This is a genomic window from Streptomyces sp. NPDC048257 (genome assembly GCF_043201855.1).
Classification (GTDB): Bacteria; Actinomycetota; Actinomycetes; order Streptomycetales; family Streptomycetaceae; genus Streptomyces.
This window is the reverse complement of record NZ_JBICZI010000002.1, coordinates 574,637-631,543: the sequence shown is the minus strand read 5'-3', so window position 1 is coordinate 631,543 and position 56,907 is coordinate 574,637. Positions and strand designations below refer to the sequence as shown.

Annotated in this window: 45 protein-coding genes and 3 pseudogenes (2 of these 48 only partly in view); 25 read left to right on the top strand and 23 right to left on the bottom strand. The window is 73.6% G+C overall.

What is annotated here, in order from left to right:
• Positions 1–619 carry the end of an alpha-N-acetylglucosaminidase gene (locus ACGFZK_RS06915; protein WP_393847771.1) on the top strand. Its footprint begins 1,697 nt before the window's first position, so only the last 619 of its 2,316 coding nucleotides appear in the window; the start codon falls outside the window, past its left edge; its stop codon occupies positions 617–619.
• Positions 620–705: 86 nt separating this feature from the next.
• Here the strand turns inward: ACGFZK_RS06915 and ACGFZK_RS06910 are convergent, their stop codons facing one another.
• Positions 706–1,947, bottom strand: coding sequence for an MFS transporter (locus ACGFZK_RS06910; protein WP_393847770.1), 1,242 nt, complete (start codon positions 1,945–1,947; stop codon positions 706–708).
• Positions 1,948–2,204: 257 nt separating this feature from the next.
• On the opposite strand from ACGFZK_RS06910, the gene ACGFZK_RS06905 reads away from it, so the two are divergent.
• Complete coding sequence (locus ACGFZK_RS06905; protein WP_393847881.1) at positions 2,205–3,752, top strand: molybdopterin-dependent oxidoreductase; 1,548 nt, start codon at positions 2,205–2,207, stop codon at positions 3,750–3,752.
• A gap of 36 nt (positions 3,753–3,788) precedes the next feature.
• Here the strand turns inward: ACGFZK_RS06905 and ACGFZK_RS06900 are convergent, their stop codons facing one another.
• The 3 genes from ACGFZK_RS06900 to ACGFZK_RS06890 form a co-directional block, all read right to left on the bottom strand.
• On the bottom strand, positions 3,789–5,057 hold the full coding sequence (locus ACGFZK_RS06900) for a cytochrome P450 (RefSeq protein WP_393847769.1): 1,269 nt from the start codon (positions 5,055–5,057) through the stop codon (positions 3,789–3,791).
• Between the two features lie 84 nt (positions 5,058–5,141).
• Complete coding sequence (locus ACGFZK_RS06895; protein WP_393847768.1) at positions 5,142–6,428, bottom strand: putative Ig domain-containing protein; 1,287 nt, start codon at positions 6,426–6,428, stop codon at positions 5,142–5,144.
• Between the two features lie 88 nt (positions 6,429–6,516).
• Positions 6,517–7,410, bottom strand: a complete 894-nt coding sequence (locus ACGFZK_RS06890) for a LysR substrate-binding domain-containing protein (RefSeq protein ID WP_393847767.1) — start codon at positions 7,408–7,410, stop codon at positions 6,517–6,519.
• Positions 7,411–7,934: 524 nt separating this feature from the next.
• Here ACGFZK_RS06890 and ACGFZK_RS06885 point away from each other — a divergent pair.
• Genes ACGFZK_RS06885 through ACGFZK_RS06840 form a run of 10 tightly spaced genes read left to right on the top strand, consistent with a single transcriptional unit; the run spans position 7,935 to position 28,194 of the window.
• Complete coding sequence (locus ACGFZK_RS06885; protein ID WP_393847766.1) at positions 7,935–14,843, top strand: SDR family NAD(P)-dependent oxidoreductase; 6,909 nt, start codon at positions 7,935–7,937, stop codon at positions 14,841–14,843.
• Positions 14,836–19,464 carry a beta-ketoacyl synthase N-terminal-like domain-containing protein gene (locus tag ACGFZK_RS06880; protein WP_393847765.1) on the top strand — a complete coding sequence of 1,543 codons (4,629 nt, stop codon included), beginning with the start codon at positions 14,836–14,838 and terminating at the stop codon, positions 19,462–19,464. Before ACGFZK_RS06885 ends, ACGFZK_RS06880 begins: the two co-directional genes overlap by 8 nt.
• Positions 19,454–19,774, top strand: coding sequence for an acyl carrier protein (locus tag ACGFZK_RS06875; RefSeq protein ID WP_393847764.1), 321 nt, complete (start codon positions 19,454–19,456; stop codon positions 19,772–19,774). Before ACGFZK_RS06880 ends, ACGFZK_RS06875 begins: the two co-directional genes overlap by 11 nt.
• A 7-nt stretch (positions 19,775–19,781) precedes the next feature.
• Positions 19,782–20,633, top strand: coding sequence for an alpha/beta fold hydrolase (locus ACGFZK_RS06870; RefSeq protein ID WP_393847763.1), 852 nt, complete (start codon positions 19,782–19,784; stop codon positions 20,631–20,633).
• 14 nt (positions 20,634–20,647) lie between these two features.
• Positions 20,648–21,808, top strand: coding sequence for a glycosyltransferase (locus tag ACGFZK_RS06865; protein ID WP_393847762.1), 1,161 nt, complete (start codon positions 20,648–20,650; stop codon positions 21,806–21,808).
• Positions 21,805–23,670, top strand: a complete 1,866-nt coding sequence (locus tag ACGFZK_RS06860) for a methyltransferase domain-containing protein (protein WP_393847761.1) — start codon at positions 21,805–21,807, stop codon at positions 23,668–23,670. The genes ACGFZK_RS06865 and ACGFZK_RS06860 overlap by 4 nt, the downstream gene beginning before the upstream one ends.
• Positions 23,667–24,662: a galactokinase gene (locus tag ACGFZK_RS06855; RefSeq protein ID WP_393847760.1), complete on the top strand. Its 996-nt coding sequence runs from the start codon at positions 23,667–23,669 to the stop codon at positions 24,660–24,662. The genes ACGFZK_RS06860 and ACGFZK_RS06855 overlap by 4 nt, the downstream gene beginning before the upstream one ends.
• A gap of 47 nt (positions 24,663–24,709) precedes the next feature.
• Positions 24,710–25,972: an alkaline phosphatase family protein gene (locus ACGFZK_RS06850; protein WP_393847759.1), complete on the top strand. Its 1,263-nt coding sequence runs from the start codon at positions 24,710–24,712 to the stop codon at positions 25,970–25,972.
• A gap of 20 nt (positions 25,973–25,992) precedes the next feature.
• The gene (locus tag ACGFZK_RS06845) at positions 25,993–27,261 is read left to right on the top strand and encodes an MFS transporter (RefSeq protein WP_393847758.1); all 1,269 of its coding nucleotides are present in this window, start codon (positions 25,993–25,995) and stop codon (positions 27,259–27,261) included.
• 9 nt (positions 27,262–27,270) lie between these two features.
• The gene (locus ACGFZK_RS06840) at positions 27,271–28,194 is read left to right on the top strand and encodes an SDR family oxidoreductase (RefSeq protein WP_393847757.1); all 924 of its coding nucleotides are present in this window, start codon (positions 27,271–27,273) and stop codon (positions 28,192–28,194) included.
• On the opposite strand, the gene ACGFZK_RS06835 is transcribed toward ACGFZK_RS06840, so the two are convergent.
• Positions 28,185–28,976 (bottom strand): ATP-grasp domain-containing protein, encoded by a 792-nt coding sequence (locus ACGFZK_RS06835; protein WP_393847756.1) that lies wholly within the window; start codon positions 28,974–28,976, stop codon positions 28,185–28,187. The genes ACGFZK_RS06840 and ACGFZK_RS06835 overlap by 10 nt on opposite strands.
• A 114-nt stretch (positions 28,977–29,090) precedes the next feature.
• Here ACGFZK_RS06835 and ACGFZK_RS06830 point away from each other — a divergent pair, with 114 nt between their 5' ends.
• Positions 29,091–29,777, top strand: a complete 687-nt coding sequence (locus ACGFZK_RS06830) for a TetR/AcrR family transcriptional regulator (RefSeq protein WP_393847755.1) — start codon at positions 29,091–29,093, stop codon at positions 29,775–29,777.
• 44 nt (positions 29,778–29,821) lie between these two features.
• Here ACGFZK_RS06830 and ACGFZK_RS06825 read toward each other — a convergent pair whose 3' ends face one another.
• The gene (locus ACGFZK_RS06825) at positions 29,822–30,220 is read right to left on the bottom strand and encodes a VOC family protein (protein WP_393847754.1); all 399 of its coding nucleotides are present in this window, start codon (positions 30,218–30,220) and stop codon (positions 29,822–29,824) included.
• 92 nt (positions 30,221–30,312) lie between these two features.
• On the opposite strand from ACGFZK_RS06825, the gene ACGFZK_RS06820 reads away from it, so the two are divergent.
• On the top strand, positions 30,313–31,353 hold the full coding sequence (locus tag ACGFZK_RS06820; protein ID WP_393847753.1) for a helix-turn-helix transcriptional regulator: 1,041 nt from the start codon (positions 30,313–30,315) through the stop codon (positions 31,351–31,353).
• Here ACGFZK_RS06820 and ACGFZK_RS06815 read toward each other — a convergent pair.
• Together ACGFZK_RS06815 and ACGFZK_RS06810 are read right to left on the bottom strand one after the other, a co-directional pair.
• A complete protein-coding gene (locus ACGFZK_RS06815; RefSeq protein ID WP_393847752.1) occupies positions 31,343–31,708 on the bottom strand; it encodes a darcynin family protein in 366 nt (121 codons plus the stop codon). The two genes, ACGFZK_RS06820 and ACGFZK_RS06815, sit on opposite strands and share 11 nt — an antisense overlap.
• Positions 31,698–32,612, bottom strand: a complete 915-nt coding sequence (locus ACGFZK_RS06810; protein WP_393847751.1) for an NAD(P)H-binding protein — start codon at positions 32,610–32,612, stop codon at positions 31,698–31,700. The genes ACGFZK_RS06815 and ACGFZK_RS06810 overlap by 11 nt, the downstream gene beginning before the upstream one ends.
• A gap of 112 nt (positions 32,613–32,724) precedes the next feature.
• Here ACGFZK_RS06810 and ACGFZK_RS06805 point away from each other — a divergent pair, with 112 nt between their 5' ends.
• The 3 genes from ACGFZK_RS06805 (at position 32,725) to ACGFZK_RS06795 (ending at position 34,842) form a co-directional block, all read left to right on the top strand.
• Positions 32,725–33,747, top strand: a complete 1,023-nt coding sequence (locus ACGFZK_RS06805) for a LysR family transcriptional regulator (protein ID WP_393847750.1) — start codon at positions 32,725–32,727, stop codon at positions 33,745–33,747.
• Between the two features lie 84 nt (positions 33,748–33,831).
• Positions 33,832–34,335: a hypothetical protein gene (locus ACGFZK_RS06800; protein WP_393847749.1), complete on the top strand. Its 504-nt coding sequence runs from the start codon at positions 33,832–33,834 to the stop codon at positions 34,333–34,335.
• 54 nt (positions 34,336–34,389) lie between these two features.
• Positions 34,390–34,842, top strand: a complete 453-nt coding sequence (locus tag ACGFZK_RS06795; protein WP_393847748.1) for a hypothetical protein — start codon at positions 34,390–34,392, stop codon at positions 34,840–34,842.
• Here the strand turns inward: ACGFZK_RS06795 and ACGFZK_RS06790 are convergent.
• Entirely contained in the window at positions 34,835–35,893 is a 1,059-nt protein-coding gene (locus ACGFZK_RS06790; protein WP_393847747.1) for an enoyl-CoA hydratase/isomerase family protein, read from the bottom strand. The genes ACGFZK_RS06795 and ACGFZK_RS06790 overlap by 8 nt on opposite strands.
• A gap of 98 nt (positions 35,894–35,991) precedes the next feature.
• Between ACGFZK_RS06790 and ACGFZK_RS06785 the strand changes: the two genes are divergently transcribed.
• Positions 35,992–36,555 carry a dihydrofolate reductase family protein gene (locus ACGFZK_RS06785; RefSeq protein ID WP_393847746.1) on the top strand — a complete coding sequence of 188 codons (564 nt, stop codon included), beginning with the start codon at positions 35,992–35,994 and terminating at the stop codon, positions 36,553–36,555.
• Here the strand turns inward: ACGFZK_RS06785 and ACGFZK_RS06780 are convergent.
• Positions 36,540–36,683, bottom strand: a pseudogene (locus ACGFZK_RS06780) (AraC family transcriptional regulator); the annotation flags it as partial. The gene ACGFZK_RS06785 and the pseudogene ACGFZK_RS06780 sit on opposite strands and share 16 nt — an antisense overlap.
• Before the next feature lie 48 nt (positions 36,684–36,731).
• On the opposite strand from ACGFZK_RS06780, the gene ACGFZK_RS06775 reads away from it, so the two are divergent.
• Both ACGFZK_RS06775 and ACGFZK_RS06770 read left to right on the top strand, forming a co-directional pair.
• Positions 36,732–37,322, top strand: a complete 591-nt coding sequence (locus ACGFZK_RS06775) for an isochorismatase family protein (protein WP_393847745.1) — start codon at positions 36,732–36,734, stop codon at positions 37,320–37,322.
• Positions 37,323–37,397: 75 nt separating this feature from the next.
• Positions 37,398–39,353 carry an NAD-binding lipoprotein gene (locus ACGFZK_RS06770; protein WP_393847744.1) on the top strand — a complete coding sequence of 652 codons (1,956 nt, stop codon included), beginning with the start codon at positions 37,398–37,400 and terminating at the stop codon, positions 39,351–39,353.
• Positions 39,354–39,387: 34 nt separating this feature from the next.
• Here the strand turns inward: ACGFZK_RS06770 and ACGFZK_RS06765 are convergent, their stop codons facing one another.
• The 3 genes from ACGFZK_RS06765 to ACGFZK_RS06755 all read right to left on the bottom strand — a co-directional run bounded on the left by ACGFZK_RS06765 (position 39,388) and on the right by ACGFZK_RS06755 (position 42,883).
• Positions 39,388–41,349 (bottom strand): flavin monoamine oxidase family protein, encoded by a 1,962-nt coding sequence (locus tag ACGFZK_RS06765; protein ID WP_393847743.1) that lies wholly within the window; start codon positions 41,347–41,349, stop codon positions 39,388–39,390.
• A 153-nt stretch (positions 41,350–41,502) separates the two neighbouring features.
• A complete protein-coding gene (locus ACGFZK_RS06760) occupies positions 41,503–42,243 on the bottom strand; it encodes a carbonic anhydrase (RefSeq protein ID WP_393847742.1) in 741 nt (246 codons plus the stop codon).
• Between the two features lie 103 nt (positions 42,244–42,346).
• Complete coding sequence (locus ACGFZK_RS06755) at positions 42,347–42,883, bottom strand: NADPH-dependent FMN reductase (protein WP_393847741.1); 537 nt, start codon at positions 42,881–42,883, stop codon at positions 42,347–42,349.
• A 96-nt stretch (positions 42,884–42,979) separates the two neighbouring features.
• Between ACGFZK_RS06755 and ACGFZK_RS06750 the strand changes: the two genes are divergently transcribed.
• Positions 42,980–43,876, top strand: a complete 897-nt coding sequence (locus tag ACGFZK_RS06750; RefSeq protein WP_393847740.1) for an alpha/beta hydrolase — start codon at positions 42,980–42,982, stop codon at positions 43,874–43,876.
• Positions 43,877–44,496: 620 nt separating this feature from the next.
• A complete protein-coding gene (locus ACGFZK_RS06745) occupies positions 44,497–44,904 on the top strand; it encodes a hypothetical protein (protein ID WP_393847739.1) in 408 nt (135 codons plus the stop codon).
• A gap of 131 nt (positions 44,905–45,035) precedes the next feature.
• Here ACGFZK_RS06745 and ACGFZK_RS06740 read toward each other — a convergent pair.
• Positions 45,036–45,245: pseudogene (locus ACGFZK_RS06740) on the bottom strand (plasmid stabilization protein); the annotation flags it as partial.
• Positions 45,246–45,850: 605 nt separating this feature from the next.
• Here ACGFZK_RS06740 and ACGFZK_RS06735 point away from each other — a divergent pair.
• The gene (locus ACGFZK_RS06735; protein ID WP_393847738.1) at positions 45,851–46,597 is read left to right on the top strand and encodes a DUF72 domain-containing protein; all 747 of its coding nucleotides are present in this window, start codon (positions 45,851–45,853) and stop codon (positions 46,595–46,597) included.
• A 121-nt stretch (positions 46,598–46,718) separates the two neighbouring features.
• On the opposite strand, the gene ACGFZK_RS06730 is transcribed toward ACGFZK_RS06735, so the two are convergent.
• The 8 genes and pseudogenes from ACGFZK_RS06730 to ACGFZK_RS06695 all read right to left on the bottom strand — a co-directional run bounded on the left by ACGFZK_RS06730 (position 46,719) and on the right by ACGFZK_RS06695 (position 53,126).
• Positions 46,719–47,219 carry a metallophosphoesterase family protein gene (locus ACGFZK_RS06730; protein WP_393847737.1) on the bottom strand — a complete coding sequence of 167 codons (501 nt, stop codon included), beginning with the start codon at positions 47,217–47,219 and terminating at the stop codon, positions 46,719–46,721.
• Positions 47,204–47,556 (bottom strand): annotated as a pseudogene (locus ACGFZK_RS06725) (hypothetical protein); the annotation flags it as partial. The pseudogene ACGFZK_RS06725 and the gene ACGFZK_RS06730, both read right to left, overlap by 16 nt.
• 331 nt (positions 47,557–47,887) lie before the next feature.
• A complete protein-coding gene (locus ACGFZK_RS06720) occupies positions 47,888–48,934 on the bottom strand; it encodes a YihY/virulence factor BrkB family protein (protein ID WP_393847736.1) in 1,047 nt (348 codons plus the stop codon).
• A gap of 1,112 nt (positions 48,935–50,046) precedes the next feature.
• Positions 50,047–50,718: a DUF3618 domain-containing protein gene (locus tag ACGFZK_RS06715; RefSeq protein ID WP_393847735.1), complete on the bottom strand. Its 672-nt coding sequence runs from the start codon at positions 50,716–50,718 to the stop codon at positions 50,047–50,049.
• On the bottom strand, positions 50,694–51,131 hold the full coding sequence (locus tag ACGFZK_RS06710; RefSeq protein ID WP_393847734.1) for a phage holin family protein: 438 nt from the start codon (positions 51,129–51,131) through the stop codon (positions 50,694–50,696). Before ACGFZK_RS06710 ends, ACGFZK_RS06715 begins: the two co-directional genes overlap by 25 nt.
• Positions 51,132–51,133: 2 nt before the next feature.
• The gene (locus ACGFZK_RS06705) at positions 51,134–51,889 is read right to left on the bottom strand and encodes a hypothetical protein (RefSeq protein WP_393847733.1); all 756 of its coding nucleotides are present in this window, start codon (positions 51,887–51,889) and stop codon (positions 51,134–51,136) included.
• A 448-nt stretch (positions 51,890–52,337) separates the two neighbouring features.
• Positions 52,338–52,754: a CBS domain-containing protein gene (locus ACGFZK_RS06700; RefSeq protein WP_393847732.1), complete on the bottom strand. Its 417-nt coding sequence runs from the start codon at positions 52,752–52,754 to the stop codon at positions 52,338–52,340.
• A 96-nt stretch (positions 52,755–52,850) separates the two neighbouring features.
• Complete coding sequence (locus tag ACGFZK_RS06695; protein WP_393847731.1) at positions 52,851–53,126, bottom strand: isoamylase early set domain-containing protein; 276 nt, start codon at positions 53,124–53,126, stop codon at positions 52,851–52,853.
• Positions 53,127–53,942: 816 nt separating this feature from the next.
• Between ACGFZK_RS06695 and ctaD the strand changes: the two genes are divergently transcribed.
• Together ctaD and ACGFZK_RS06685 are read left to right on the top strand one after the other, a co-directional pair.
• Positions 53,943–55,670: a cytochrome c oxidase subunit I gene (gene ctaD / locus ACGFZK_RS06690; RefSeq protein ID WP_393847730.1), complete on the top strand. Its 1,728-nt coding sequence runs from the start codon at positions 53,943–53,945 to the stop codon at positions 55,668–55,670.
• A 2-nt stretch (positions 55,671–55,672) separates the two neighbouring features.
• On the top strand, positions 55,673–56,077 hold the full coding sequence (locus tag ACGFZK_RS06685) for a hypothetical protein (protein WP_393847729.1): 405 nt from the start codon (positions 55,673–55,675) through the stop codon (positions 56,075–56,077).
• A gap of 124 nt (positions 56,078–56,201) precedes the next feature.
• On the opposite strand, the gene ACGFZK_RS06680 is transcribed toward ACGFZK_RS06685, so the two are convergent.
• Positions 56,202–56,907, bottom strand: the 3' portion of a protein-coding gene (locus tag ACGFZK_RS06680; protein ID WP_393847728.1) for an aromatic acid exporter family protein. The gene runs 431 nt beyond the window's last position; 706 of the gene's 1,137 nt are visible here — the last part of the coding sequence; its start codon lies off the right edge, out of view; it ends in the stop codon at positions 56,202–56,204.

Sequence of the window (56,907 nt, the reverse complement as noted above, 5' to 3'; positions counted from 1 at the left end):
GCGCAAGGCCCTGGACCACCTGCTGAAGGTGGATCCGGCGCTGCGCGGCTCCAGTGCCTACCGCTTCGACCTGGTGGACACCGCCCGCCAGGCCCTCGCCAACCACTCGCGGGTACTGCTGCCCCGGATCAAGGCGGCGTACGAGGCCAAGGACCTGACCCGCTTCCGCGCGCTGACGGCCGAATGGCAGGACGGGATGCGGAAGTTGGACGCGGTCACCGGATCCGACCCCGGCTTCCTCCTCGGCACCTGGCTCTCCGCGGCCCGTTCCTGGGGCGCCGACCGGGCCGAGCAGGACCGGTACGAGTACGACGCGCGCTCGCTCCTCAGCGTGTGGGGCCGCCGCAGCACCAGCGAGGGCGGTTTCCTGCACGACTACGCGAACCGCGAATGGAGCGGCCTGATCTCGGAGTTGTACGCCCCGCGGTGGGAGCGCTACTTCGCCTCGCTGGACGAGGCGCTGGTGGGCAAGGCCGCGCCGCGGGAGATCGACTGGCACGCCTTCGAGGCGGAGTGGGCCGGGCGGACCACCCCCCACCCGAACCGGCCGAGCGGGGACCCGTACCGTCTGGCCGCGCAAATCGCGACGGCCCTGCCCCCGGCGGCTGCCGCCCGCTGACGTGCACCGCGGCCCGGCCCGGACACCGCTTCGCCCTGCGCCCGGGCCGGGCCGCGGGCGAAGCGGTGTCCGGGCCGCGGGAAGGGTCATGGCCTTCGCTTCCGCCTCGCCCGTGCGGCCCCGGCGGCCGCCAGGCCGAGAACGGTCATCGAGGCGGCCGAGACCAGCAGCGTCTCCCGGGCTCCGAGCCCGGCCACCAGCGGCCCGCCCAGCGCGGTACCGAGCGGGACGGCGAGCACGCGGACCGCCGAGCTCGCGGCCAGGGTCTGCGCAAGCAGGTCCCGCGGGGCCGAGCGCTGGAAGAGGGCGGTGGACAGCGAGGCGTACGGAGGCCAGAGCAGACCGGCGGCGGCGAACCCGGCGACGGCGACGGCCGTCGGCGCTCCCAGCCCCGTCGGCAGCATGAACACGCCGAAGGCGACCACGATGCCGGTCGTGGCCGGCCACATCGGCAGCCGGCTGAGGTATCCGGTCAGCACGGAGCCGAGGACGGCGCCGACACCGAACGCGGTGTAGAAGGCGGCCAGCAGACCTGCGGGACCGCCCAGACCGTCCGACACGTACAGCGGCAGGGCGACGTACACGGGACCGAAGAGGCAGAAGAAGCCGAAACTCAGGCCGAGCAGCCCCAGCAGGGCCGGAGTGCGGCGGATGACGGCGAAGCCCGCGGCACGGGAGCCGCCGCTCTCCTCGGGTGCGGGCGCCTCGTCCCGCGGGACTCCGAAGAGGAACGTGACGGCCAGGACGAGGAACGTCGCCGCGTCGACGGCGATCACGGTCGCGGCACCACCGCGCAGGATGAGGGCGCCGGCGAGCGGCGGCCCGAAGACGGTGGAGAGCGAGCCGATGGCGGACAGGACGGCGTTGCCGGCCAGATGGTCGCGCTCCGGCAGCAGTCGGGCCAGCAGGGTGTAGACACCGGCCTGGCCCCACGAGTGGAGCACGGAGGACGCGGCGAGCAGCCCGACGTACAGCTCGATGCTCAGGGTCCCGAGGGCGTGACACACGGGGATCGCGCCCAGGGCGACGGCGCGCAGCAGGGCGTCGCAGGCGACCAGCCGGGCCGGGGAGCGGTGGCGCAGGAACCGCCCGAGAAGGACTGCGCCCGCGGCGCCGGAGAGGGTGTAGGCGGCGGCCGCCAGCGCGACCCACAGGCCGCGTTCGGCCGCCGGGGCGATCTCGATCGCCAGCCAGCTCACGGCGACCACTGCCATGCCGTCGCCGAGGGACGAGACGGTGAACCCCGGTAACAGCCGGCGCAGCGTCGAGTGGGTGAGCACCGGCCAGTAGGGCGAGGTGCGGACGGTCCGGCCCGGCTTCAGGGGCACGGCTTCTGCTCTTTCGGGGAATGACGGGGCTCCATGACGCCATCCTCACCGCGTCCCCCGGCGTCGCCGCGCCCTTTCACTCTGGGCATGATCCTTTCACCCAGGGCAGAAGACGCCCGCACTGCTCCCCCACCGGGGGCACGGGGGCAGGGCGGCAGGGCCGCACGGCGGCACGGCGGCGGCACGGAGCCGCCCCGGCGCGGCACACTGGCCATGTGGAGGCAGACCCGAGCCGTCCCGCGCGGCTGCGGCGCACGATGGGCGCCGTCAGCGGGATCGTCGCGGCCATCGCCGGGCTGGTGCTCGCGCAGCTGACGGCGGCGGTCGTCCGGCCCGAGGCCGCGCCGGTCACGGCCGTCGGCGGGGCGGTGGTCGACCTGACGCCGGTGGCCGTCCGGGAGTGGGCGATCCGGCTGTTCGGCACCTCCGACAAGCTGGTGCTGGGCGTCGGCATCCTCGCCGTCCTGGCCGCGGTCGCCGTCGGGGCCGGGCTGCTCGCCGTACGCCACCTCCCGGCCGGGATCGCGGTCGTGGGCGGCTTCGGGCTGGTGGGGGCGCTGGCCGCGCTCAGCAGGCCGGAGGCCGGCTGGCGGGACGCGCTGCCCTCACTGGTGGGCGCGCTGGCCTCGGCCGGGGTGCTGTACCTGCTGGTCACGGCGGCGACGCGGTCCCGCCCGGCCGGGGCGCCGCACGGCGGAACCGGATCGATGGACCGGCGCGGCTTCGGACGGCTGGTCGTCGCGGTCCTGGCGGCCTCGGCGGGGGCCGGGCTCGGCGCACGGCGGCTGGGTGCCCACGGCTCGGCGGACGCCACCGCCTCCCGGGCCCGCTTCGTCCTCCCCCGGCCCACCGTGCCCGCGCCGCCGGTGCCCGCCGGGGCCGACCTGCGGGTGCCCGGCCTCGGCCCCTTCCTCACCCCGAACCAGGACTTCTACCGGGTGGACACCGCGCTGGTCGTCCCCCGCGTGGACGCGGACACCTGGCGGCTGCGCATCCACGGGGAGGGGGTGACCAGGCCCCTCGCCCTCGACCTGCGGCAGCTCCTCGCCCGCCCGCTGGTCGAGCACGACATCACCCTCACCTGCGTGTCCAACGAGGTCGGCGGCGGGTATGCGGGCAACGCCCGCTGGCTCGGCGTGCGCCTCGGGGACCTGCTCCGCGAGGCGGGGGTACGGCCGCCGTCCCAGGGCGGACGGGCCGACCAGCTCGTCGCGCGTTCGGTGGACGGCATGACCATCGGCACGCCGGTCGAGACCGTCATGGACGGCCGGGCCGCGCTGCTCGCCGTCGGCATGAACGGCCAACCGCTGCCCTTCGCCCACGGGTTCCCGGTCCGGATGGTCGTCCCGGGCCTGTACGGGTACGTCTCCGCCTGCAAGTGGCTCGCCGAGCTGCGACTGACCACCTTCGCCGCCTACGACGCGTACTGGGTACGCAGGTCCTGGGCCCAGCAGGCTCCGGTCAAGACCCAGGCACGGATCGACACCCCCCGCCCGTACGCAGGTCTGGCGCCGGGCCGGGTGGCGGTGGCCGGGGTGGCGTGGGCCCAGCACCGCGGGATCGAGCGGGTCCAGGTGAGGGTGGACGGCGGCGCCTGGCAGGAGGCGCGGCTCGGGGCCGCGGACGGCGTGGACACCTGGCGACAGTGGGTGTGGCCGTGGGAGGCCACCCCCGGGCAGCACACCCTGGAGGTCCGCGCCACGGACGGCACGGGCACGGTCCAGACGGGAACCCGCACCGGGACCGTCCCCGACGGGGCGACCGGATGGCACAAGGTGAACGTCCGCGTCCGGGCCCTGGCATGAAGGCGTCCGCCCCGGCGGACACCCCCAAGACGCTCCTCAGCGGCGCGCCAGGCGGACCGGGAGTGACCGGACGTTGTTGCTGATGAAGCTGCGCTGGTAGGGGAGTTCGGCCTCCGGTACCGCCAGGTCGAGGTCGGGGAAACGGGTGAAGAGCCGCTCCAGGGCGGTCGTGGCCTCCAGCCGGGCGAGCGGGGCGCCGATGCAGTAGTGGGCGCCGTGGCCGAAGGCGAGGTGGCGGGCGGCCGTGGGGCGGGTGATGTCGAAGCGGTCGGCGTCCGGGCCGTGGAGGGCCTCGTCGCGGCCCGCCGCGCTGTACCCGGCCAGCACCGGGGTGCCCTGCGGGATCACCGTCCCGTCGACGGTCACGTCGCGGGTGGGGTAGCGGAAGGGGAACCAGCTGACCGGGGTGTCCCAGCGCAGCGTCTCGTCCACCACGTCCGACCAGGTCGCCTTGGAGTCCAGGACGAGGGCGAGCTGGTCGCGGTGGGCGCACAGGGCGCGGACGGCGTTGACGACGAGGTTGAGGGTGGTCTCGTGGCCCGCGACGAGCATCAGCCGCATGGTGCCGATGAGTTCGATCTCGCTGAGCCGGTCCCCGTCGCCCTCGCGGGCCGCGATCAGGGCGCTGGTGAGGTCCTCGCCCGGATTCTCGGCGCGGGCGGCCGCGATGGTCGACGTCAGGGCCATGAGTTCCCGGAGGGCGGCCATCTTCTCGGCCGGGGAGATGTCGGTGGCGACGACCACCGTGTTGGTGAGCTGGTGCAGCCGGCTCCGGTGCTCGGGGTCCACGCCGAGCAGCTCGCAGATGACGTTCATCGGGAGCGGGAGGGCGAAGTGCGTGTACAGGTCGGCGATCCCGTCGGCGGAGTCGGCCGCGGCCCGCCCCAGGTCGTCGAGGAGTTCGGTGGTGAGCGCCTCGATGCGTGGCCGCAACCGCTCCACCTGGCGGATGGTGAAGGCCTTGCCGACCAGCCCGCGCAGGCGGCGGTGGTCGGCCTCGTCCGCGGTGTGCATGCCCTGGGCGTCCGCGAAGACGCGCAGCGGCCAGTCCGCGGGGATGGTGCCGTCGTGCAGGGCCGGGAAGTGCCGGGCGTTCTTGCCCACTTCGGGGTGGGCGAGGAACTCCTTGAGCGCTTCGTGCCCCAGGACGACCGCTCCGCGCACCTCGCCGGGGAGTACGACCTCCGCCACCGCGCCGTGCTCGGCGCGCAGCCGGGCGTTGAGGGCGTGCGGGCAGCCGCCGAGGGGGTCGATCACGTGCGGGGTGCCCGAACCCTGCGGGACGGGTGAGATGGGGGACGACAAACCGGTGCTCCTGACCTGGTGGACGGGACTCGGTCAACAGTGCGTCCTCGTGGGCGGGTTGGACAAGCCCACCCCCGCCCCGTCTCAGAACCAGTTGAGCGTGAGGGTGAAGCTGGTGCCCGCGGTGGCTCCGCCGGCATCGCTCGCGGTGGCCGTGACCTGGAAGGCGCCGCTGCCCCAGGGCTTGCCGCCGATCCGCCCGGAGGCGCTGTCCAGGGTCAGGCCCCAGGGCAGGCCGGTGGCCACGTAGCGGACGGGGGGCTCCGCGCCGGTCGTGGTGAGCTGGATGGTGCAGGACTGGTTGAACCTGCACGTCTGCGGGCCGGGGTCGATGAACTGCAGACCACCGGGCGTCGGGGTCGGTGTGGGAGTCGGGGTCGGGGTCGGGGTGGGCGTGGGCGTGGGTGTCGGAGTGCCGTCGCAGCCCGGGGTGGCCTCCGGCGGCAGCGGTACCCGCCAGATCTGCGGGTCGTTCTCCGATCCGACCAGCAGGTTCGTGCAGTCGGCGTACGTCACCGTCTCCCCCTGCGACTGGGCCGGGAGGGCGACGTCCGCGAGCTTGACCCCGGCCGTGTCGTACACGGAGGCCGTGTTGGCGCCCAGCGGACCGCCGCTGCGCAGGGCGTACGAGGCACCCGAGGGCGAGAACGCGCCGTCGGTGGCGAACACGGGCCCGGGCCGGACGGCGGTGAGGGTGTTGACTTGCCCGGTCACCGGGGGCAGCGGGGCCTGGTACAGCCGGCCGGCGGCTCCGATGAGCTTGCTGGCGACGTAGAGCCGGCCCGTCACCGGATCGGAGAGCAGGGACTCGGCGTCGTGCTTGCCGTCGGCGTAGGAGAAGCGGTAGGTCACGGGCGTGACCGTGGCGTTGGTGAGCTGGTCGGGCTCGGCGAAACGGTGCACGGTGATCTCCGCGCGTCCGCTGAAGTTGTCCCCGATGTCGCCGACCAGGATCGCCGGGCCGCCGCCCGGGTCCTTGCCGAGCGCCAGCCCCTCCCAGTCGGTGTTGCCGACGCCGGAGACGGTGAAGGTGGCCAGGAGCCGGCCGGTGGCGCTGTTGCAGTCGATGGCGAAGACCTGAGGGGTGTTCCCGCTGTCGTTGACGGCGTAGAAGACCCCCGGGTGTTTGCGGCTCATGGCGAGGCCGCTGAGCTCGGCGAGACCGCCGGGGAGGGTGCACTTCTTCTCCGGCGCCAGGGCCTCGGCGCCGGCCCGCGGGGCGGCGGGGACGGTGGAGGAGGCGGGGACGGTGGAGGCGGTGGGGGCCGTGGAGGCGGTGGCGCTGGTCATCCAGGCGAGTGCGGGCAGGATCGTGGCGAGGGTCGCGGTCGCGAGGGCGGCGGCCCGTGGGGGTGTCAGGAGTCGGGACATGCGCACAATGTGCGGGCACATCAGCGGGCCTGCCAGGCCCAATCCCCTCCCGTTTGAGCATCGTTCAATGCCGCGGTGGCATGTCCGGTCAGCGCACCGGCTCCCGGACGGGCCCCTTGTGCCCCGCCTGCACGATGAACGCACGGGCGGCACGGCTCAGCGGCCGCCGGGCGTGGGCGATGCCCACCGGCCGCAGCAGCGGCGGCATGAAGGAGCGGATCTCGGCGCGGCTCCCGAACGCCCGGAGCACCACGTCCCGGTACCAGATGAGCGAGCCGCGGCCGTCCGTCACGCCCGTCACCCAGGCGAGCCGTTCGTCGACCTCCAGGGTGGGGACGGGCCGCACCCCGAGGCAGCTGAACATGGCCTCCATCTCGGTGCGTCGCCCGGTCCCCGGGGTGGGCAGCACCATCGGCAGCCCGTCGAGCATGCGCAGGGGCATCGGGTGGGGCAGCCGGGACCCGAGGGGGGAGATGAGCACCACCTCGCGCTCCTGGATGAAGTGGGTGGAGAGCTCCTTGTCGACGGGCAGGTCGACCAGCGCCAACTCCGCTCTCCCCTGGTTCAGTTCCTCGACCAGTGCCTCTCTGCTGTCGTGCTGCTGGAGCCGGACGTCGACGGTCGGGTGCCGTCCGGCGAAGGCCGCGATCAGGTCCGTGGCCAGGTCGAGGGCGAGGGTGGGCGTGGTGACGAGGGTCAGGACGGCCCGGGTGCCGCCGCCGTGCGGGGTCCCGATGTCGTCGATGGCCTCCACCGCGTTGAGCACGGTGCGGGCCAGCCGGACGACCCGGGCCCCCTCCGGCGTGAGGTCCACCCCCCTTCCCCGGCGGGCCAGGAGCTCGACTCCGAGATCGCGCTCCATGGCCTGGACTGCCCTTGACAGCGCGGACTGGGCGACGAACACCGAGGCGGCCGCTCCGGTGATGGACCGGCAGTCGGCGACGGCGACGAGGTAGCGGAGCTGCGCGAGCGTGGGGGTCATGACCGGACGGTAACCTCGCGAGGCTGTACCCGTAAGGGCTCGTCGGGTGAACAACTGACCGGGTCCGGTGTCACGGTCATGCCCGGTCGACGGCTAGGCATGCCGGTGCGGCATACCCGCGAGGACGCGGTACGCCGGCCCGCCCGGCGGGAGCCCGGCCCGCCCGGGCGGAGAACGCCGCAGGCCACCGGCTCGGCCGGGGGGTGTCGTGGGTCCGCCCGGGCGGGATTCCGGGTGCTCCGCGGGCCCCGATGGTGCGAAGCATCGTATTCCGCATGGCTGTTGACAGTGCACGGCGGCCACCGCACGATGCATCCCGGCATGCGGGTGTTTGACCACGGTTCAAGCCCGCCGTACCCGCGGTGGGTGCCCCGGCCGGTGTGCGTGACCGCCGCACTCCCCCTCCTGCACCCCGCCCCGCACTGCCGTTGCACGGCTCGTCGGCTCGCCGGTACGACCGCTCGTCGTCGTTCGTCCGCTCTTCCGTCCTGCATCGCGCCATGTCACCCAGCATTGGAGCGCCCGTGACCCCCCATCACCCGCAGCCCGCCGCCACCCGTGACCTGGTCGTCGCGGTCAGCCCCTTCGAGGAGCCCCACCCGGCCGTCGTGACCGCCGCGGAGCGCGCCGGGGCCCTCGGGCTCCTCGACCTCGGCCGGGACCCCGGCGCCGCACGGCGCGGCTTCGCGGAGCTGGGCCGCCGGCCGGCAGGCGGCGCCCGGTACGGGGTGCGGGTTCCCGCCGGCTGCCCGCTCGGCCCCGGGGAGCTGCCCGCCGCGGTGGACACCGTGCTGCTCGCCGACCCCACCGCGCACACCCCCGAGCGGGTGGCCGCATGGGCCGCGGCGGCCGGGCGCCCCCGCGTGTGGGCCGAGGTCACCGGTGCGGCGGAGGCCCGGACCGCCGTGGCCGCGGGGGCGGGCTCGCTGGTCGCCAAGGGGCACGAGGCCGGCGGCCGGGTCGGCCCGGCCACCACCTTCGTACTGCTCCAGCAGCTTCTGGCCGACCCCGGAATCCCGGTACCCGTACGGGCCTACGGCGGAATCGGGCCACACACGGCGGCCGCGGCCGTCGCGGGCGGAGCCGCCGGAGTGCTGCTCGACGTACAACTGGCCCTGACCGCCGAGGCCGAGGCCGCGCTGCCGGAGGAAGTCTGCGCCGCGCTCCGGGCGATGGACGGCTCGGAGACCCGACTGGCCGACGGGCACCGGGTGTTCGCGCGGCCCGACCTCACCCCGCCCGAGGGGCCCGTCCCCACCCTGCTCGGCGCCCGTGACCTACGGACCCAGCTGCTGCCCGTCGGACAGGACGGGGCCTCGGCGGCCCGGCTGGCCGCCCGCCACCGGACCACCGGCGGCGTCGTGCAGGCCGTACGGGCGGCCATCGCCGGGCACCTGGAGGCGGCGGTGCGGTCCCGGCCCCTCGCGCGCCCGCTGCCCGTCGCGCAGGGCCCGATGACCCGGGTGAGCGACCAGGCGGCCTTCGCCGCGGCGGTGGCCGCCGCGGGCGGGGTCCCGTACCTGGCGCTCGCGGTGATGGAGGGCCCGGACGTACGCCGGCTGCTGGCGCAGACGGCCGAGCGGCTCGGGGACCTCCCCTGGGGCGTGGGCCTGCTCGGCTTCGCCCCGCCCGAGCTGCGGCAGGAGCAGCTGGCCGCCGTGACCGAGGCCCGTCCGCCCTACGCCATCATCGCCGGCGGCACCCCGGCGCAGGCGGCCCCGCTGGAGGCGGCCGGGATCCGGACCCACCTGCACGTGCCCTCCCCCGGCCTGCTGGAGCGGTATCTCGCCGAGGGAGCGCGGCGGTTCGTCTTCGAGGGGCTGGAGTGCGGAGGTCACGTCGGGCCGCGCGCCTCGTTCCCGCTGTGGGAGGAACAGATCGAGCGGCTGCTGGCCTGCCCCGAACCCGAGGCCCTGGACCTGCTGTTCGCGGGCGGGATCCACGACGAACGCTCCGCCGCGATGGCGGTGGCGGCCGCCGCCCCGCTGGCCGCCCTCGGCGCGCGGACCGGGGTGCTGATGGGCACCGCGTACCTGTTCACCGAGGAGGCCGTGGCGGCGGGCGCGGTCCTGCCGGGCTTCCAGCGGGCGGCGGTGGAATGCGCGGACACCGTGCTGCTGCGCACCGCCCCCGGGCACGCCACCCGGTGCGCGGCCACCCCGTACGCCGAGACCTTCGAGGCGACCCGGCGGCGGCTCACGGAGAGCGGCATCGAAGCGCGCACGGTGTGGGAGGAGCTGGAACGGCTGAATCTCGGACGGCTGCGGATCGCGAGCAAGGGCCTGCGGCGCGCCGTCGACGGGGGCGGGCTGGAGCCCGTGCCCGAGGAACAGCAGGAAACCGACGGACTGTTCATGCTGGGGCAGGCCGCCACCCTGCGCACGCGGACGACGACGATCGGCGCCCTGCACGCGCAGGTCACCGAGGGGGCCACCGCACTGCTGGAGCGGCGGGCCCGCGAACTCGCGGGCGCCGCGCCGTCGACGGCGGGATCCCCGGAGGCGGTGGCCGACCCGCTCGACATCGCCATCGTCGGGATGGCCTGCGCCTACCCCGGGGCCCCGGACCTCGCCGCCTACTGGGCCATGGTCCTGGCCGGAACCGACGCGGTCACCGAGGTACCGGCCGAGCGCTGGGACCCGGACCTCTACTACGACGCCGACCCGGCCCGGGCCGGCGAGCGCACCCCCTCCCGCTGGGGCGGCTTCCTCGGCCCCGTGCCCTTCGACGCCCTCGCGCACGGCATCCCGCCGGCCTCCCTCGCCGGAATCGAGCCGGTGCAGCTGCTGGCCCTGGAGATCTCGGCGCGCGCCCTCGGGGACGCGGGCTACGGCAGGGACCGCGCCTTCGACCGCTCCCGGACCTCGGTGGTCTTCGGCGCCGAGGCCGGTACCGAACTGGCGGGCGCGTACGGGTTGCGCGCCCTCCACCCCGCCTACCTGGGCGAACTTCCGGCCGAGTTGGACGAGCAGCTGCCCCGGCTCACCGAGGATTCCTTCCCCGGGATCCTCGCCAACGTCATCGCCGGGCGGGTCGCCAACCGCCTCGACCTGGGCGGCGCGAACTGCACGGTCGACGCCGCCTGCGCCTCCTCCCTCGCCGCACTGGACCTCGCCTGCCGCCAACTGCGCGACCACGACAGCGACATGGTGCTGTGCGGGGGTGCCGATGTGCACAACGGCATCAACGACTTCCTGATGTTCGCCTCCGTCCGCGCCCTGTCACCCGCGGGCCGCTGCCGGCCCTTCGACGCGGCCGCCGACGGGATCGCCCTCGGTGAGGGCGTGGGCGCGCTCGTCCTGAAGCGGCTCGCGGACGCGGAACGGGACGGCGACCGCGTGTACGCCGTGATCAAGGCGGTGGGCGCCGCCAGCGACGGCCGGTCCCTCGGCCTGACCGCGCCCCGGCCGGAAGGACAGCGGCGGGCCCTGGAGCGGGCCTACGCGCGGGCCGGCATCACGCCGGACGAGGTGGGCCTGATCGAGGCGCACGGTACCGGCACGGTCGTCGGTGACAGTACCGAACTGGCCGTTCTGAGCGAGCTGTTCACCGCGGCCGGGGCCGAACCCGGGGCCTGCGCGCTGGGCTCCGTGAAATCGCAGCTCGGGCACACCAAGTGCGCGGCCGGGCTGGCCGGCCTGATCAAGGCGGCCCGGGCCGTCCACACCGGCGTGCGGCCGCCGACCCTGCACATCGACACGCCCAACCCGGCCTGGCGGGCGGAGACCAGCCCGTTCTCCTTCGACAGGGAGGCCCGGCCCTGGCCGGTGGCCGCGGACCGGCGGATCGCCGGGGTGAGCGCCTTCGGCTTCGGCGGGACCAACTACCACGCGGTGCTCGCCGGTCACGGCGGCTCGCCGGAGCCCCGGCACGGGCTGGAGGAGTGGCCGGCGGAGCTGTTCTGCTTCCGCGGCGAGGACCGGCGGGCGGCGGGGCGGGCGATGGCCCGGCTCGCGGCGCGCCTGGAGGACAACGACGCGGCCGGGCGCCCCTGGGCGCTGCGGGACCTCGCGGCGGAGCCGGCGGCGGACTCCGGCCCGGTCCAGGTGGCCGTCGTGGCCGCCGACCAGGACGAGCTGAGGGACCGGCTGGAGCAGGCCCGCACCTTCACCGCGGGTGCGGGGGTCCACGTACGGGAGGAAGCGGCGGAGCCCGGCCGGGTGGCGTTCCTGTTCCCCGGCCAGGGCAGCCAGCGCCCCGGCATGCTCGGCGATCTGTTCACGGCGTTCCCCACCCTGCGGCGGCTCCTGGACGAGGCCCCACCTCGGGTGGTGTCGACGATGTTCCCACCCGCGGCGTTCAGCGCCGAGGGCCGGGTGACACAGCGGGCGGCGGTCACGGACACCCGGGTGGCGCAGCCGGCCCTCGGCCTCGCGGGGGCTGCGGCGCATCTGCTGCTCGGCGAGCTCGGCGTACGGCCCGACGCCGTCGCCGGGCACTCGTACGGAGAGCTCACCGCGCTGTGGGCGGCGGGGGCCTACGACACGCAGAGCCTGCTGCGGCTGAGCGCGCGCCGGGCCGAGGCGATCGTGGCGGCCGCCGGCGCGGATCCGGGCTCGATGGCGGCGGTGTCGGCCGCACCGGCCGAGGTACGGGAGATCGCGGCCCGCACCGGCTGCGTGGTGGCGAACCACAACGCGCCCCGCCAGTGCGTGATCTCGGGCCCGACGCAGGCCGTGTCCGCGGCGGTGACGGCCCTGCGCGAGGCGGGTCTCACGGCCGAACCCCTCCCCGTGGCCTGCGCGTTCCACAGCGAAGTGGTGGCAGGAGCGGCCGCGGCCCTCTCGGCGGAACTGGCGTCGACGCCGGTGACGGCTCCCCATACCCCGATCTGGTCGAACACGACGGCCGACCGGTATCCGGCGACACCCGAAGAGGTACGAAGCCTTGCCGCGCGCCAGGTCGCGGAGCCGGTCCGGTTCGTCGACGAGGTGGAGGCCATGTACGCGGCCGGCGTCCGGACCTTCGTGGAGACGGGCCCCGGCCGGGTCCTCACCGCCCTGATCGGCCGGATCCTCTCCGGCCGCCCCCACACGGTGGTCCCGCTGGACGTGCCGGGCGAGCACGGTCTGGTCCGGCTGGTGACCGCTCTGGCCGAACTGATGGCGGCGGGCGTGCCGGTGTCGCCGCAGGCGCTCTTCCGCGGCCGCACCTCCCGCCTCCCGGACCGCGCCCCCAGGCGTCCGGGCTGGCTGGTGGACGGCCACCTGGTCCGCACCGCGGCGGACGGCGCACCCGTCCCGGGCGGCCTCCGCCCGCCCCACCGCGTGCCGACCGCGGTGGCGCCTCCCCCATCCGAGCCGGCGATGGCGGCGGACCGACGGGAGGAGGCAGTCCTGGAGTACCTCCGCGGCACCCGCGCCCTGGTCGAGGCCCAGCGGGACGTCCTGCTCGGCTACCTGGGCGCCGGGGCCGCCGGAGCGCGCCACGGTTCCGACGCGGTCGGGAGCGTGCCGGGGCGATCCCCGCAGGGCGCCGAACGCACTGCCGCCGCACCGTCCGACCCCTCGCCACGTTCGGCGACCGAGGAGACGCCCCGGCGCGCGCCCGGCCCCGGCGGAACCGCCCCCACCGGTCCCGCCCCCGCCGCCACCCCCGCGCCCCACACCGCCGAGGAGGTCATGGACGTCGTCCTGGAGATCGTCCACATCCGCACCGGCTACCCCCGGGACATGCTCGACCCCGAGCTGGACCTGGAAGCGGACCTCTCCATCGACTCCATCAAGCGCGTCGAGATCATCGGCGCCCTCGCCGACCGGATCGGGCTCCCCCGGGACCCGGGCGGATCCGCCGAGTCCGCCGTCGAGGAGCTGTCCCGGATCAAGACCCTGCGCGGCATCGTCGACTGGGTCACCGCCCATGCACCCACACCCGCCCCGCCCCCCGCCGTACCCGCGCCCGCCCCGCCCGCCGCCGTACCCGCGCCCGCCCCGCCAGGCGGCGAACCCGCACCCGATCCCCGGCCCGTGGCACCTCCGGTCAGCCGCCTCCGGGTGGACCTGCTGCCCCTACCCCCGGCGACCGGCGACCCCGAGTCCCTGCGCGGCCTGCGGATCGGGGTCGTCGAGGACGGCCAGGCCGTCGCCCCCGCCCTCGTAGCGGCCCTGGACGCGTACGGTGCCGAGCCGACGCTCCTGCCCTCGGCCGAGCCCGGCTTCGACGGCCTCGTCGATCTCTCCGCGCTGCGGACCACCGCCGAGCCCGTCCTGCCGGAGGCCTTCCCGGGGCTTCGGCGGTCCCTGACCTCCGGTACTCCCCGGCTGCTCCTCGTCACCGCGCCCGGCACCCCCGGCGCCGGCCTGCACGGTTTCGCCCGCAGCGCCGCCCTCGAATTCCCCGGCACGCTGGTCCGCGCCGTGGACATCCACCCCAAGGAGGACCCGGAGCGCATCGCGGCGCAACTCGTGGCCGAACTGAGCAGCGACACCGGAGGCGGCGGAATCGGAATCGGCGGAATCGGAAGCGAGAACGAAGGCAGCACCCCCACCACCCCGGCCTCCGTCGTCTACACCGCGGACGGAACCCGTGTCGCCCGCCTCCCCGTACCCGCCCCGCTGCCCGCATCCGACGGCCCGCCGCCCCTGGACCGCCGCTCGGTGGTCCTGCTCACCGGCGGGGCCCGCGGCATCACCGCCCGCACCGCGCTCGCCCTGGCCCGCGCCACCGGATGCCACGTGGAACTGATCGGCCGCACCCCCGAACCGGCCGCCGCGGCCGATGAGTTCGGCCAGGCACAGGACCGCGTGGCGTTGCGGGCCGCCCTGATCGCCGCGGGACTGCGTACGCCCGCGGAGATCGAGGCGGCGGCCTCGCGGATCCTCGCCGAGCGCGAGGTACGGGCCACCCTCGACGCCCTCGCCACCGCCGCGGCCTCCGTCCGCTACCACTGCGCGGACGTCACCGACGAGCGGGCCGTCCGGGCCGTCGTGGCCGGCGTACGGGAGCGCCACGGCCGCCTCGACGGCATCGTGCACGGCGCCGGGGTGCTGCGGGACGGCCTGCTGCGCGACAAGCAACCGGCCGACTTCGCCGCGGTGTTCACCACCAAGGTGGCCGGCGCCCGCCACCTGGCCGCCGCGGCCGCCGAGCACGGGACCTGGCCCGCGCCCCGCTTCCTGGCGCTGTTCGGCAGCGTCGCCGGGGTGTACGGCAACCGCGGCCAGTGCGACTACGCCGCGGCCAACGACGCCCTCGACGGCCTCGCGCAGACCTGGGCCGAGACCTTCCCGGGCCGGGTGCTGTCGGTCGACTGGGGCCCCTGGGCGGCGGAGGCCGGCGGGATGGTCACCCCCGAGCTGGAGCGTGCGTACGCCCGGCGCGGGATCCCGCTCATCGCGCCGGAGGCGGGTACCGCCGCGTTCCTCGACGAACTGGCGCACGGGAGCGACGTACAGGTGGTCCTGATGGCGGAGGAGGGCCGGGGCGATGCGTGACGGACCGCGGCGCGGCCCCCGCCCGACCGATGCCGCGATCGTCGGGATGGGCGCGGTGTTCCCCGGGGCCGCCGATCTGGCGGCGTACCGGCGCAATCTCCTCGCCGGCACGGACTCCATCGGCGAGGTCCCGCCCGGGCGTTGGGACCCCGAGGTGTACTACGACCCGCAGGGCGCCGCCGGACCGGTGGCGAGCGACCGGTTCTACTGCCGGCGCGGCGGCTTCGTCGACGGTCTCGCCGCCTTCGACCCGACCCGGTTCGGGATCATGCCGGCCGCCGTGGAGGGGGCGGAGCCGGATCAGATGCTGGCCCTGCACGCGACGGCCGAGGCGATCGCCGACGCGGGCGGTGAGGACCGGCTGCCCGCCGACCGGTCGCGGATCGGGGTGGTGCTGGGGCGCGGCGGGTTCATGGGGGTGGCCACCGCCCGGCTCGACCAACGGGTGCGCACGGCACATCAGTTGGCGCAGACGCTGCGGGAGCTGGCGCCGGAGCTGGGCGAGCGGCGGATCGCGGAGGTGCGCTCCGCGTTCCAGGACGCGCTGGGTCCGGAGCGGCCGGACGCGTCGATCGGGCTGGTGCCGAGCTTCACCGCCGCCCGGACCGCGAACCGGCTCGACTTCCGCGGTCCCGCGTACACGCTGGACGCGGCCTGCGCCTCCTCCCTGCTGGCGGTGGACCAGGCGGTGGCGCTGCTGGCCGCCGGGCGCTGCGACGCGGTGGTCGCCGGGGCGGTCCACCACTGCCACATCGCGACGCTGTGGAGCGTGTTCACGCAGCTGCGGGCGCTCAGCCCGAGCGAGCGGATCCGTCCCTTCGACCGCAGGGCCGACGGGACCCTGCTGTCCGAGGGCACCGGGGTGGTGCTGCTGAAGCGCCTGGCGGACGCGGAGCGCGACGGCGACCGCGTGTACGCGGTGATCCGCGGTACGGGCGTGGCCGGGGACGGCCGCGCGGCGAGCCTGATGAGCCCGCTGGTCGCGGGCCAGGTGCAGGCCCTGGAGCGGGCCTGGCGGGAGGCCGGGCTGGATCCGCGGGCGCCGGGGGCGCTGGGGCTGCTGGAGGCGCACGGTACGGGCACCCCGGTGGGGGACGCGGCCGAACTGGACACCCTGGCCCAGGTGTTCGGGCCGCCCGAGCCGGGAGGCGGGCCCGGGATCGGCTTCGGCTCGGTGAAGTCGATGCTCGGGCACACCATGCAGGCCTCGGGCATGGCCGGGCTGATCAAGGCGGCGCTCGCCGTGTACGAGGGGGTGCTGCCGCCGACGCTGCACCTCGATGAACCGCACGCGGACCTGGCCCGGACCCGGATGCGGCCGGTGGTCGCCGCGGAGCCGTGGGAGCGGGGGCCGCAGCCGCGCCGGGCCGGGGTCAACGCGTTCGGCTTCGGCGGGATCAACGCGCACGTGGTCCTGGAGGAGGCCCCGGCGGCATCGCGGCCGGTCCCCGCACCGGGCGCCACCGCCCCGGTCTCCGGCCCCGGCCCGGTGGCTCCGGTGCGCCGGTTCCTTCCGCTGGGGGTCCGGGCCGCGCCGGTGGGTCCGGCCGCGGGGGGCGACGTACTCCTGATCGGTGCGGACACTCCGGCTCGGCTGTCGCTCCGGCTGGCGGCCGCCGCCCCGGTGTCCGGCGGCGACGGGCCCTGCCGGGTCGCGGTGGTCGGGCCCACGCCCCAGCGGCTCGCGCTGGCCGCGAAGGTGGTGGCGCGCGGCAGGCCGTGGCGGGGGCGGGGGGACGTGTGGTTCACGCCGGAGCCGCTGGGCGGCCGGGTGGCGTTCCTGTTCCCGGGCCTGGAGCCGGAGTTCGCGCCCGTGGTCGACGACGTGGCGGACCGGCTCGCGCTGGTGGCGCCCCGGCTCACCCGTGGCGCGTCGCTGGTGGAACGGGCCCTCGACGCGATCGCGACGGGCCGCTTCTTCGCCCGCGCCCTGCCCGAAATCGGCATCGAGGCCGATGTGCTGGCGGGCCACAGCCTGGGCGAGTGGGCGGCGATGGTGGCGGCCGGCATGTATCCGCAGGAGGCGGCCGACACCTTCCTCGACTCACTGCACCCGGGCGGTCTCCGGGTCCCGGATCTCGTGTACGCGGCGCTGGGCTGTGGTGCGCCGCGGGCGGAGGCCGCGCTGCACGGCATGGACCGGGTGGTGGTCAGCCACGACAACTGCCCGCACCAGTCGGTGATCTGCGGTGATCCGGAGCAGGTGGACGCCGTCGTGGCACGGTTGCGCGGCGACGGGGTGCTCGGTCAGGAACTGCCGTTCCGTTCGGGCTTCCACACCCCGATGTGGGAGCCGTACCTCGGGCAGGTCCGTGCCGCCTTCGCCCGGCTGCCGCTGCGGGACGGCGCCCTGCCGGTGTGGTCGGCCACGACGTGCGCGCCGTTCCCGTCCGCGCCGCAGGACGTACGGGACCTGGTCGTCCGGCATCTGCTGGAGCCGGTCCGCTTCCGCGAGCTGACCCTGCGGCTGTACGAGGACGAGGGCGTGCGCAGCTTCGTCACCCTGGGCCCGGGCAGTCTGCCGGGCTTCGTCGAGGACACCCTGCGCGAGCGGCCCCACCTCTCGGTCTCGGCCTCCTCCCCTCGCCTGTCGGGCCTGGCGGCGCTCGGCCGCACCTGCGCCGCGCTCTGGGCCGAGGGGTACGCACCCCGGTGGGACCGGCTGGCCGGGGTACGGACCGGCGTCGCAGCCGGGGCAGAACCCCCGGTCGAGGCCGAAGTGCGGCCCGCACCGGCCCCGGTGTCCTCCCCCGGGCGGGCCGTGCCGCTGGACCTCGGGTCCCCGCTGGTCCGCCTCGCGGAGCCGGCCCGGGCCGCCCTGGCCGGCCTCCTGGCCCCGGCCGCCCCGGACCCCGCCCCGGGGCCGACGCAGCCCGGCGGCCCCCGGCCGGTGCTGCTGTCCGCCCTGGACGCGGTGCTCGCCGACACCGGATCGGCCGCCCGGGCCGTCACCGCGGCCTGGTCGACGGGGGTACGCGAAGCGCCGGAAGCACCGGCGCCCGTACCGGCCTCCGCACCGGCCCCGGCGCCCGTCCCCGCGCACCACTTCCTGCGGCTGTCCCTCGGCGCGCTCCCCTACGTACGGGACCACTGCGTGTACCTCCAGCCCGACGGCTGGCCGGAGGACTCCGACCGGTTCCCCGTCGTGCCCATGACCACCATGCTGGAGCTGGCCGCCGACGCCGCCCGGCGGTACGCCCCGCCCGGCCTCGCCGTCACCGGCTACGAGGACGTACGGGCGCTGCGGTGGCTCGCGGTCGAACCGGCCGTCGACGTCCGGGTCACCGTCCGCGCCGACGGGCCCGGCCGGATGCGCGTCGGCCTCGGGGAGTACGCCTCCGTGGTCGTGCTGCTCGGCGAGCGGTACGGGGAGCCGCCCGCGCCCGACGGCACGCCCCTGCGCGACCCGGGACCCGCCCCGGTCAGCGCCGCGGCCCTGTACCGGGACCGGTGGATGTTCCACGGCCCGCGCTTCGCCGGCGTCCACGAGGTGCGGTCCGTCGGCTCGGACGGCATCCACGGGGTCCTGCGGGCGCTGCCCGACCCGGGCGCACTGCTCGACGCCGCCGGACAGCTCTTCGGGCACTGGATGCAGCTGCGCCTCCCGGTCGACCGGCTGGTGTTCCCGGCCACCGTGGACCGCATCCGGTTCTACGGGCCTGCGCCCGCCGCACACGAGCTGGTGACCGCCACGGCCAGGATCCGCGCGGTGCAGGACGTCACCGTGCGCGGCGACCTCGAGCTGCGCGGGGCGGACGGCGCGGTGTGGGCGCGGATCGAGGGGTGGACGTACCGCCGGTTCGGCGCCGACGAGCGGGTGTGGCCCATGAAGTTCACCCCGGAGGTGTGCGGTATCGGCGAACCCCGGCCCGAGGGCTGGTGCCTGGCCCGGCGCCGCTGGAACGATCCCGCCTCGCAGGAACTGGTGATGCGCCGCTACCTCGGCGCCGCCGAGCGTGCGGCCTACGAGCGGCTGTCGCCGCGCGCCCGGGCGCCCTGGCTGCTGGGCCGGATCGCGGCCAAGGACGCGCTACGGCAGCTGCTGTGGGACGGCGGGGCGGGGCCGGTGTTCCCGGTGGAGGTTCCGGTCGGCAACGACCCGGCCGGGCGGCCGGTGGCCGAGTCCCCGCTGACCCGCGGATTCCGGCTGTCCCTCGCCCACAAGGACCGGATCGCGGTCGCCCTCGCCCACCCGGGCCGGCCGGTCGGCATCGACGTGGAGCAGGTGACCGCCGACCCGGACGCGCTGATCCGGATCGCGCTCGGGCCGGGCGAACTCCGCCTCGCCGAACGGCTGGCCGCCGAAACGGGCACCGGTCTGCCCGCCGCGCTCACCGCCCTGTGGTGCGCCAAGGAGGCCGCCGCGAAGGCGGCCGGGGGCGGGCTGGGCGGCCGGCCGCGGGACTGGCGGGTGGCCGGCGACCCGGATTCCGGCGCCCTGCTCGTGACCTCCCCCGAGGGGGACCCGTACCCGATCCGGACCACACCGCTCACCGGCGGCGCCCTCACCGGCCCCACGCTCGCCGCCGACACCCCACCCGACCACGTCGTCGCCTGGACCGCTCACCTCGCGGCGCCCTCCCCCGTCCCCTTCCTCACGGAGGCCCGTCATGGCAACTGACATCCTCGCCGAGATCACCGGCATGCTCGTGGAGATCGTCGGCGACGAGTACCTGCTCGCGGAGGAGGTCACGATGAAGACGACGTTCAACGAGGACCTCGCCCTGGAGAGCATCGAGTTCGTCGCCCTCGCCGAGCTGCTCCACCACCGTTACGGCGCCGACGTGGACCTGATGGGCTTCCTGGCCGAGAAGGACATGGACGCCATTTTGGCCATGTCGGTGGGCGAGCTCGTCACCCACATCGGCCGGATCACCCACACCTCCCTGGCCCGGGTCGCGGCGGGGACCACCCCGGCGTCGGCCGGCTGAGCCCGCCATGGCCTTCGTCCGAGCGGGCTCCCTGCGCTTCCACGTCCAGCGGCTCCCGGCCACCGCCGGAGCCGCCGCCCCCGACCGGCCCGTCGTGGTGTTCCTGCACGGCCTGGTCGTCGACAACCTCTCCTCCTTCTACTGCCCCCTGGCCGTACCGGTGGCCCGGTCCGGCCACGAGGCCGTCCTCTACGACCTGCGCGGCCACGGCCGCACCGAGCGCCCGGGGTCCGGCTACGACAGCCGCACCGCCGTACGGGACCTCTTCGCCCTGCTCGGCGCGCTGGACCTCGGACAGCGGCCGGTCCACCTGGTCGGCAACAGCTACGGCGGGACCCTCGCCCTGCACGCCGCCCTGGCCCGGCCCGACCTCGTCACCGGGCTCACCCTCCTCGAACCCCCGCTCAGCGGCGCCTGGGTGGAGAACATGGTGGACACGCTGTCGGCCGCCGCGCTCAGCCTGGAGGACAGCACGGTCCCGACCGAGCTGCTCACCCTGCGGCTGCGCAAGGCCGCCAACCTGACGGCCATCGCCGACGCCCTCCTCAACCGCACCACGCTCATCGACGACATCGCCGCGAGCCACACCTTCACCCCGGCGGACTACGCCCGGCTGAGCTGCCCGGTCCTGGTCGTCTGCGGCGAGCACTCCGAACTGCTGCCCGGCGGGGAGGAGCTGGCGATGCACGCCCCGCACGGCGTGCTGCGGATCCTGCCGGACCTGGGGCACGACGTCCTGAAGGAGAGCAGCGGGGTCCTGCGGGAGACCGTGCTCGCCCACCTCGACGCGACGGCGGATCCGGCGGCCGGTGCGGTGACGGCGGCGGCGCAGCCGCGGGTGGGGGCGCTGGTCCGGTGAAGGTGCTGTTCACCGTGCCTCCGCTGGCGGGGCACGTCAATCCGACCGTGGCCGTCGGGGCCGAACTGGCCGCGCGGGGCCACGAGGTCGCCTGGACGGGACCGGCCTCGGCGCTGGCCCGGCTGCTGCCCGGGCAGGCCCGGATCCTGCCCGCCGGGGAGGAACTGGGCGGCGGGTACGGGGCGCTGCACGAGCGCTGGCGCGATCTGCGCGGGGTCGGTGCGCTGCGGTTCCTGTGGGAGGAGGCGCTGGTGCCGCTGGCCCGGGCGATGGTGCCGGGGGTGACCCGGGCCGTCCGCACGTTCGGGCCGGACGTGATGGTCGCCGACCAGCAGGCCCTGGCCGGACCGCTGGCCGCCCGGCGGCTCGGCGTCCCGTGGGTGACGTCGGCCAGCACCTCGGCCGAGCTGACCCGGCCCTTCGCGGACTTCCCGAAGGTCGGGGAGTGGGTGGCCGGGCAGATCGCCGACCTGCTCGCGGAGTTCGGCGCCGGCCGGGATGCCGGGGGCCGGGCGGGCTGGGACCCGCGGTTCTCGGAGCGGCTGGTGCTCGTCTTCTCCACACCCGAACTCGTGGGAACGGGCGAGGACTTCCCGCCGCACCACGCCTTCGTGGGCCCGGCCTTCGGGGCCCGGCCGGCCACGCCCGGATTCCCGTGGCAGCGGCTGGATCCGGCGCGCCGGCGGGTGCTGGTCTCGCTGGGCACCCTCAACCAGGCGGCCGGGGCCCGCTTCTACGGCGCGGTGCTGGGCGCCGCGGAACGGCTCGCCGAGGAGGTCCAGTTCGTCCTGGCGGCCCCCGCCTCGCTGATCGGGGCCGCCCCGGACCACGTACTGCTCCAGGAGCGCGTGCCGCAGCTGGAGCTGCTGCCGCACCTGGACGCGGTGGTCTGCCACGCGGGCCACAACACCGTCTGCGAGACCCTCGCGCACGGGCTGCCACTGGTCGTCGCCCCGATCCGGGACGACCAGCCGATCGTGGCCCGGCAGGTGGTCGAGGCCGGCGCCGGCATCCGGGTGCGGTTCGGCAGGACCCGGGCCGAGGAACTGTGCGACGCGCTCACGGCCGTGCTGGACGACCCCGGCCCCCGCCGGGCCGCCCGGCGGATCCAGGCCTCATTCGCCGCGGCGGGCGGGGCCGCCGCCGCGGCCGACCGGTTGGAGAAACTGCTATGACGCGACCCCCGCTCTCCCGGGTCCCGTGGACCTCCGCCGTCTTACTGGCCGCCCTCGGCGCCGGCACCGTGCGCGCCAGGCGCCGGCTGCGGGCGATCCCGGTGCTGCCGGTGACCCCGCCCGCCGCGGCAGGGGTGCCGCGCGCCGCCGGGTGGCGGCTGCTCACCGCCCGGGGCGTCGATCCCGATGCGGCCACCTTCCTCGCCGCCTGCGCGCACGCCGAGGCGGAGGGCCTGCGGGTGCTGGACCTGCTGCCCGCGGACCTGGCCGCCGAGCGGGCGCTGGGGCTGCTGCGCCTGGTCGACCCGGCCCGGTACCGGCAGGACCGGCTCGGTGAGGGACGCGGGGCCGGGTTCGCCGTGCTCGCCACCGAGGAGGTGCTGGCCCGGGCCGGGGTGGATCCGGGCGGGCCGCGCCCGGATCCGGCGGAACTGCTCGCGCTGACCCGCCGCTTGAAGGAGTACGCCGCCGACGCCACGGGGCTGGCCATCGCCCCGGGCCTGAGCTGTGGCGGGCCCGGTGAGCCCCGGGGGGCGGTGCGGGCCGCCGAGTTGCGGGCCCAGGGACTGCCGCCGGGGGCGCTGGCCGCGGCGCAGCTCGGCGGGCTGGCGCTGCTCGCGGGTGTCTCCGTACGCCAGGGCCGGTGGGGCGCCGCCGCGGCCGGGCTGTACTGGCTCCAGCCGTACCTGGTCCTCGGCGGGGCGGGCTCCCCGTTGCGGCCCGCCGGTCTGGGCCGGGCCACCGCGGCCCGGCCGGTGCGCTCCCTCGGGGCGGGCCTGCGTACGGCCTCGGCGGTCGGCCGTGAGCCTGCGCCGGACGGCGCACCGGACGCCGCCCGGGCCGCCGCCTACCGCACCGGCCTGGCCGCCGGAACGGAGCGGTTCCTCGAACCGCGCCGCGCCGACTGCCCGTGGTGCGGCTCCGGCCGGCTCTCCGTCCGGGTCCGGGTGCCCGACCTTCTCCAGGGCAAGCCCGGCCGGTTCACGCTGGAGCAGTGCGGGGACTGCGGGCACGTCTTCCAGAATCCCCGGCTGACCCCGGAGGGGCTGGAGTTCTACTACCGCGACTTCTACGACGGGCGCGGCGGCGAGGGCGCGGGCACCGTCTTCGGCCGGCTGGGCGCCGCCTACCGGGGGCGCGCCGAGATGCTCCTGCCGCACGCCGACCCGGCATCCTGGCTCGATGTCGGCACCGGGCACGGGCACTTCTGCAACGCGGCGAGGGACGTCTGGCCGCGGACGCGGTTCGACGGGCTCGACATGGGCGACGGGGTGCGCGAGGCGGAGCGCCGGGGCTGGGTGGAGACGGGATACCTGGGCCAGTTCCCGGAGTTCGCGTCGAAGCTGGTGGGCCAGTACGAGGTGGTCAGCATGTACCACTACCTCGAGCACACCCGGGATCCGCTCGCCGAGCTGGACGCGGCGGCCGCCGTGCTCGCCCCCGGCGGGTTCCTGGCCATCGAGCTGCCCGATCCGGAATCGCGCATGGCCCGGCTGCTGGGCCCGGCCTGGCTGCCCTGGTTCCAGCCCCAGCACCAGCACCTGGTGCCGGCCGCCAATCTGCGCGAGGCGCTGGCCGACCGGGGGTTCACCGTCGTCGCCGAGGAACACGGGCCGGCCCACCAGGGCAATGACTTCTTCGGCGCGGTGGCCCTCACCGCGACGCGGCTGGCCCCGGATCCGGACCGGCCCTGGGGCCCGGGTCCCACACCCCGCGCACGGCTCCTCGCCCACGCCGTACGGGTGGCCGCGCTGCCGTGCTTCGCCACGGCGGCGGTGCTCGACACGCTGCGCTCGGCGGCGGCCCGGCGGACGGACGGCGGCAACGCCTACCGGATGCTGGCCCGCAAGGACCTCCCGTGACGGGCCCGGAGGCCTCCGGCGGCGCCGGAACTCGAACTGCGGGAGCCATCGACACCGCGGGGGACGAGCCGGGGCGCGTCCCTCCCGGCGGCGACCGCGCCGGCGGCGACCTGGCCCGGCGGGCGACGGCCGATCCGCTGTACCGCCTCGTCGCCTACGCCCTGGAGGCCGCACACGGGCGGCCCCCGGCCGCCGTGTGGAGTGCCCCGTACGCCTTCCACCTGGGCTCCCCCGGGCTGGTCGCGGCGGCCGGCTGGCCGACGGCCGCCGCCGCGGCCCCGCGCACCGACGGCCTGGTGCGGCTCAGCTCCCTCGGTCATCCCGCGGACAGCTGCGACCTGCCGCTGGCCCTGGCCGGGCCGCCGCCCGCCGCCCCCGCGTGGGCCGTCCGGCCGTACGCCGTGCTGCGGGCGCTGGCCCGGGCCGGGTACGGCCCCGGCGGGACCGACCTGCACGTCCAGGGCTCGCTCACGGGGGCCGCCGGGCTGGCCACGGCCGAGCCCGCCGACTGTGCGGTGGCGCTGGCGGTGGCCGACGTACACACGGCGGCGGGTGAGCAGCCCGACCGGGAACACCTGGCCCGGCTGCTGGCCGAGGCGCTGCCGGACGGGGACGACGGGCTGCGCCGGGCGGTGCTCTTCGCCCGGTCGGGCAGGGCCCTGCTGCTGAGTTCGGAGCCCCGGCGGCGGCAGCGGTACGTCGCCTTCGACCCGGCGGCCTCGGCGGCGCGGCTGGTGCTGGTCGCCGTCCGCGGGGAGGCCGCGGACCGGCCGCGGGAGCTGGCGCGGGCCGTGGCCTGCGCCCGCCGGGCCGGTGCGCTGAGCGCCTGGCCGCCCGGGCAGCGGCCGGGGCGGAGCGTGCTGGTGCTGCTGCCCGAGGCGCGCCTGGCGGCGGTGCGGGCCGCGGTGGCCGAGGACTTTCGCGACCGGGGGCGACCCGTACCGCGCTTCCTGAACATCGCCGTGGCCGGTGCGGCCCGGCGGGAGGAATGACCCCGACCCGGGGCCGGACCCGGGCTACACCCAGGAGGAGAACACCCATGCCCACCCCTCATCCCTCACCGGCGGTGCGCGCGAGACGCGGGTCCCGATGGTCCGCGCTCGTGGCCGGGATCGGCGCGCTCGGTCTGCTGGGCGCCTTCACCGTGGCCAACTCGCAGGCGGCGGAGCCCGGTTCGGCCGCCGCGCCGGTGGCGGCCGCCGCCCTGCCGGCGTACGACCACGTGGTGGTCGTCGTCTACGAGAACAAGCAGTACGGGGAGATCATCGGCAGCGCGAACGCCCCGTACATCAACCAGCTGGCGAACGGCGGCGCGAGCCTGACCGGGATGAAGGCGCTGACCCACCCCAGCCAGCCGAACTACTTCAACCTCTTCTCCGGCGCCACGCAGGGCATCACGGGCGACGGCTGCTACACCCCGCAGTCGATGACGGCGCCCAACCTCGGCCAGGAGCTGATCGCCGCCGGCAGGACCTTCGCGACGTACAACGAGGACCTGCCGAGCGAGGGGTCCACGGCCTGCACCAACGGCCAGTACGCGCAGAAGCACAACCCGTGGTTCGCGTTCAGGAACGTGCCGCTGAACACGGGCAAGACCTGGACGCAGTTCCCCCAGAACAACTTCGCGGCGCTGCCGAGCCTCTCCTTCGTGGTCCCCAACCAGTGCAACGACATGCACTCGTGCTCCGTGGCCACGGGAGACACCTGGACGAGGAACAACCTCGACGCCTACGCGCAGTGGGCGAAGGCCAACAACAGTCTCCTGGTCCTGACCTGGGACGAGGACAACTACCTGGGATCGAACCAGATCGCCACCGTCTTCCACGGCGCGAAGGTCAAGACGGGCAGGTACGCCACGGCCTTCAACCACCACCACCTGCTGCGGACCTTCGAGGACCTCTTCGGCACGGCGACGCACGCGGGGAACGCGGCCAACGTGCAGCCGATCACCGAGGTGTTCGACACCTCGACGAACCCCACCCCCACCCCCACTCCGACGCCCACACCCACTCCCACTCCGACCCCCACGCCCACCGCGAGTGATCTGAAGCTGGCCAACCCCGGCCCGCAGACCTGCAAGTTCAACCAGTCCTGCACCATCCAGCTCAGCGCCACCGGCGGCAGACCTCCGTTCCGGTACGCGGCCACCGGCCTGCCCTGGGGCCTGAGCGTCGACGCCGGCTCCGGCCGGATCAGCGGCAAACCGTGGGGCAGCGGCACGGTCCAGATCACCGCGACCGCCACCGACGCCACGGGCGCCACCGTCACCGCCGCGTTCCCGCTGACCGTCAACTGGTTCTAGACCCGGCCCTGGAGGCATCCGTGTACCTGTCGACCAGCCGGGCCTCGGACATCGCCGGGGAGACCGCCCCGGCCCGGCGAGGCCCCCTGCGGGCCGTCCCCGGCACGGTGTTCGCGCTCGGGCTGGTCAGCCTGGTCACGGACGTCTCCGCGGAGATGGTCACCGCCGTCCTGCCGTTGTACCTGATGGCCGGACTCGGCATGTCCCCGCTCGCGTTCGGCGCCCTGGACGGTCTGCACCAGGGCGCCACCGCGGTGCTCCGCCTCGCGGGCGGCCGGATCGCCGACCGCACCCGGCGCCGCAAGCTCGTGGCGGGCACCGGCTACGCGCTGTCCGCCGTGTGCAAGGCGGCCCTGCTCGCCGTCTCCACCCCCTGGGCGGTGGCGGCGGTACTCGCCGCCGACCGGACCGGCAAGGGCCTGCGCACCGCCCCGCGCGATGCACTGATCTCGCTGTCCGTTCCGCCCGGGGAGCAGGGCCGAGCCTTCGGGGTGCACCGCGCGCTCGACACCGCGGGCGCCCTGCTGGGGCCGCTGGCCGCGTTCGGGGTGCTGTGGGTGGCGGTGGACGGATACGAGGCCGTGTTCACCGTGAGCTGCTGCGTCGCCGTCCTGGGGGTGGTGCTGCTCGCGCTGTTCGTCCGGGAGGCCCCGGAGCCCGCCGCCCCCGCCCCTGCGCCCGCTCCCGTCCGTCCTGCGCTGCCGCCCGTACGCACCCTGCTCCGCCTCCCGGGCCTGCGGCGGCTCTGTCTGACCGCTGCCGTGCTCGGTCTGTTCACGGTCGGCGACGCCTTCCTCTATCTGCTTCTCCAGCGCCGGCTCGGCCTGCCGGCCGCGTACTTCCCGCTGCTGCCCGTCGGCACGGCGGCCGTGTTCCTGCTGGCCGCGCTGCCCGTGGGCCGGCTCGCCGACCGGCTGGGGCGGAGCCGGGTCTTCCTCGGTGGGCACGTGCTGCTGCTCGGCGCCTGCCTGTTGCTCCTGGCCCCGGCAGCGGCCGGGCCGCTGCTGGTCGTCGGCGTGCTCGCGGCGCTCGGCCTTTTCTACGCCGCCACCGACGGGGTGCTGATGGCCGCTGCCGGGCCGCTGCTGCCCGCCGGGCTGCGTACGACCGGGCTGGCGGTGCTCCAGACCGCGCAGGCCCTCGCCCGGTTCGCGGGGTCCCTGCTGTTCGGGGCGGCCTGGACCCTGTGGGGGCCTGGCGTCGCCCTGGGTCTGGCGGCGGCCGGGCTGCTGCTCTGCCTGGCGCTGGTCGCCGTGTTCGGCCGGGCCCGGGCGGACCGGACGTCGTAGGGTCGGCTCATGCCGGAAACACAGCGAACTCTCGAAGGCAGGGTGGCCCTCGTGGCCGGGGCGACGCGCGGCGCGGGCCGGGGCATCGCGGTCCAGCTGGGCGCACAGGGCGCGACCGTGTACGTGTCGGGGCGCAGCACCCGGGGCAAGCGCTCGGAGTACGACCGTCCCGAGACGATCGAGGAGACCGCCGAACTGGTCACCGCGGCGGGCGGCCGGGGAATCGCGGTGGTCGCCGACCATCTGGTGCCGGCGGAGGTCGAGGCGCTGGTCGGGCGGATCGACGGCGAAGAGGGCCGGCTGGACGTCCTGGTCAACGACGTCTGGGGCGGGGAGGTGCTCTTCGAGTGGGAGAGCACGGTCTGGGAGCACGATCTCGACAAGGGGCTGCGGTTGCTGCGGCTGGCGGTCGAGACCCATGCCATCACCAGCCATTTCGCGGTGCCCTTGCTGCTGCGCGAGCCGGGTGGGCTGGTGGTGGAGATGACGGACGGCACCGCCGAGTACAACGCGGCCAACTACCGGGTGTCGTTCTTCTACGACCTCGCCAAGTCCTCGGTGCTGCGCATGGCGTTCGCCCTGGGACACGAGCTGGGGCCGCGCGGGGCGACGGCGGTGGCGCTGACGCCGGGCTGGCTGCGCTCGGAGATGATGCTCGACAACTACCGGGTGACCGAGGCGAACTGGCGGGACGCGGTGGCCAAGACCCCGCACTTCGCCATCTCCGAGACCCCCTCGTACGTGGGCCGGGCGGTCGCGGCGCTCGCCGCGGACCCGCAAGTGGCGCGCTGGAACGGCCAGTCCCTCTCCAGCGGGCAGCTCGCGCAGGTCTACGGCTTCACGGACCTGGACGGCAGCCGGCCGGACTGCTGGCGCTACATGGTCGAGGTCCAGGACCCGGGCCGTCCCGCGGACACCACGGGCTACCGCTGAGCGGTCCGGGCGAACGGCAGATCCGCCGGGGTGCTCTCGCTCCTCGGCCCGGCGGCCCGGAGCACGACGTCCAGGACCCGCTCCGGGTCGCAGGCGTAACCACCACTGGCCCAGGCCGGGTTGGCCTCGACGGCCGCCCAGCGGCCCTCCTCCAGCAGGCCCACGTCCACCACCGCGGCCGAGGGCAGCGAGCCGTCGGCCGCTGCCAGCAGTTCGGCGGCGAAGGCGCGGACCTCCGCCGCGTACGGGTCCAGGGCGAGCGGCGCCGGGTCGAGGCTTGGCCCGACCGCGTAGCGGCTGCCGTCGTGCACGGCCCCGTCCAAGACGAACAGCCGGTACTCGCGGGCGAAGCAGACGATGTCGCTGACCAGCACCGGCAGGTCGTCGTCGAACGCGTCCGGACCGGGCAGCCGCGAGCCGTCCGGGTAGATCCGGGCAGGGAAGAACTTGTCGGTCGGCGGTTTGACGAAGGCCGGCCGGCGCAGTCGCCGGGCCTCGGCCAGGGTGACCGCCTCGACCCGGCGCCCGGTCAGCGCGAGCGGCAGTCGCGCCAGCCAGTCGGCGGGCGGCTCCAGCGCGGCGACGTCGAGCTCGCCGGCCACTTTGTCGGCCAGCAGCGGACCTCCGTAGAGGTGGGTGCGCCCGGTGCCCCGGGCGCCGTCCGGGGCGCTCCAGCCCTCGGCCGTCACCGCGCGCAGCCCGCGCCCGGTGGCCGCCCCGGTGAGGCGGCGTCCCGTAGCGGAGGCGCGGGGGGCGAGGAGCAGAACGCGATCGTCGGTCATGCGGGCCATACTGCCCGGCGCCCGGACGACCGGGACGACCGGGACGGCGGATGGCCCGGCCGGACGCCGTACGCAGGCTGCGTACGGCGTTCGCACCTGCGTTAGGGTGGCCGCATGTCAGCAGACGAGCTGTGGACGCGCCCGCGCCGCAAGGAGCAGCAGCCCGCGCTGAGTCGGGCCCAGATCGTCGCGGCGGCCGTCCGGCTGCTCGACGCCGAGGGGATCGAGGCGCTGAGCATGCGCAGGCTCGGCACCGGCATGGGCGCCGCCGCCACCTCCCTGTACCGGCACGTGGCGAGCAAGGACGAGTTGATCGAGCGGGTCGTGGACGAGGTCTACGGCGAGCTGGACGTGCCCGAAGCCGCGAGCGCGGCCGAGTGGCGCGACGCCGTCTCCCGCAGCGGCCACGGTCTGCGCGCGATGGCCCTGCGCCACCCCTGGTTGGCCTCGCTGCTCGGCCAGGCGGGGCTGGCGTACCGCGGCCCGAACCTGATGCGCATGTCGGAGCGGATGCTGGCGCTCTTCCGGACGGCCGGTTTTCCGGCGAACGAGGCGGACCTCGCCATGAAGACGGTCGTCTCCTACGTCGTCGGCGCCACGACCGGCGAGGCCGCCCACCTCTCGCTGCTCGCCCGCAGCGGGCGCCCGGCCGCCCGACAGGCCCTCGCCGAGCACCCGTTGCCGGCCGAGGGACACGCGGCGCAGGAGGGCCGGGACCCGCGGAAGCTGCGCAAGGAGAACTTCGACTACGGACTCCAGCGGGTCCTGGACGGCCTGGAGGCTCGCCTCGGCCACGGCTGAGCCGCGCCTGCGGCACTCTCGAAGTCACACTCGGCTGTGCGTCGTCAGTGGGCGAACCTGGCGATGGCGGCGGGGGTGACGGGGGTGAAGAAGTTGATCAGGTTGCCGTCGGGGTCTCGCAGGAGGAGCGAGCGGTTGCCCCAGGGCATCGTGGTGGGCGCCTGGACGAAGTCCTTCACGAAGCCGGCCAGTTTCCGGTGCACGCCGTCCACGTCGTCGACGAGGAACTCGATGACGACGCTGTGGTTGTCGGCCGGCCGGGCGGCGCGGGGCGCGAACAGGGGAACGGTGCGGGTTCCGGCGATGGCGAGGGTGGCCGAGGCGGTCCTGAGCTCGGCGAAGTCCTCCGTGGCCCAGTTCGCCCCCACTCCGGTGGCGCGCTCGTAGAAGTCGACGAGGCGGGCGACGTCGCCCGTGATGATGCGGATCGAGACGAAGTCCATGGGTCTCTCCAGGTCGGTCGTGGTGGTGGTGACCTCACGCTAGGGCGGATACCGGACAGGATCCGCCCGGTATCCGCGAGAGACTTCCGGGTATGCCCCGACCCATCGCGCGCGTGCTCATGCTGCTGGAGCTCCTCCAAGCGGGCGGCCTGCGGACCGTCGCCGAACTCGCCGCCCGGCTCGACGTCGACGAACGGACGGTGCGGCGGTACGCCGATCACCTCCTCGACCTCGACGTACCCGTCGAGTCGGTACGCGGCCGCCACGGCGGCTACCGGCTCGCTTCCGGCTTCCGCATGCCTCCGCTCATGCTGAGTGACGACGAAGCGCTCGCCGTGCTGCTCGGCCTGCTCGCCGGTCAGCGGGCCGGCCTGATGACCGCCACGGGCACGGCGAGCGAGACGGCGGCCGCCAAGATCCGACGGGTCCTGCCCGAACGGCTCGGCCGCAGGCTCGACGCCGTACTCGGCTCCCTCGCCTTCACCGCTGCGCCCAGTACGCCGGCCGTCCCGGATTCCGCGGTCCTGCTCTCGATCGCCGACGCGGTGCGCGATCACCGGCCGGTTGCGATCCGGTACACCGCCGCCGACGGCCGGCACAGCGAACGCACCCTGCACCCGTACGGGCTCGTCGCCCACTCGGGCCGGTGGTACGTGACGGGCGGGGATCCCGCGGTCGGCGAGGACCGCACGTTCCGGCTGGATCGTATGGCCGACGTGAGGGCGCTGCCCGGCACGTTCGACCCGCCCGCCGCGTTCGACCCGGCGGAACGCGTCCTGTCAGGGCTCGCCACGGCTCCGTACCGGCATGAGGTGACGGTGCTGGTGCGGGGGTCGGCCGAGCACGTCCGGGCCCGGCTTCCCGCCGGCGTCGCGATCGTGGAGGAGTTGCCGCCCGGGCCCGGGCCCGGGACCGAACGCGACCCGGATTCGGAGACCGGGCCCTGGTCCCGCGTCGACATGCGTGTGGACCGGCTGGACTGGCTCCCTGCCGTACTCGCCTCGCTCGACCGTCCGTTCGTCATCGAGCGACCCGACGAGCTCCGCGGACTCGTGACCGAATTCGCCGCACGGCTCGCGGACTCGGCCCGGGAACATTCGGCGTCGTGGGCCGGGTGGGATGTCAGGTCGTGATGGTGGTGACGGCCTCGAGGCCGTAGGTGCGGGCGTAGCCGTTCTCGGTGCCGACCAGGAGGTCGACGACCGTGAAGTAGCGGTCCCAGAACGGGGTTTCGCGCAGTGCGTCGATGAGGAGCTGGTAGGCGTCGTGGTCGTCCGCCTCCCAGACCCAGACGTCGGTGACGCGGGTGGAGTAGAACTCCGTGTCGTAGAAACGGGAGCGGACGCCGCTGGTCTTGGCCTTGACCGCGGGAACGACCCGGGTGGTGAAGGCGGTCATGCGTTCCCGGGGGGTCATGGCGAGCCACTCGGGTGTGGTCTTGACGAGCATGAACGCCGTGACCGGCGGTGTGGTCTTCTCAACGGGCATGACGGGTGCCTTCCGGGAGGACTGCGGGCTTGAGGGTCTGGGCGCACCAGTGCTGGAAGGTGGTGCGGGAGCTGGTGGCCGGGGTGCGGGTGACGCCTGCGTCGAGGCCCTCGTTCTTGGCCCTCTTCATGTCGACGACGCCTTGGGCGAACGCCTCGTTGAGGCCGTAGCCGAGGAGGTCGGTGTACAGCTCGTCGAGCGGCTGGCGTTCGTAGCGGACGGGGCGGCCGAGTTGTTCGGTCATGATGCGGGCCAGGTCGTCGGGGGAAAGGTCCTGGGGTCCGAGGACGGGGACGCTGTCGTTGCCGGACCATGAGCGGTTGCACAGCAGGTCGGCGGCGACGGCCGCGATGTCGGCGACGGCGACGCGCGGGGCCCTGAGGTCGGCGTCGACGGCGTCGGTGAAGACGCCCGTCTCCCGGATCGTGTCAGCGTCCTCGAGGAGGTTCTCGAAGAAGGACGGGCCGGCCAGGGCGCGGTAGGCGACGCCGGTGCCGGCGATGAGGTCGTCCATGGCGAGGGAAGCGGTGACGAGTCCGGCGCGGTGGGCGAGCGAGGTGCCGCGGCCGAGCGCGGAGACGCCGACGACGTGGCCGATGCCGTGGGCGACGAGGGCCTTCACGGCGGGTTGGGTGAAGCCGCAGTAGGCGTTCTCGGGGGCCAGGGACGAGTCCGGGGGGACGAGCCAGAACACGGCGTCGGCGCCCTCGAAGGCGCGGTCGACGACCTCGGCGTCGCCGTGCGAGCCGGTGATCACCTCGACGCGGTCGCGCACCGCGTCGGGCAGCCGGGCGGGGTCACGTACGACCACGCGCAGTCCCTCGTCGTGGGCGGGGGTGGATTCCAGGAGCAGGGACAGCAGGTGACTGCCGATGTTCCCGGTGGGAGCGGTAATGACGATCATGGAAACCTCGTGGGTCGTGCCGGATCGGGACGACTCCCATCCTGCGAAGAGCAGAGTGTTGCCACAATGGGAATTTGAGCACGGGATCATTGCCTGGAATGGAATAACGCCTATGAGCAGCAGTGCAGAGCCTGTCATCGACGCCAATCTCGCCGTCGCGTTGGACGCTTTGCTGACCGAGCAGAGCGTCACTCGTGCCGCTGCCCGCCTGCACACGTCGCCGGCCGCCATGAGCCGCACGCTCGCCAGGCTGCGGCGCATCCTTCAGGACCCTCTGCTGGTCCGGGCCGGCCAGGCCATGGTCCCCACTCCCCGTGCCCAGGCGCTGCGCGAGGAGACGGCCGCGGTGGTGCGCCGCCTGGGAGCGCTGCTGGCTCCCGGCGCCGGCGTCGATCTCGCCGCCTTGCGCAGCACCTTCACGCTCCAGGCGGCCGACTTGCTCGGCGCGGCGCTGGCCCCGGGGATGTTGCGGCTGGCCCGGCAGGAGGCGCCGGGGATCTCGCTGCGGTTCCGGGCCGAGGAACTGGAAGCCGGATCGGCACTGCGCGACGGCCGGATCGACCTGGAGATCGGGTCCATCGACCACGTGGACCCCGAGACCCGGATCGAAGAACTGGTCACCCTTCGGATGGCGGCGGCCGTCCGGCCCGGCCACCCTCTCACCGAAGGGACCCTGACCCCGGACCGGCTCGCTGCCGCCGAGCACGTGGTGGTGAGCCGCCGTGGCCGGTTCACCGGCCCCCTGGACGCCGCTCTGGCCGAGCGGAACCTCCGCCGGCGGGTCGCTGTCGTCCTCCCCAGCCATATGGCCGCGATGACTCTCGCCGCCCGCAGTGACATCGTCTGCCTCGTCCCCACCGCACCCCCCGGCGGTGTTCCCTCCCCCCTCACCGACGCCGCCACCACCCTGGGTCTGCGCCTCCTCGACATCCCCTTGCCCCTGCCGCCGCTGACCATCGGCATGGCGTGGCACCCCCGCCACGCCGCCGACGGAGGACATCACTGGCTCCGCAACGCCGTCCGCCGGACTCTTCACGCACCCCATGCCGGTGTCCCGGGGCCGGACGGGAACGAGCGCGGCACCGATCACGACGCAGGGACCGGCTCGGGAACCGTTTCCCCGGTTTCCGCGTGACCTCCTGATGTGTTGTCGGCTGGCGGCGAGGCGATCGAAGGGGACCGGATGAGGGCGCGGAAGAGGGCGCGGACGATGGTGAGCGTGGCGCTATCGGCCTGTGTGGCGCTGGTGGCGTGCGCGTGCGGTCCGGAGAAGACGAAGGAGGACACGGCCGCGAAGCCCTCGCAGCCGTCCGCGGCCGCTCGGACCGAGACGCCGTCGGCCTCGGCCGCCCCGACCCGCGAACAGCACGCGCCCAGGACGAAGGAGGGCGCGATCCAGCGCTACGAGCAGTACCTCCACGCCCTCGGCCGCGAGGACATCGCCACGGTCTGCGCAGTGGCCGGGCCCGGCGCGAAGAAGGCGCAGGACCAGGGGTTCGGCCCGTGCACGTCGACGTACACGGCCGTGTTCCAGATGATCTCGCCGACGCAGAAGAAGGCTTTGCAGACCGCGACCGTCGACCCGCAGCGCATCGCCGTGCGCACGCCCGACACGATCGAGATGCCGGTCGAAGCGGTCAGGGCCGATGCCACCTTCTCCGAGAGCGACCTCGGCAGTTACACCCTGGAGTACCTCGAGAACGACTGGTACATCACCGACTGACAAGCAGCGGATATCCGGTACCGGCGAGGACACCGGCCCGCCTACGTTGTGCTCATGCACCGGGACCGCAGACGTGACCGCCGCTCCGCCACGCCCTCGGCCACGTCGCCGCAGGCCCTGCCATCCGACGCGTCCGTGCTCGTCACCGGGGCCGGTGTGGTGCTCGTCGGCTTCTTCTCCGGCAAGCAGAAGGACTTCGCGACCCTCATGGACGCGGCGGAAACCGACCTGACGTCCCGGGGAGTCCGGGTCCTCGGGCGAGCGGTCCAGCGCCGCGGCGTCTCGGACGGCGGCGTCCGGAGCATGGCGCGGCCGTTCTCCTCGCGTACGGTCATCCGCTACGGGAAGGCCCGCGAGGTGGCGAAGGTCCGCGAGGCGACCGGCGCGGATGCCGTCGCCTTCCTCAACCCGCTGACGGAGCGCCAGCGTCGCGTCCTCACCCACCTCTTCGACTGCCCCGCCGTCAGCCTGGCGCCGTCGTACCCCCCGTCCGCGACGATCAGGTGATCAGGGGAAGGCTCAGTTCGCGGCCTTCGCCGAGCGGGGCGAAGAAGCGCTCCACGTCCGTGGCGGTCACCTCGGCCAGGGTGGCCGGTGACCAGCGCGGGCGGCGGTCCTTGTCCACGACCTGTGCCCGGATGCCCTCCACCAGGTCGGGCGAGGTCAGCGCGTTGCAGGAGACCCGGAACTCCTGGGCCAGTACCCGCTCCAGGGTGCCGAGGGCCGCGGCCCGGCGCAGCGCGGTGAGGGTGACCTTGAGTGCGGTCGGGGACTTGGCCAGGATCGTCTCGGCGGCCTCCTTGGCGGCGGGCTCCCCCTGCCCGAGCAGCCGCTCCACGATCTCCTCGACGGTGTCGGCCGCGTAGCAGTGGTCGATCCAGCCGCGCCGGCCGGCGAGTTCGCCGGGCCCGGGGGTGGTGGCGTACCGCGGCAGCACCTCGTGGGCCGGGGCTCCGGCCAGTGCGGCGGTCAGGTCCGGGAGCCGGTCCGCCGGTACGAAGTGGTCGGCGAGCCCGCAGAGCAGCGCGTCGGCGGCGCCGACCGCGGCGCCGGTGAGGGCGAGGTGGGTGCCGAGTTTCCCGGGAGCTCGGCCGAGCAGGTGGGTGCCACCGATGTCGGGGACGAAGCCGATGCCGGTCTCGGGCATGGCGACGCGGGAGCGTTCGGTGACGATGCGGACCGAGCCGTGGGCGGAGACGCCGACGCCGCCGCCCATGGTGATGCCGTCCATGAGGGCGACGTACGGCTTGGGGTAGCGGGCGATGCGGGCGTTGAGCCGGTACTCGTCGCGCCAGAAGTCCGCGGAGGCGCTCTTCCCGGCCTTGGCGTCGTCGTGGATGGCCCGGATGTCCCCGCCCGCGCACAGGCCGCGTTCACCGGCGCCGCGGATCAGGACCTGGTGGACGGCGGGGTCGGCCCCCCACGCGGCGAGGGCTTCGTCGATGCGCAGCACCATGGGGTGGGTGAGGGCGTTGAGGGCCCTGGGGCGGTTGAGGGTGACCACCCCGGTCCGGCCGTCGGTGTGGAGCAGCACGGTGTTCGCGTCTTCGGTCTTCACACCCGCCAGTATCTCCGCGACACCCGCCAGTGCCTCCGCGCCTCCGCGCCTCCGCGCTTCCCACCGCCGGGCGCTCCCCCGGCGTAGCGTGGTCGGTCATGCGGAAGATCGTGCTGATGATGTCGGTGTCCCTCGACGGGTTCGTCGAAGGGCCGGACCGGCAGATCGACTGGGGCCTCGTCGACGAAGAGGTGCACCGGCACATCAATGACGAGGTCCGCCCGATGGGCGGTTTCCTGAGCGGCCGCGTCACGCACCAGCTGATGGCGGACTTCTGGCCGACCGCCGACGCCGATCCTGCGAACGCCGGTCCGATGGCCGATTTCGCCGAGATCTGGCGGTCCATGCCCAAGTACGTGTACTCGCGCACCTTGCAGTCGGCCGACTGGAACACCACGGTCGTCCGGGACGTCGTACCGGAGGAGGTCGCCGCGCTCAAGGCGGCCGCGGGCGGCGACCTGGCGCTGAGCGGGGCCGATCTCGCCGCCTCGTTCCTGCGCCGGGACCTCGTGGACGCCTACCACATCCTGGTGCACCCGGTGCGGATCGGGCGCGGCAAGCCGCTCTTCCCGCCGCTCGACGGCGGCCCGGTGCCCCTGCGGCAGACGGGCACCCGGACCTTCGGCAACGGCGTCGTCCTGCTGCGCTACGAGCGGGCGTAACTCCCCGGCGTGTGCCCGAAGGCCCGCCGGAAGACGTCGATGAACGCGCTCGCGGAGGACCAGCCGCAACTGGGCGCGCCCAGTTGCGGGAAGGTCATGCCCGGCTCGGCCCGGAACAGCCGGCTCATCCCATCCTGAGCGGGGCGCGAACCCGGTGGGCCGCTTATGGTCGAACCATGTGCGCCGCCGCCGCAGAACCGAACGCCCTCACCCTCGGCGAGGACACCGCCCTGGTTCTCATCGACCTCCAGACGGGCATCCTCGGCCTGCCCACCGCGAAGCCGGCCCCAGGGATCCTCGAGAAGGGCATCGCGCTCGCCGAGGCGTTCCGCGCCCACCGGCTCCCCGTGGTGCTGGTCAAGGTGGCGTGGTCCCCGGACGGCGGCGACCTGCCGACCGCGAACGTGGACCGCCCCGGCCCGGCCGCCGCCCCGCCCGCCGGCTTCTCCGAGATCCCAGCCGAGCTGGCCGCCCTCGGTGACGTGGTCGTCACCAAGCGCCACTGGGGAGCCTTCACCGGGACCGAGCTGGACCTCCAGCTGCGCCGCCGCGGCATCCACCGCATCGTGCTGGCCGGCATCTCCACCAGCGCCGGCGTCGAGTCCACCGCCCGTACGGCGTGGGAGCTCAGCTACGACCTGGTCTTCGCCGAGGACGCCACCGCCGACATCGACCCCGACTCCCACGCCCACACCTTCGGCAAGATCTTCCCGCGCATCGGCAGGGTCAGCACCACGGACGAGGTCATCGCGGCCCTGGACTCCTGACCGGAGCCCGGGGGCGGTTCACCCGTAACCGAGCGGGCGCCCACGGGTTAGCAGCGGGAAGGCGAGGGAGTTCTCATGGCGCAGCGGCACACCACGTCCCTACGGCTGCGCCTTCGGTACCGGTTCGACAACCTCGTGGCAGGGGGGACCACCGCGCTCATCGGCTGGTTCGCCCTGGCCTGCCTCGCCGTCGTGGTCCCGGCGAGCACGGTGCTCGTCTGGGCCGACCGGGCCGCCCCGGCGACCCTCTCCGGCCGGCTCACGGCCGTGTGGGTCAGCGTCGGGCAGACGCTCAAGATCGGGGGTGCGGTCGGGTCCCCCCTCTACGTAGTGGCCTCCGTGGCACTCGCCCTGGTCGCCCTGCTGTTCGTGTCGACGCTGGTCAGCCTGATCACCACCGGCATCAACCGGCGCATCATGCTGCTCCGCCGCGGCCACTCCACCGTGCTGGAGTCCGGGCACACCGTCCTGCTGGGCTGGTCCGACCAGATCTTCCCGGTGGTCGGGGAGCTGGTGGCCGCCCATGCCAACCAGCGCAGGTCGGCCATCGCCGTCCTCGCCCCGAAGGACAAGGTGGAGATGGAGGACGAGATCGCCACCTCCGTCGCGGACACCGGCACGACGAGGATCATCTGCCGCAACGGGCGCACCACCGACCCCGCGGAGCTGGAACGGGTGAGTCCGCGGACCGCGAAGGCCGTGCTCGTGCTGCCCCCCGAAGGGGACGCCGGCGACGCCCACGTGGTGAAGACCCTGCTCGCGCTGAACGCGGCGGTCCCCGAGCCCGGTGGGGCCGTGGTGGTCGCCGCCGTCCGCGACGCCCGCAATCAGGTCACCGCCCGGCTGGCCGCCGGGCCCGGCGGGCACGTCCTGTGCGTCGACGACATCATCGCCCGGCTCCTCGTCCAGACCGCCCGCCAGCCCGGTCTCTCGCTCGTCTACCAGGACCTGCTCGACTTCGCGGGCGACGAGTTCTACACCGCCCCGGCCCAGTGCCTCGCCGGACGCACCTTCGGCGAGGCACTGCTGGCCTTCACCACGTCCTCGGTGGTCGGCCTGCTGCCCGCCGGGGGCCGCGTCGCCCTCAACCCGGACCCCGGTACGACGATCGGCGCGGACGACCTGATCGTCCTCGTCTCGCGGGACGATGACACGGCCGTACCGGCGGACGCGTCCCCGTGCGTCGACGAGGACGCGATCGTCACGGCCCGCCCCCGGATGCCCGTGGCCGAACGGCTGCTCCTCCTCGGCTGGAACCGCCGCGCTCCGATCGTCGTGGAGCAGCTCGACCGGTTCGTGAGCCCGGGGACCACCCTGGACGTCGTCTCGCTCGGCGACGACATGACGATGTGCTCCGCCGCCGGCATCGCGGGGGTGCGCAGCAGGCTCGAAGTGACCTTCCGCAGTGGGGACATCACCGATCCCCAGCTGCTGGCCAAGCTGGACGTGCCGTCGTACGACAGCGTGATCGTCATCGGCGAGACCGGCCACGAGGCCGTCTCCCGGACCGCCGCCCCGCCGCCCGTCCGCGCGATCGACCTCGCTCTGGCTCCGGAGACCGGGGCTGAGACGGACGACCGGACACTGGTCACCCTGCTGCACCTGCGGGCGATCGCGGAGGAGGCGGAGCGGGAGCTCTCGCTCACCACCGAGATGTCCGACGACGGCAACCGGCTGCTCGCCCCCGCCCGGGAGGGCGCCGACTTCATCGTGAGCGGGCGGCTGATCAGTCTCCTCATGACCCAGATCTCGGAGAGCCGCTACCTCGCGGACGTCTTCGAGGAGTTGTTCAGGGCGGAGGGCAGCGAGCTGTACCTCAAGCCGGTCGCGGACTACGTGCGCACCGATCGCGAGGTGGCGTTCGCGACCCTCGTCGAGTCGGCGCGGCGCCGCCGCGAATGCGCGGTCGGCTACCGGCTGCGCGCGCAGGCGGCCGCGGGCCCCGCGTACGGCGTTCACCTCAATCCGGACAAGCGGGAGCGGGTCAGCTTCGGCGAGCACGACTGGCTGATCGTGCTCGCCGAGAGCTGAGGCGGCCTTCGGGCCCGCCCCACCCGCCGCTCGCTCAGAGCGTGGAGTGGACCTCAAGGGCGGTCCGTACCGCGGATTCCAGCGCGCCTTCGATCCACGCCGGCTTGATGGAGGTGTGGCACCCGGCGAAGTGCAGGTTCCCCTCGGCCTTGCGGACGTGGGGGAAGAGCTCGGTGTGCTGGCCGGGCAGCAGGACCGAGGCCTCGCCGTAGGCGTACGGGTCGCGCATCCAGGACTGGGTGCGCCCCACACCGGTGTAGAACACCTCGATCCGCTGCCCGAACACCTCCTGGACTCCGGCGAGGGCGCGCGGGTAGCGCTCCTCGTCGTCCAGGGAGTCCCACTTCAGGGCGTCGTCCGACCAGCTGTAGGAGGCGAGCACGACCCCGCCCGCGCTGCCCTCGACGGGGTAGGAGGGCTGGAACATGAAGCGGTTGGGGTTGTCGGTGGCCGAGCCGCCGCCGATGACGTGGGCCGCCTCGGGCTGGTCGCGGGTGACACCGCGGCAGGCCGCGTAGTGGGCCCGCTGGGCAACGGAGATGCCGCGCCGGGACACGGAGGAGTGCGCGCCGAGCAGCGCGCCGTCCGCCGGGGTCTGCCCGAGCTGGTACTTGCGGTACAGGCCCGGCTGTACGGCTTCCAGCTCGCGCTTCCAGTCGGCCTCGTCGAACTCCCACCAGCGGCGGCTGAATTCCAGCAGCACCTTGGTGGCCGCGTCGTAGTGCAGCTCGGTGATCGCGCGCCGCTTGCCGTACGAGAGCGCGGGGGCGACCGGGATGTGGCGCAGCCCGGAGAAGGGCACGGTGATGATCGCGGTGTCGCCGGTGAAGGTCTCGCGCTGCACGGCGGCGCCGCCGCGGCCCTCGGAGACGGTCTCGATGCTGACCTCACCCTCCCCGTGGGTGATCCGGGTGGCGCGGCGGTCGAGCCGTACGAGGTCGTCGACGCGGGCGTAGAGGGCGTCGGCCAGGGTGGCGGTGCCACCGGGCAGTTCGAAGAAGGCGGTGTCCGGGCTGATCAGCGAGGCGCCGATGAAGCTGTGCACGAAGGCGAGGTGCAGGCGGGAGGTGAGGTTCTCCACGGTTCCGATCAGGTCGATCGTCCGCTCGTCGAGCTTGGCCTCCTCGGTCAGGTAGCGGTACATCGACATGTGGCCGTAGCGCTGGATGACGCGGGCCCAGCCCTCGACGAGCTGCTTGTCCTTCTTGCCCTCGATCTCCTTGCGTACGGGGGCGAAGGCGTTGCGGACGATCTGCGCGGCGGGCAGGGCCTCGTAGGCCGCCGGGACTCCGAAGGACTTGTTGAGGGCCTGCGGGCTGCGCGCGTAGTCGGCGCGGCGGACGCGGATGCCGTTGACGAAGATCCACGTGCGGTAGGCGGGGCGGCCGGAGCCGTCGACGTCGACCAGGTGGAAGCGCCGGCGCTCCAGGCCGAGGCTGTCGATCAGCCCGGTGACCAGCGGGTGGCTGTCGGGAATGCGCATCGCGCCGGCCTCGGCGTACTGCTTGGGGTCGGCGAAGGGGGCCGCGGACTTCTCGTGGCCGCCGGCCCGGAAGGTCTTGATCCGGCCGCCCACCCGGTTGCCGTTGGCCTCGATGACCGTGACCTGGTGTCCGGCCTCGCGCAGGAGGTGGGCGGCGGTGAGCCCGGCGGGTCCGGCTCCGACGATCAGCACCTTCTTGCGGGTACGGGACCGGGGCAGGCCGTTCTTCAGGAGGATGTCGGAGTAACGGGGCACGAGGGGCTCGTCGTCATCGTCCCGTACGAGGACCGCGCGGGCGATGGTCAGGCAGGTTTCCCAGTCCGGGCGGGCGGAGCCGGACGGGGCCTGCGGGGTCCCGGCGTTCGCGGCGGCGACGGACAGGGCGCCGGCTCCCGCGACGGCGGCCGCGCCGGCGATGACGGTACGGCGGGAGGGGCGGCGGGCGGGCGCCGGGGCGGGCTCGTCCGCCGGGCCGGACGTGGGGTCGGGCGCGGGAACGGGTTCGATGATCATGCATCAACTCTCCCGGCCCGCACGTGCCTTGAACGCCCAAAGGCACCCAGGTGGGGAACAATCACCCGGACGTGCGGTTTCGGCCGCCCGCTGCTGACGAACTGGAATTCGTGCCCGTGGCGGAGGTGGCGGACCTGGCGGACGCGGCCGGGGTCAGCCGATCCGGCGCACCCGCTGGCTGGTGAGTTCGTACCGGGCTCCGACGACGGCCAGCTCCCCGGCGGCGACCTTGGCCGCGAGGTCCGGTTCGGCGGCCAGCCGCGCCCCTACCAGCCGTACGTTCGCGGTGATCGCCGCGTCGATCCGCGCGGCCCCACGGAGCCTGCGGTCGATGGCCGGGCGGATCTGATCGACGAGGTACTGCATGTGACCGGGCAGCGGCGCACCTCCCCCCTCGGCCCGGACGGCCGCGGCGACCGCCCCGCACGACTGGTGCCCGAGGACGACGACCAGCGGGATGCCCAGTTCGAGTACCCCGTACGCGATGCTCCCGAGCACCGCCTCGTCCAGGACCTCGCCCGCCGACCGCACGGTCAGCAGGTCGCCGAGGCCCTGGTCGAAGACCAGCTCCGGGGGAACGCGCGAGTCGACGCAGCCGAGGACGACGGCGAAGGGGTGCTGGCCGCCGACCAGCGTCTGCCGCACCGTCCGCGTCTCGTCGGGGTGCCGCTCGTGCAGGGTGCGCCAGCGCGCATTGCCCGTCTCCAGTTCCCGCAGCGCGGACGCGGGGGTGGCGGGCCGGACCCTTCCGGGGCCGCCGGCGACGGGAGCGCTCGGGATCCTGGGGGAGCCGGCCACGAGACCGGCTCCCAGGGCCACCGTGCCGGTCAGTACCACCCGAAGCAGGCGGCGCCGCCCCGAGCCGCCGCCATGACGATCACTATGGACATTCATAGCAGGACAAACTATGCACATTCGATCCTGAAGGGTGGGTGCCGCTCTTGAGCGGGGAGCGAGGTGCGAGGCGCGAGGTGCGAGGCGCGAGGTGCGAGAACCCTCAGCGGGGCGCGAGCAGCCGTGCGAGCACCGTGCCGAGCTGCTCGCGCAGCCCTTCGTCCGTGATGACCCCGTCCGCGCCGACCGTCCCCCGGTCCACCGGGAGGCTCACGCAGGCCGACTCCACGACGTCCGCTCCGGTGTAGCCCAGGACCGTCCGCAAGGTGGCCTCCGCGCCCCCGCCCCGACCGGCGGCGGCCGCGTTGACCCAGGCCACGGGCTTGTCGCAGATCTCGGTACCGCCGACCGTCCAGTCCAGCAGGTTCTTGAACGAGCCCGGCAGGGTGCCCGCGTACTCCGGGGTGCAGATCAGGACCGCGGCCGCAGCCCCGATCGCCGCGCGCAGCTCCGCCACCGGGGCCGGCAGCGGGTCGGTGTCGTCGTCGGGGTTGAAGTGGGGCAGGACGGCCAGGCCCTCGTAGAACACGGTGCGCACCTGCGCGGGGGCCACGGCCTGCGCGGTGCGCAGTACGGACTCGTTGGAGGAACCGGTCCGCAGGCTTCCGGACAGCAGCAGGATCATGGGTGGCGTGGGCATCCGGTCAATCTACTGCGCCGACCGGTGCGGAACGGGGGCGGGATGCGCGACGGTTGGCGGGTGACCGGGCGCGCGGTGGCCGTGAGGATGGTCGTCATGGATCCCGAACTCGAAGCGTTCGTCCCCTTCCTCCCGCGGACCGACCCGGCCGACCCGGTCGGCGCACGCAAGGTCTTCGCCGAGCTGGCCTCCTCCCGGCCGATGCCGGACACCTCGGGCATGGAGATCGAGGACCTCACGGTGCTCGCCGATCCGGCCGTGCCGGTGCGGATCTACCGCCCGCACGGGGCCCAGGGCCTCGTCATCTGGCTGCGCGGCGGCGGATTCGTCTTCGGCGACCTCGAGACCGAGCACCCGTGGGCCGCCCGGATCGCCGGCGCCACAGGGGCGGTGGTGATCTCGGTGAACTACCGCCGGTCCCCCGAGCATCCGTTCCCGGCGGCCCTGGACGACGCCTACGCCGTACTGAACTGGGCGTACGCGCACGCGGCCGAACTCGGCGCCGACCCGGCCCGGATCGCGGTCGCAGGGCACAGCGCCGGCGCGGGGCTCGCGGCCGCGGTGGCCCTGCGGGCGCGCGACGAGCAGGGGCCGCCGATCCGCTTCCAGCTGCTCAACGAGCCCATGCTCGACGACCGGCAGGAGACGTGGTCGCAGCGGACCTTCACCGAGACTCCCTGGCACGATCGGCAGAAGATCACCGTGATGTGGCGGAACTACCTGGGTCCCCGGCAGGCGACCGCGTACGCCGCCCCGGCGCGGGCCACTGACCTCTCGGGCCTGCCGCCCGCCTACATCGCCACCGCGGAGTTCGATCCGCTGCGCGACGAGGACATCGACTACGCGCAGCGCCTGATACAGGCGGGCGTACCGGTCGAACTGCACCACTGGCCCGGCACCTTCCACGGGTCGCAGGCGATCCAGTCCGCCGATGTGTCGCAGCGGCAGACCGCCGCGCTCATCTCCGTCCTGCGCCGCGCCCTGGCCGAGTAGGACGGGCGCGGCCGCGCGGCCGGGGCGCCGTCGGCCCGGGTTCAGTTGACGTCGGAGCGCGCGGCGGTGCTGCCCATCGGGCCGGTCCGACGCACACTGCCTGCCATGTACGTGACCGAGCACCGACGGACCGACAACGGCTGGTACCTGACCTTCAAGGCCGAAGCCCAGCCAGGCGCCGGCGTGGCGACGATCCAACGCGTAGACCACGGGTAGGGCGTGCCGGCTTCGCCCGCTGCAGCCCGCGTTCCGGGACTGCCGGACCGGCCAAGTGGCCGGGATGACGGCGGGATCGGGCTGCTCCCGCCGTCGGTGTGCGAGCGTGCCGGTCGATGAGGGTGCGGCCCGCCACCGCCCGTACGGACGTCATCGGGCCGTTCAGAAGGTGCGGGGCCGGGTGGTGGACGCCGGGAGGCCGGCGTTGAACCGGGTGTCGACGTAGTCGGCGAAATCGACCGCGCGGGCTATCAGCTTCAAGTCGGTCGGAAGCGAACGGTCACTCACCTGGAGGCCGGGGCGAAGCCCCGCCGGACGCGTCGTGCGAGCCCGCGCACCGCAACCCCGGCGGGGCCCGCACCGTTGAAGCCTGGGTAGCGGCCACGAAATGAGGCGAGATTCCTGTGAGCAGTCGTGTGTTCCTCTACGCAGGAGCCATCGAGGCCCTCCGACACATGAAGGAGACGCGGGAGATCAACACGGTGGTATTGCGCCGTGCGGATCCTGCGGGCGCCCTGGTGGTGGAGGTGGAGGCCAACTTGACCCACGAGGAGCTGCTCCAGGCCCTACCCGTCGGGGAGCCGCGTCTGGTCGTCCACGAGCTGTCTTTCGCCTCCCGGGAGGGCGCACGCAGACACGAACAGCTGTTGATCCTTTGGCTGCCGACTGCTGCAGGCGGCGGCGGTCAGACGGACGGCTACGCGGCGGCCTACGCTTCCCTCAGGGACTGCCTTGCCGATGCCCGCGTCCACCTGACCGCTGAACGAACGGACCAGTTGGAGTACCGGAAGCTCGTCGCCCTGGCCGGCTGAGGCTACGCGGAGCGGCGGCGCAGAACGGCGCCACCCGGGCGCGAGGCCGCGTGCCGCCCACTGCGCGGAGCGAGCCCGGACCGGACGCTGGGAGCTCCCCTGGCCTCAGTAGAAGTGCGCGGCGGCCGGAGTCAGTGGCCCAGGGCGTTCTTCAGTTGTTGCTTGGTCATGGTCGAGCGGCCCTCGATGCCGCGCTTCTTCGCCTCTTGGTAGAGGTCGTCCTTGGTCCGCTCGGACGAGCCGCCGCCACTGGACTTCTGGCCGCCCCGCTGGGAGGCAGATTCACCCTGGGTCGAGCTGCGGCTCGAGGTCTTGCTTTCACCGGATCGCGCGCGTTCCTTTGGGCACGACGAATCCCTTCATCGACGGTGCGTACAAGGCCATCGTGTGCGCACCCGGGACGTTCCCGCATCTCCCGCTGGTCCCCACGGACGATGGCCGTCTCCACCTGATCCGCGGCATGCTCGGCCGGCCCGGCGCGCGAACACCAGCAGGGGCCCGCATCCGACTCGTTCACTGCCGTTCCTCTCACGCCGTCCCGCCGATGGCTTATCCTCACGGGCACTCGCCGCACCCGTACTGCGTCCGCTCGGCGGCCCCGGTGCAGCGCACCCCGCGCAACGACGCCGGACCGCGCTCGCCGCGTCGGGCCGACACGCGCCGGTCGGTTCTCGCTCCACCCGTGCGATCCGCGTGAGAGGCGGGCAGACGTGGGCACCACGGAGCCGAGCGAGAAGCGCGGCGTCCCCCGAGGGCGCGCCATCGAGGCGGCGGGGAGGCGCGGTGCCGCAAGCCGTTCCGGCATGACAAAGCAGCAGCTCAAGAGCCCCTCGGCCACTGACCGCAGTCGTTGCGCAGTGGCTGGATCCTCGGTCAGCCCCCGGGGGGCAAAACCCCCGGGCGCAGCCGGGGTATGGCGGTGCCCGCCCCGGGGCAGGCGGACCGTATGGCCCTCTTCGTCGGCACGTCGGGATGGCAGTACCGGGACTGGTCGGGCGTCTTCTATCCGCCGGACCGGCCGCAGCGGCTCTGGCTGGAGGAGTACGCGCGGCACTTTCCCACGGTGGAAGTCAACAACGCCTTCTACCGACTGCCCACGCCCGATACGTTCGCGCGTTGGCGGGCCCGCACTCCGGCCGGCTTCGTCATCGCCGTCAAAGCGAGTCGCTTCCTGACCCACGTGAAACGTCTGCGCGATCCGGCCGAACCCGTCCAACGGCTCATGGCGCACGCCGCTTCCCTGGGTGACCGGCTCGGTCCGGTCCTCCTCCAGCTGCCGCCGACGCTGCGGGCCGACGCGGCCGCATTGGAGGCCTGCCTCGCCTGCTTCCCGGCCGGCACGCGGGTCGCCGTCGAACCGCGCCACCCGTCGTGGTGGTCCGATGAGGTGCGCACGGTGCTCGTGGACCGCGGCGCGGCCCTGTGCTGGGCCGACCGCGGCTCGCGCCCCGTGACACCGCTGTGGCGGACAGCGGACTGGGCGTACGTGCGCTTCCACGAGGGTCGGGCCAGGCCGGCGCCCCGCTACGGCCGGACGGCCCTACGCAGTTGGGCGGACCGCATCGCGGACACGTGGCCGCAGGGCGAGGACGTCTACGCCTACTTCAACAACGACCCGGGCGGCGCCGCCGTGGTCGACGCACGGGCGTTCAACCGGCTGATGTCCGGCCGGCCAACGGATGATGGGAGATGATCAGCGGGTGATCGACGGGATACTCGGGGCGGCTCCGCGGAGGGCGAGCGGCAGCAGAGAACCAGCGCCGGCGCAACGGAAGCCGCAGGCGAACCTGTCGGCGGCCGCACAGCCGGAACGGTCAGCGCCGCGGTGGCAGGCGGTGGAGCGTCGCGTCGTACGCCTTCCCGTCCGCGACGGTCAGCGTCATGAACGAGCACAAGGGCTGGCGTCGGCGGTCCGTGGGCGAGCCCGGGTTGAGCAGACGCAGCCTCCCGGCGGTGGTGTCCCACGGAATGTGGCTGTGGCCGAAGACCAGGACGTCCACGTCGGGGAACCGCGCGGCGCAGCGCCGCTCCCGTCCCGAGGCCGCCCCGGTCTCGTGCACGACTGCGAACCGCACCCCTTCCAGCTCGGCGTAGGCCACCTCCGGCAGTCTGAGACGCAGTCCCGGGCCGTCGTTGTTGCCGCACACGCCGATCAGCCGGTGGGACCGGGACTCCAACAGGTCGAGCGTGGCCTCGTCGACCCAGTCGCCGGCGTGGATGACGGCGTCGGCGCCGTCGACGGCGGTCATCAGGGCTTCCGGGAGTGACGCTGCGCGGGTGGGGAGGTGGGTGTCGGAGGTCAGCAGAAGCCGCATGCGTCCCACCGTAGGGCGTTGCGGCCGCGAGCACCCGCGGGGACGCAGCCCGGGGGTGCGCGGCGCCGCTGTACGTGTATGCGGCGTGCGGGAGTCCCCGGCGGCCTCGCGGTCACGACCGTCGGCCGGTGGCGTCGCAGGGCCGCTCGGGCCGCCGTTGGCGCCCGGCGCGCCATGCACACCGGCGCCCGGATGCGCGGACGCCGACGCGAGGAAGAGCCCCTCGACCGGCGTTTCGGAGCGTCCTGTGCGGGGACAGGCCGGAGGACGAGCTGCTGGTGCAGGGCAGCCGTCCCCCGCTGAGGGCGCCGCCACGCAGGTTGGCGTCCATAGCCTCCCTGCAACAGGCCAGTCCAGGTTTCAGGGAGCATCGCCTTGGATCACACGTGTAGGACTTGAGGGCTGCCCCCCTGCGGCCCAGGGCCGGTGCGCGCGCGGCAGGCCAGCCAGGGGACGAGTACGACCACATCGGCAAACCCTCCTGTGTCGAGGTTGCCGATGGCAATCATGAAGACCTACCGACGACGGGCACGCCCATGAACCGGCCACTGCGTCCGGCCGCCGGCATCGGAGAGACCTCACCGCTCGAACTCGGATCAACCCTCTGGAGGGCTCAGCGTCAGCGGTGCGCCGGCCAATCACCGGTGGCGCCTCCCCCAGCGGACCTTCTACTGGTCCATTCGACGGCGGTCACCGTCGCTCCAGGCACGTGTGTCCCGGGGTTCGACGTAGGGCTCCTCGTCCTGCGGCATACCTCCCGCGACCGCCCTCTGGCGGACCATCTCCGCGTCGAACTCCAAGCCGAGGAGAATGGCGAGATTCGTGATCCACAGCCACACCAGGAAGACGATCACGCCGGCGAGGGTGCCGTACGTCTTGTTGTAGGAGCCGAAGTTCGCCACGTAGAACGCGAACCCGGCCGAAGCAACCATCCAGAGCAGCAGGGCCAGGAAGCTGCCGGGGGTGACCCAATTGAATCCGCGGCCCTTGGCGTTGGGAGCGGCCCAGTAGAGGAGCGCGATCATCATCGTGACCAGCAGGAGCAGGACCGGCCACTTCGCGATGGACCACACCGTCAGGGCGGTGTCACCGATGCCCAGCGCAGAGCCGGCCTCCCGGGCCAGACTGCCGGTGAAGACCACGATCAGTGCGCTGGCGCAGGCGAGGATCATCAATGTGACGGTCAGCGCGAGGCGCAGTGGCAGTACCTTCCAGACCGGGCGGCCCTCGGGCACGTCGTAGACTGCGTTGGCCGTGCGGATGAACGCGGCGATGTAGCCGGAGGCGGACCACACGGCGACGAGCAGGCCGACGACCGCGACCACCGAACCGACCCCGGCGTTGCCCTGGAGTTGCCGCACCGCGTCGGTGACCACGTCACGGGCGGAGCCGGGTGTCAGTTTCTGCAGGTTGTCCAAAACCTCCTTCGTGGTGGACTTCCCCGCGATGCCCAGCAGGGACACCAGCACCAGCAGGGCCGGGAACAGCGCCAGCAGCCCGTAGTAGGTCAGCCCCGCCGCCCGGTCGGCGAGCTCGTCGTCCTTGAATTCCTTCATGGTGCCGCGGAGCACGGCTTTCCAAGACCGTTTCGGCAGCTCAGTGGGCTGATCGGGAGCTCGTTCCTCCACCTGCGAACCGGGTCCCGCTGCACTCTCGTGATCGGCGTCCCTACGCCCGTGTTCGTCGTCGGGGGCCGGATTCGGTATGCGCGTCATACCCTGCGGCTGTCCAGCTCAGCAGCACTCATGTCAGCAGAGACGTCCGAAACACAGTCCGACCCGGTCACAAATCCCCATCGGCCGTTCTGATCACCGCGTAACGCCAGGGAGGGCCGTGAACCGCCCGTCGGCACGCAGGACCGCGCCTTGCCCTCTCCGGAGCCGCCCGGCCGGGACGCACACGGCCGACGACGCTCCGCAAACTCCCAGAGCGCGCATCGAGCCTTCAGACACCGGCCATGCCTGGCCGTGATCGGCCGAGCCACTGAACCGCACGATGGTCAACCTCCAGTGGGACCCTCAAGACCGGCACGTCACGGAGCAGGGGGCAAGCGAAGCCTCCGCACAGCCCCGGACGGCGGTCGACTTGTGATCGTCACCGCGAGGCGTCCGTCCGGGGGGCGAAGACATCGAGGCCGGGTGCGCCGCCTCGAGGCGTGGGCCGGCGGCAATGCCACGCCCGCGTCGGCGCTCCTCAAGACGGGTGTGTGGCGGGGCATCGTCGGGACGTCGGCCAGCCGGTGGCCGGGGCGCTCTGGCGACCCGCCGCAGACCAGGCTTCCGTCTGCCCCGCACGGACGGTGCCAGGTGGCCGACTGCGCCGGAATCAAGGCCGGGAGGACCGCTGCGTGTCCGATGGGGCGGGGACGGGGTGTCGTTGTGCTGCACGCCGCTCCTGGCCGCACCCGCCGGCCAGGTGGCGGCTTCCCGGCGTCGGAGCCCTGCCCGGGGCACCCGACGCCGGGACCCGGCCCGGCGTGGGCCGGCGAGCCGAAAGGGACTTCTCGTCGAAGGCGTGGCGGATGGGTCCCTGCGGCGCTTCGAGCGGTACGTCGAGGACCGCCGCCCCAAAACCGAAGCCCGGTGTGATCAGGCCCCTCGTCTCGGCCCCGTCTGGGTGAAGCCGTGCCGTCCAGGCCTCTACTGATCGCTGACGGGCCTGCGGCAATGCCACGGTAGGACGTCGCCCCGAGGCCGGGCAAGTTGACGGAGCCCTTGGCTCAACGCAGTGCCCTGGGCTCCGTCACCGCTCAACGCAGTCGCGGCTCCGGCTGCCGGGGCGGGCCGCCATACCAGCGGGCCCCTGGGGTACGTCCCTCCCGGTGGTGTCACCGGCTGGGAGGCCTGTGGCTGCCGGGGGCCTGCCCTCCTTCGGCGGCGGTGTCGTGGCCGACATCGCGCAGTCCTTCGGCCGTCTCCCGACCGGCGTTCTGTGCGTGCTCGGTGGTGGTGGTGACGGCGTCCTGAGCAGTGCTCTTCACCGATTCCACCGCGTGAGCGGCCGGCTCCTTGAGCTCTTCGCGGACTTCCTCGGCGGCATGGACGGCTGTCTGCTTGACGGGCTCCAGCAGCTCGTCAGAGTGCTCGCGCAGCTGCTGTCCCGCTCGTTCCTCGGCCTCGGTCGTCGGCAGGAGGGCGGCTGCGAGCATTCCGGCGCCGAAGGCCATGAGTCCTGCGGCCAGGGGGCTGCCCTGGGTCTGCCGCCTGATCTGCGCGGGGGCCTGCTCAACGGCTTCCTGCACGTTGTGGCCGGCCTCCTTGCCGGCATCCGCGATGCTGTCCGTGGCCTGGTGCAGGCTTCCGGAGGTTCCCTGTGCGGCATCGTGTGCTGTGCCCATCACGCGCTCCTTCACTCCGCTCACCTGTCGGCGCATCGAGTCGGCCTTGCGGCGCGCGACCTTGCGGGGGGTCATCCTGTCCGCCAGGAGGTCGACGTTGTGGGCCAGGTGCCCGCGCCGGTACTCCACGTCGTTCCTCAGCTCGTCGGGTGTCGTGCCCATCGGGCGTCCTCCTTCAAGGTCTCCACGGTCCGTTCCGGTTTCAGGTTGACGGCACGCAGTCGTGTGCGGCCCATCGAGTACAGCACCGCGCCCGCCGCTGCCCACAGGGCAGTGACGATCAACGCGGCCCAGGCGAGGTCCATCACGTTGGCCAGAGCGAACACGATGGTGAGGCTGCCGAGCAGCAGCACCACATGTCCGGCGTAGCCGGCGCCGCCCAACATGCCGACCGCTTTGCCGGCCTTGGCGGACTCCTGCTTGATCTCGGCCTTGGCCAGTTCGATCTCGTCACGAACCAGCTGGGACAGGTCCTGGCCGATCTCGCTGACGAGGTCCCCGATGGACGGGTCGCCGGCCGCCGCGGACGGGGGAACTGCCGGCGCGGGGGGGCGTTCCTGCGAGGAGAGGGCCACGGTCAGACCCCCTCTCCGGGCCGCCGTGGGGCGCCGCCGTACTCCGGCGCACTCGCAGGCGGGTACGCCGGCGGCGCCGGGGTCACGTGCGGAGGCTGGGACTGGCCATAGGTGTCGAGGGGGTCCTCGTGGCCGGCGGGGTTGCTGCGGTGTCCGGGAGCCGGAAACTCCGCGGAGCCCGTGCCGGAAACGGCGCGCGGCTGGTCCGCGGCCGGCACAGCACGTACGTCTGAAGCACCTTCGTGCTCGGAAGAGGCGGCAGCGCTGACGCCCTTGCCGGCGCGTGCGACTACGAAACCGGCCAGAGCGGCACCTGCGAGGAAGACCCCCGGGCGGCGACGGGCGAAATTCTGCAGGTCGCTGACCAGACCGTCGGGGCCGCGCTTCTCCATGTGGGCAGCCACTTGGTGGCCGCCGTCAGCCATCTGGCGGGCCACATCCGCCATCGTGGAATCGGGCTTGCCGTTCTCCCCCAGCTCCCGCAGCTCCTGCGAGAGGCGGCGCACGTTCTCCGCCAGGCGATGCGTCTGCGTTTCTGCCTGGCCGGTCAGCTGCGTGCGCAGTTCGCCCACCAGATCCCGGGCCTGAGCGGACGCCTCGCCGACGACCTTCGACGCCTGCTCCTTGGCCGTGCCACCCACCTCGGCGGCCTTGTCGCCAACCAGCGCGGCGCCCTCCCCGGCCTTGTCCTGAGCGGTCTGCGCTACTGCCGTCGTCCTGCTTTCGTCCTGACGGCTCGCATCCTGGAAGTTACTCAAGGCTCCTCCTGGTGAAATCGATCCCGTCAACCGTTCACCAGGCGCTTGCCCACCGTTCGGTCGCCCACCCACGGCACAGGGTCCAGGTTTCACCGCGACGGCAGAGGACGTGTCCACGCAGCTGAAGCCTTCCGTGCGGAACCCCCGGCCTCCCGGGCGGCCGCTGCTCGGCACAGCGGTGAGAAGACCGAGCCCGCAGGTAAAAGCTGCTACGGGCGTCACGGCGAGGGGCGGGGGGCGCTCTGTCTCCTGCCCGGCCGCCGATCGCCGAGAGCGCTGACAAGGGGGCCGACACCGTCGTCCCGGCTGATCCGAGTGGCTCGCTGCAGACGCGGGGGGTGCCGGCGCGGGGCGGCCCGGTAGGTGTGCCCCGCTCCGGCCGAGCCCTTGCGCCACGCGTCCGAGGAAGGCCGCTTCCGGACGGACGTCGGTCGTAGGGCTCGTGTGGTCAGTCGACGGAGAGGGCCTGGAGGAGATCCGCGACCTGCGGGTCGGGCAGGGCGCGGGCGACGTCGGCCTGGGCGACGATGCCGACGAGGCGGTGGCCGTCGATGACGGGTAGACGCCGTACCTGGTACTCGCTCATGGTGCGCAGGATCTCGGCGGCGTCGTCGTCGGCGCCGATGGTGACAGCTTCGCCTTGGGCCAGTTCCCCTGCCGTGACGTCGGCCGGGTCCTTGCCGGCGCCGAGGACCTTCACGACGATGTCCCGGTCGGTGAGCATGCCCTTGAGCTTGTCGTCCTCGCCGCAGATCGGCAGCGCACCGACATCCAGCCGGGTCATCTTCTTCGCGGCGTCCAGGACCGTCTCCTGGGCGCCGATGCACTCGGCGCCCTCCGTCATGATCTCGCGAGCCGTCGTCATCGGGCGTTCTCCTTGGCTGGGGTCGGGCAGGGGCGTGCTCAAGTGGCCGGGGCGGACGTGGCGGGACGGATGGGCTCTGCCCACCCGTCCCGGTACTCAGGTGTGCAGGCGGCTGTTGGTGCCGTCGTGGCCGTCCGCGTGGTCCTCGTCGAACCAGTAGTCGCCGGCGGCGAGGTAGCGGAAGGAGTGAACGCTCTTGACGGGCAGGGCGACGCTGACCGCACGGGTACCGTCGCCGCGCGGCTTCAGGGTGTGGGTTCCGGGCTGCCAGTCGTTGAAGTCGCCGACGACACTGACCGGGCCGGGCGGGGCATCGGCGGGCAGGACGAAGGTGACCTGCGAGCGATCCTTCAGCTGCTTGCGCTCCAGCATCGAAGAGAACTCCTTGCACCAGGGGATGTTGCGGCCCATCCTGCGGCCGGAATCGGAAGCCGACCTCCGGAGACGGCCGAGGGGGTGGCCCCCCTCACTCGCGTGGCAGCGTCGGAGGATTGCCATTCGTCCATTTGTGTCGGACGTACGGGTAGCAGTGGATTCACCCACTCACCGGCGGCCGTCATGGCGCCCGGGCACAGCCGTCCCCGCCATCACGAGCGCCGCGTAGGCAATCTCATCGATCCGAGTGAACTTCCCACCCACGGTGAAGGTCGCGGCCGATGGTCCGGCCCGGAACACGAACAGCCCTTCCGCGTCCCCGGCCTCGACACCCGATCAATCGCGCGTGTACCCCGATGCCGGCCTCTGATCCCGCTCTCAGGCCCGACACGGCCAAGGGAACCATCATGTGAGGGCGTTCGGATGCGACGCCCCGCACGATGCAGGGCCGACGCGCAGAAGCCTGCGGGCACATGCCTGCTCCCGCTTGACCGTCCCAGACCGACGGCGATGGTCAAGTGGGAGCAGCGGTGCCCCCGGCCATTCGCCTTGGCGCGGGACCGTGAGGAGGTCGCGAGCATCGGGTTTGCCCCCACGTACGGCGATGCCTGCCATGCGGTCCGTGCGGATGGCCGAGACCTGGAGCGGGCCGATCGACCGCAGCGGACCGGCCCGTGCACGGCCTTCACCTGTACGAGCCTGCGGGTCAGCGGCGCACGCGGTGCCATTCGCGGTAGACAGAATCAGCGTGTGAAGTCCTGTTCGCGAGGTACCGGCACGCCGTCTCACTAGTCTGTTGCGTAGGGGCCTGCCATGGTGACAACGTCCGATGAGATCGCTTCCGTGCTGACGCCGGGGCGCACGCCCGGGCGAGCGATCGTGTCGTGGCTGACGACGACGGATCACAAGAAGATCGGGCATCTGTACCTGATCGCCTCGTTCGGCTTCTTCGTCGTCGGCGGGGTACTGGCGCTGCTGCTGCGGGCGGAGCTCGCGCGGCCGGGGATGCAGATCGTCTCCAACGAGCAGTACAACCAGATCTTCACCCTGCACGGCACGATCATGCTGCTGTTCTTCGCGACCCCGACCTTCGCCGGATTCGCCAACGCGATCATGCCGCTTCAGATCGGCGCACCGGACGTGGCGTTCCCCCGGCTGAACATGCTGTCGTTCTGGCTCTTCCTCTTCGGGGCCCTGATCGTCGTGGGCAGCCTGCTCACCCCGAACGGCGCCGCGGACTTCGGCTGGACCGCCTACACGCCCTTGAGCAGTTCGACACGCACCCCATCCGTCGGCGGAGACATGTGGGTCATGGGGCTGGCGCTGTCCGGTTTCGGGACGATCCTCGGCTCGGTCAACTTCGTCACCACCATCATCTGTATGCGCATGCCCGGCATGACGATGTTCCGGATGCCGATCTTCACCTGGAATATCCTGCTGACCTCGGTACTGGTGCTGTTCGCGTTCCCCGTCCTGGCGGCGGCTCTGCTGGTGCTGGAGGCGGACCGCAGGTTCGGCGCCCAGGTCTTCAACCCGCAGAACGGCGGGGCCCTCCTGTGGCAGCACCTGTTCTGGTTCTTCGGGCATCCGGAGGTCTACATCATCGCGCTGCCGTTCTTCGGGATCGTCACCGAGATCTTCCCGGTGTTCTCCCGCAAGCCGATCTTCGGCTACCTCGGTCTGGTCGCGGCGACCATCGCGATCGCGGGCCTCTCGCTGACCGTGTGGGCCCACCACATGTTCGCCACCGGCGCCGTGCTGTTGCCGTTCTTCTCCTTCCTGACGTTCCTGATCGCGGTGCCGACAGGGGTGAAGTTCTTCAACTGGATCGGCACCATGTGGAAGGGCTCCATCTCATTCGAGACACCGATGCTGTGGGCCATCGGATTCCTGGTGACCTTCCTCTTCGGGGGGCTGACGGGGATCATCCTGGCCTCGCCCCCGATGGACTTTCACGTCACGGACTCCTACTTCGTCGTGGCCCACTTCCACTACGTCGTCTTCGGCACGGTCGTCTTCGCCATGTTCGCCGGCTTCTACTTCTGGTGGCCGAAGATGACCGGCACCATGCTCGACGAACGCCTCGGAAAGATCCACTTCTGGACCCTGTTCATCGGCTTCCACATGACCTTCCTCGTTCAGCACTGGCTGGGCGCCGAGGGCATGCCGCGGCGTTACGCCGACTACCTCGCCGCCGACGGCTTCACGGGCCTGAACACCTTCTCCTCGATCGGCGCGTTCCTCCTCGGCGCCTCCACCCTGCCCTTCCTCTACAACGTGTGGAAGACCGCTCAGTACGCCCCCCGCGTGACCGTCGACGACCCGTGGGGCTTCGGTCGGTCCCTGGAATGGGCGACTTCCTGTCCGCCACCGCGACACAACTTCGTCACCCTGCCACGCGTCCGTTCGGAATCACCCGCCTTCGACCTCCACCACCCCGAGATCGCAGCCCTGGACGTCGGCAAGGATGACAAGCGCGACGTCCTCGACCAGACCGGAGCAGCCACCCACGAAGGACCCGACGCCGGACGGAGCGTCTGAACGTGCCCAGAGCGGGGCGGTCCGGCCGCGAAGGGCGGACCGGGCAGGTGGGCCGCGCGATCCTCCGTTCGCGGCGAGCCGTACGGACGGAAACCGACGCGGGCCTTGCACGACTGGAGGGCTACCTTCTGAGCGAGCGGCTTCGGCGTGAGGGCGCCGAGGCCGGCTGCGCCTTCGCCGGCCGGCTCAGCTGGCTGGGGCCCGACGAACAGGCCGAAGTGGCACGCCACTTCGCGCGGGCCCACCTCCACTTGCGACGGCAGATGCTCACCGAAACCGCCGACCGGGCGCGGGAACTGCGCGACGAGTACGGCCGGCGCTACGCCGCCCTGCGCCTGCGCCTGGTGGGGCTGTCGCTCTCGACAGCTGGGGTAGCGGTGTCCGCGGGGTGGTTCCTCACACGATGAGGCAACGCGAACACAGCGTGCGCGCCAGCAGCGGGTACTTCGATCGGCACGCGGATCTCAGAACAGGCCGCCATGGCGGAGGGCGGTAGGGCCCGCCAGGTTCGGCGTCCTGGAGCCGGCACGCTCAAGCGGTCTGGTCCATCGTGCGGAACCCGTGGTCCAGGTCTTCCAGCAGACGGCTCGCGTCGGTCAGGAGGGTACCCTCCAGCGCCGACACGGCTGCCTGGCGATGCGCGGAGCCCAAGGCCCGCTCATGGGCCTGCTCCAGTTCGGCGTGCGCACGGTCGAGGGTTTCACGCAGAAGGGCGGGGTCAGTGCGCGCCTTTCTGCCGATGTCGTCCAGCGCTGCGGCAGCAGTGCGCAACAGCGCCGTATGGGCGGCACGGAAGGAGGGCGACAGGGCCTCGTACTCGCCGCTGGAAAGAGCGTAATCGAGGCTGCGGCTGGCCGAGCGGAGGTGGTCCAGACAGCGTTGGGCGACATCGAGCGCCGCACGCGCCCGCATGAGGGCCCGACGAGCGTCCTCGATGCTGCGCCGCGGGTTGAGGCGGCTGTTCTCCACCTCGGCGTCGACGGCCTGCCGGATGCGGTCGGCGTCTGCCGACAGACCGCGCCAGTCGGTGCGCAGCTGCTGTATCCCGTCTGCGTCGGGGGTGTCCGTGTCGAAGGTGTCGGCCAGTTCCCGCAGACGCCGTTCGATGCCGCTGAAGAGGTCGGCGACCGCTTCCTGCCGACGGAGGGTGTGCCGGGCGGGCGCGAGAGCGAGGTGCGCGGCGACCCCGCAAGCGACGCCGATGCCTACGGATGCGACGAGAGGGCCGATGTAGTCG

What these genes read in the sequence shown, in the direction of transcription:
- ACGFZK_RS06890 (WP_393847767.1), bottom strand. Translation starts at nt 7,410, where the DNA reads ATGACCCCCACGCTCGCGCAGCTCCGCTACCTCGTCGCCGTCGCCGAC.
- ACGFZK_RS06830 (WP_393847755.1), top strand. Translation starts at nt 29,091, where the DNA reads ATGTCAGCAGACGAGCTGTGGACGCGCCCGCGCCGCAAGGAGCAGCAG.
- ACGFZK_RS06820 (WP_393847753.1), top strand. Translation starts at nt 30,313, where the DNA reads ATGCCCCGACCCATCGCGCGCGTGCTCATGCTGCTGGAGCTCCTCCAA.
- ACGFZK_RS06735 (WP_393847738.1), top strand. Translation starts at nt 45,851, where the DNA reads ATGGCCCTCTTCGTCGGCACGTCGGGATGGCAGTACCGGGACTGGTCG.
- ACGFZK_RS06715 (WP_393847735.1), bottom strand. Translation starts at nt 50,718, where the DNA reads ATGGGCACGACACCCGACGAGCTGAGGAACGACGTGGAGTACCGGCGC.
- ACGFZK_RS06835 (WP_393847756.1), bottom strand. Translation starts at nt 28,976, where the DNA reads ATGACCGACGATCGCGTTCTGCTCCTCGCCCCCCGCGCCTCCGCTACG.
- ACGFZK_RS06880 (WP_393847765.1), top strand. Translation starts at nt 14,836, where the DNA reads ATGCGTGACGGACCGCGGCGCGGCCCCCGCCCGACCGATGCCGCGATC.
- ACGFZK_RS06760 (WP_393847742.1), bottom strand. Translation starts at nt 42,243, where the DNA reads ATGAATGTCCATAGTGATCGTCATGGCGGCGGCTCGGGGCGGCGCCGC.
- ACGFZK_RS06720 (WP_393847736.1), bottom strand. Translation starts at nt 48,934, where the DNA reads ATGACGCGCATACCGAATCCGGCCCCCGACGACGAACACGGGCGTAGG.
- ACGFZK_RS06810 (WP_393847751.1), bottom strand. Translation starts at nt 32,612, where the DNA reads ATGATCGTCATTACCGCTCCCACCGGGAACATCGGCAGTCACCTGCTG.
- ACGFZK_RS06850 (WP_393847759.1), top strand. Translation starts at nt 24,710, where the DNA reads ATGCCCACCCCTCATCCCTCACCGGCGGTGCGCGCGAGACGCGGGTCC.
- ACGFZK_RS06815 (WP_393847752.1), bottom strand. Translation starts at nt 31,708, where the DNA reads ATGCCCGTTGAGAAGACCACACCGCCGGTCACGGCGTTCATGCTCGTC.
- ACGFZK_RS06805 (WP_393847750.1), top strand. Translation starts at nt 32,725, where the DNA reads ATGAGCAGCAGTGCAGAGCCTGTCATCGACGCCAATCTCGCCGTCGCG.
- ACGFZK_RS06860 (WP_393847761.1), top strand. Translation starts at nt 21,805, where the DNA reads ATGACGCGACCCCCGCTCTCCCGGGTCCCGTGGACCTCCGCCGTCTTA.
- ACGFZK_RS06795 (WP_393847748.1), top strand. Translation starts at nt 34,390, where the DNA reads ATGCACCGGGACCGCAGACGTGACCGCCGCTCCGCCACGCCCTCGGCC.
- ACGFZK_RS06895 (WP_393847768.1), bottom strand. Translation starts at nt 6,428, where the DNA reads ATGTCCCGACTCCTGACACCCCCACGGGCCGCCGCCCTCGCGACCGCG.
- ACGFZK_RS06785 (WP_393847746.1), top strand. Translation starts at nt 35,992, where the DNA reads ATGCGGAAGATCGTGCTGATGATGTCGGTGTCCCTCGACGGGTTCGTC.
- ACGFZK_RS06905 (WP_393847881.1), top strand. Translation starts at nt 2,205, where the DNA reads ATGGGCGCCGTCAGCGGGATCGTCGCGGCCATCGCCGGGCTGGTGCTC.
- ACGFZK_RS06700 (WP_393847732.1), bottom strand. Translation starts at nt 52,754, where the DNA reads ATGACGACGGCTCGCGAGATCATGACGGAGGGCGCCGAGTGCATCGGC.
- ACGFZK_RS06755 (WP_393847741.1), bottom strand. Translation starts at nt 42,883, where the DNA reads ATGCCCACGCCACCCATGATCCTGCTGCTGTCCGGAAGCCTGCGGACC.
- ACGFZK_RS06770 (WP_393847744.1), top strand. Translation starts at nt 37,398, where the DNA reads ATGGCGCAGCGGCACACCACGTCCCTACGGCTGCGCCTTCGGTACCGG.
- ACGFZK_RS06765 (WP_393847743.1), bottom strand. Translation starts at nt 41,349, where the DNA reads ATGATCATCGAACCCGTTCCCGCGCCCGACCCCACGTCCGGCCCGGCG.
- ACGFZK_RS06695 (WP_393847731.1), bottom strand. Translation starts at nt 53,126, where the DNA reads ATGCTGGAGCGCAAGCAGCTGAAGGATCGCTCGCAGGTCACCTTCGTC.
- ctaD (WP_393847730.1), top strand. Translation starts at nt 53,943, where the DNA reads ATGGTGACAACGTCCGATGAGATCGCTTCCGTGCTGACGCCGGGGCGC.
- ACGFZK_RS06875 (WP_393847764.1), top strand. Translation starts at nt 19,454, where the DNA reads ATGGCAACTGACATCCTCGCCGAGATCACCGGCATGCTCGTGGAGATC.
- ACGFZK_RS06870 (WP_393847763.1), top strand. Translation starts at nt 19,782, where the DNA reads ATGGCCTTCGTCCGAGCGGGCTCCCTGCGCTTCCACGTCCAGCGGCTC.
- ACGFZK_RS06775 (WP_393847745.1), top strand. Translation starts at nt 36,732, where the DNA reads ATGTGCGCCGCCGCCGCAGAACCGAACGCCCTCACCCTCGGCGAGGAC.
- ACGFZK_RS06840 (WP_393847757.1), top strand. Translation starts at nt 27,271, where the DNA reads ATGCCGGAAACACAGCGAACTCTCGAAGGCAGGGTGGCCCTCGTGGCC.
- ACGFZK_RS06730 (WP_393847737.1), bottom strand. Translation starts at nt 47,219, where the DNA reads ATGCGGCTTCTGCTGACCTCCGACACCCACCTCCCCACCCGCGCAGCG.
- ACGFZK_RS06825 (WP_393847754.1), bottom strand. Translation starts at nt 30,220, where the DNA reads ATGGACTTCGTCTCGATCCGCATCATCACGGGCGACGTCGCCCGCCTC.
- ACGFZK_RS06750 (WP_393847740.1), top strand. Translation starts at nt 42,980, where the DNA reads ATGGATCCCGAACTCGAAGCGTTCGTCCCCTTCCTCCCGCGGACCGAC.